Annotated in this window: 49 protein-coding genes and 1 tRNA gene (1 of these 50 cut by a window edge); 23 read left to right on the plus strand and 27 right to left on the minus strand. The window is 69.3% G+C overall.

What is annotated here, in order from left to right; genetic code table 11:
- Positions 1-307 precede the first annotated feature (307 nt).
- Positions 308-523 (plus strand): hypothetical protein, encoded by a 216-nt coding sequence (locus OL599_RS20155; RefSeq protein ID WP_264715727.1) that lies wholly within the window; start codon positions 308-310, stop codon positions 521-523.
- Between the two features lie 35 nt (positions 524-558).
- On the plus strand, positions 559-1,908 hold the full coding sequence (locus tag OL599_RS20160) for a putative O-glycosylation ligase, exosortase A system-associated (protein ID WP_264715728.1): 1,350 nt from the start codon (positions 559-561) through the stop codon (positions 1,906-1,908).
- Positions 1,909-1,929: 21 nt separating this feature from the next.
- On the opposite strand, the gene OL599_RS20165 is transcribed toward OL599_RS20160, so the two are convergent.
- The 4 genes from OL599_RS20165 to OL599_RS20180 form a co-directional block, all read right to left on the minus strand.
- The gene (locus tag OL599_RS20165) at positions 1,930-2,883 is read right to left on the minus strand and encodes a right-handed parallel beta-helix repeat-containing protein (RefSeq protein ID WP_264715729.1); all 954 of its coding nucleotides are present in this window, start codon (positions 2,881-2,883) and stop codon (positions 1,930-1,932) included.
- Positions 2,884-3,043: 160 nt separating this feature from the next.
- Positions 3,044-4,189 (minus strand): glycosyltransferase family 4 protein, encoded by a 1,146-nt coding sequence (locus tag OL599_RS20170; protein WP_264715730.1) that lies wholly within the window; start codon positions 4,187-4,189, stop codon positions 3,044-3,046.
- Between the two features lie 32 nt (positions 4,190-4,221).
- On the minus strand, positions 4,222-5,313 hold the full coding sequence (locus OL599_RS20175) for a GNAT family N-acetyltransferase (RefSeq protein ID WP_264715731.1): 1,092 nt from the start codon (positions 5,311-5,313) through the stop codon (positions 4,222-4,224).
- The gene (locus OL599_RS20180) at positions 5,273-6,037 is read right to left on the minus strand and encodes a YdcF family protein (protein WP_264715732.1); all 765 of its coding nucleotides are present in this window, start codon (positions 6,035-6,037) and stop codon (positions 5,273-5,275) included. The genes OL599_RS20175 and OL599_RS20180 overlap by 41 nt, the downstream gene beginning before the upstream one ends.
- A 127-nt stretch (positions 6,038-6,164) precedes the next feature.
- Here OL599_RS20180 and OL599_RS20185 point away from each other — a divergent pair, with 127 nt between their 5' ends.
- Entirely contained in the window at positions 6,165-7,298 is a 1,134-nt protein-coding gene (locus OL599_RS20185; protein WP_264715733.1) for a GNAT family N-acetyltransferase, read from the plus strand.
- A 46-nt stretch (positions 7,299-7,344) separates the two neighbouring features.
- Entirely contained in the window at positions 7,345-7,527 is a 183-nt protein-coding gene (locus tag OL599_RS20190) for a hypothetical protein (protein ID WP_264715735.1), read from the plus strand.
- An 11-nt stretch (positions 7,528-7,538) separates the two neighbouring features.
- Here OL599_RS20190 and OL599_RS20195 read toward each other — a convergent pair whose 3' ends face one another.
- From OL599_RS20195 to OL599_RS20235, 9 genes are all read right to left on the minus strand, one after another.
- Positions 7,539-8,867 carry an FAD-binding oxidoreductase gene (locus OL599_RS20195; RefSeq protein WP_264715736.1) on the minus strand — a complete coding sequence of 443 codons (1,329 nt, stop codon included), beginning with the start codon at positions 8,865-8,867 and terminating at the stop codon, positions 7,539-7,541.
- Positions 8,867-10,324, minus strand: coding sequence for a UbiA family prenyltransferase (locus OL599_RS20200; RefSeq protein WP_264715738.1), 1,458 nt, complete (start codon positions 10,322-10,324; stop codon positions 8,867-8,869). The genes OL599_RS20195 and OL599_RS20200 overlap by 1 nt, the downstream gene beginning before the upstream one ends.
- 72 nt (positions 10,325-10,396) lie before the next feature.
- Complete coding sequence (locus tag OL599_RS20205) at positions 10,397-11,410, minus strand: hypothetical protein (protein ID WP_264715739.1); 1,014 nt, start codon at positions 11,408-11,410, stop codon at positions 10,397-10,399.
- A gap of 256 nt (positions 11,411-11,666) precedes the next feature.
- A complete protein-coding gene (locus OL599_RS20210) occupies positions 11,667-12,758 on the minus strand; it encodes a glycosyltransferase (protein ID WP_264715741.1) in 1,092 nt (363 codons plus the stop codon).
- Entirely contained in the window at positions 12,758-14,848 is a 2,091-nt protein-coding gene (locus OL599_RS20215; protein ID WP_264715743.1) for an NAD-dependent epimerase/dehydratase family protein, read from the minus strand. The genes OL599_RS20210 and OL599_RS20215 overlap by 1 nt, the downstream gene beginning before the upstream one ends.
- Before the next feature lie 65 nt (positions 14,849-14,913).
- Positions 14,914-16,431, minus strand: coding sequence for a lipopolysaccharide biosynthesis protein (locus OL599_RS20220; RefSeq protein ID WP_264715744.1), 1,518 nt, complete (start codon positions 16,429-16,431; stop codon positions 14,914-14,916).
- Positions 16,428-16,712, minus strand: a complete 285-nt coding sequence (locus tag OL599_RS20225; RefSeq protein WP_264715745.1) for a hypothetical protein — start codon at positions 16,710-16,712, stop codon at positions 16,428-16,430. The genes OL599_RS20220 and OL599_RS20225 overlap by 4 nt, the downstream gene beginning before the upstream one ends.
- Before the next feature lie 38 nt (positions 16,713-16,750).
- Complete coding sequence (locus tag OL599_RS20230; protein ID WP_264715746.1) at positions 16,751-17,383, minus strand: AAA family ATPase; 633 nt, start codon at positions 17,381-17,383, stop codon at positions 16,751-16,753.
- A gap of 218 nt (positions 17,384-17,601) precedes the next feature.
- Positions 17,602-18,543 (minus strand): replication protein RepA, encoded by a 942-nt coding sequence (locus tag OL599_RS20235; RefSeq protein WP_264715748.1) that lies wholly within the window; start codon positions 18,541-18,543, stop codon positions 17,602-17,604.
- Positions 18,544-18,875: 332 nt separating this feature from the next.
- On the opposite strand from OL599_RS20235, the gene OL599_RS20240 reads away from it, so the two are divergent.
- The 5 genes from OL599_RS20240 to OL599_RS20260 all read left to right on the plus strand — a co-directional run bounded on the left by OL599_RS20240 (position 18,876) and on the right by OL599_RS20260 (position 23,662).
- On the plus strand, positions 18,876-20,189 hold the full coding sequence (locus tag OL599_RS20240) for a UDP-glucose dehydrogenase family protein (protein WP_264715749.1): 1,314 nt from the start codon (positions 18,876-18,878) through the stop codon (positions 20,187-20,189).
- A gap of 92 nt (positions 20,190-20,281) precedes the next feature.
- Positions 20,282-20,614, plus strand: coding sequence for a WGR domain-containing protein (locus OL599_RS20245; protein ID WP_264715750.1), 333 nt, complete (start codon positions 20,282-20,284; stop codon positions 20,612-20,614).
- Positions 20,615-20,729: 115 nt separating this feature from the next.
- Entirely contained in the window at positions 20,730-21,200 is a 471-nt protein-coding gene (aroQ, locus tag OL599_RS20250; RefSeq protein WP_264715751.1) for a type II 3-dehydroquinate dehydratase, read from the plus strand.
- Between the two features lie 93 nt (positions 21,201-21,293).
- Positions 21,294-22,622, plus strand: coding sequence for an MFS transporter (locus tag OL599_RS20255; RefSeq protein WP_264715753.1), 1,329 nt, complete (start codon positions 21,294-21,296; stop codon positions 22,620-22,622).
- A complete protein-coding gene (locus OL599_RS20260; RefSeq protein WP_264715756.1) occupies positions 22,619-23,662 on the plus strand; it encodes a Gfo/Idh/MocA family protein in 1,044 nt (347 codons plus the stop codon). The genes OL599_RS20255 and OL599_RS20260 overlap by 4 nt, the downstream gene beginning before the upstream one ends.
- A 12-nt stretch (positions 23,663-23,674) precedes the next feature.
- Here OL599_RS20260 and OL599_RS20265 read toward each other — a convergent pair whose 3' ends face one another.
- The 6 genes from OL599_RS20265 to OL599_RS20290 all read right to left on the minus strand — a co-directional run bounded on the left by OL599_RS20265 (position 23,675) and on the right by OL599_RS20290 (position 28,139).
- A complete protein-coding gene (locus tag OL599_RS20265) occupies positions 23,675-24,403 on the minus strand; it encodes a TetR family transcriptional regulator (protein WP_264715758.1) in 729 nt (242 codons plus the stop codon).
- A gap of 236 nt (positions 24,404-24,639) precedes the next feature.
- Complete coding sequence (locus OL599_RS20270) at positions 24,640-25,356, minus strand: antibiotic biosynthesis monooxygenase family protein (protein WP_264715759.1); 717 nt, start codon at positions 25,354-25,356, stop codon at positions 24,640-24,642.
- Between the two features lie 42 nt (positions 25,357-25,398).
- Positions 25,399-26,379 carry an alpha/beta fold hydrolase gene (locus tag OL599_RS20275; protein ID WP_264715760.1) on the minus strand — a complete coding sequence of 327 codons (981 nt, stop codon included), beginning with the start codon at positions 26,377-26,379 and terminating at the stop codon, positions 25,399-25,401.
- A 199-nt stretch (positions 26,380-26,578) separates the two neighbouring features.
- Positions 26,579-26,887 (minus strand): CcdB family protein, encoded by a 309-nt coding sequence (locus OL599_RS20280; protein WP_264715761.1) that lies wholly within the window; start codon positions 26,885-26,887, stop codon positions 26,579-26,581.
- On the minus strand, positions 26,887-27,111 hold the full coding sequence (locus OL599_RS20285) for a type II toxin-antitoxin system CcdA family antitoxin (RefSeq protein WP_264715762.1): 225 nt from the start codon (positions 27,109-27,111) through the stop codon (positions 26,887-26,889). Before OL599_RS20285 ends, OL599_RS20280 begins: the two co-directional genes overlap by 1 nt.
- A 128-nt stretch (positions 27,112-27,239) precedes the next feature.
- Positions 27,240-28,139 carry a recombinase family protein gene (locus OL599_RS20290; RefSeq protein ID WP_264715763.1) on the minus strand — a complete coding sequence of 300 codons (900 nt, stop codon included), beginning with the start codon at positions 28,137-28,139 and terminating at the stop codon, positions 27,240-27,242.
- A gap of 256 nt (positions 28,140-28,395) precedes the next feature.
- Here OL599_RS20290 and OL599_RS20295 point away from each other — a divergent pair, with 256 nt between their 5' ends.
- Positions 28,396-29,424: a helix-turn-helix domain-containing protein gene (locus OL599_RS20295; protein WP_264715764.1), complete on the plus strand. Its 1,029-nt coding sequence runs from the start codon at positions 28,396-28,398 to the stop codon at positions 29,422-29,424.
- 93 nt (positions 29,425-29,517) lie between these two features.
- Positions 29,518-30,597 (plus strand): acyltransferase family protein, encoded by a 1,080-nt coding sequence (locus OL599_RS20300; protein WP_264715765.1) that lies wholly within the window; start codon positions 29,518-29,520, stop codon positions 30,595-30,597.
- On the opposite strand, the gene OL599_RS20305 is transcribed toward OL599_RS20300, so the two are convergent.
- The 6 genes from OL599_RS20305 to OL599_RS20330 form a co-directional block, all read right to left on the minus strand.
- Positions 30,589-31,767: a glycosyltransferase family 4 protein gene (locus tag OL599_RS20305; RefSeq protein WP_264715766.1), complete on the minus strand. Its 1,179-nt coding sequence runs from the start codon at positions 31,765-31,767 to the stop codon at positions 30,589-30,591. The two genes, OL599_RS20300 and OL599_RS20305, sit on opposite strands and share 9 nt — an antisense overlap.
- Positions 31,764-34,541, minus strand: a complete 2,778-nt coding sequence (gene prsT, locus OL599_RS20310) for an XrtA/PEP-CTERM system TPR-repeat protein PrsT (protein WP_264715767.1) — start codon at positions 34,539-34,541, stop codon at positions 31,764-31,766. Before prsT ends, OL599_RS20305 begins: the two co-directional genes overlap by 4 nt.
- Positions 34,542-34,610: 69 nt before the next feature.
- Positions 34,611-36,023 (minus strand): PEP-CTERM-box response regulator transcription factor, encoded by a 1,413-nt coding sequence (prsR, locus tag OL599_RS20315; RefSeq protein WP_264715768.1) that lies wholly within the window; start codon positions 36,021-36,023, stop codon positions 34,611-34,613.
- A 593-nt stretch (positions 36,024-36,616) separates the two neighbouring features.
- Positions 36,617-37,294 carry a methyltransferase family protein gene (locus OL599_RS20320; protein WP_264715769.1) on the minus strand — a complete coding sequence of 226 codons (678 nt, stop codon included), beginning with the start codon at positions 37,292-37,294 and terminating at the stop codon, positions 36,617-36,619.
- A gap of 228 nt (positions 37,295-37,522) precedes the next feature.
- Entirely contained in the window at positions 37,523-39,559 is a 2,037-nt protein-coding gene (prsK, locus tag OL599_RS20325; RefSeq protein ID WP_264715770.1) for an XrtA/PEP-CTERM system histidine kinase PrsK, read from the minus strand.
- A 97-nt stretch (positions 39,560-39,656) separates the two neighbouring features.
- On the minus strand, positions 39,657-41,012 hold the full coding sequence (locus OL599_RS20330) for a TIGR03013 family XrtA/PEP-CTERM system glycosyltransferase (RefSeq protein ID WP_264715771.1): 1,356 nt from the start codon (positions 41,010-41,012) through the stop codon (positions 39,657-39,659).
- Positions 41,013-41,572: 560 nt separating this feature from the next.
- Between OL599_RS20330 and OL599_RS20335 the strand changes: the two genes are divergently transcribed.
- The 10 genes from OL599_RS20335 to xrtA all read left to right on the plus strand — a co-directional run bounded on the left by OL599_RS20335 (position 41,573) and on the right by xrtA (position 52,866).
- A tRNA-Val gene (locus tag OL599_RS20335) sits at positions 41,573-41,644 on the plus strand.
- Positions 41,645-41,823: 179 nt separating this feature from the next.
- Positions 41,824-42,399 carry an XrtA/PEP-CTERM system exopolysaccharide export protein gene (locus OL599_RS20340; protein ID WP_264715772.1) on the plus strand — a complete coding sequence of 192 codons (576 nt, stop codon included), beginning with the start codon at positions 41,824-41,826 and terminating at the stop codon, positions 42,397-42,399.
- A gap of 12 nt (positions 42,400-42,411) precedes the next feature.
- Positions 42,412-44,115, plus strand: a complete 1,704-nt coding sequence (locus OL599_RS20345; protein WP_264715773.1) for an XrtA system polysaccharide chain length determinant — start codon at positions 42,412-42,414, stop codon at positions 44,113-44,115.
- Between the two features lie 2 nt (positions 44,116-44,117).
- Positions 44,118-45,230: an AAA family ATPase gene (locus tag OL599_RS20350; RefSeq protein ID WP_264715774.1), complete on the plus strand. Its 1,113-nt coding sequence runs from the start codon at positions 44,118-44,120 to the stop codon at positions 45,228-45,230.
- A gap of 87 nt (positions 45,231-45,317) precedes the next feature.
- Positions 45,318-46,949, plus strand: coding sequence for a TIGR03016 family PEP-CTERM system-associated outer membrane protein (locus OL599_RS20355; RefSeq protein ID WP_264715775.1), 1,632 nt, complete (start codon positions 45,318-45,320; stop codon positions 46,947-46,949).
- A gap of 9 nt (positions 46,950-46,958) precedes the next feature.
- Positions 46,959-47,990 (plus strand): XrtA/PEP-CTERM system-associated ATPase, encoded by a 1,032-nt coding sequence (locus OL599_RS20360; RefSeq protein WP_264715776.1) that lies wholly within the window; start codon positions 46,959-46,961, stop codon positions 47,988-47,990.
- A gap of 37 nt (positions 47,991-48,027) precedes the next feature.
- Positions 48,028-48,951 carry an XrtA system polysaccharide deacetylase gene (locus tag OL599_RS20365; protein WP_264715777.1) on the plus strand — a complete coding sequence of 308 codons (924 nt, stop codon included), beginning with the start codon at positions 48,028-48,030 and terminating at the stop codon, positions 48,949-48,951.
- A gap of 12 nt (positions 48,952-48,963) precedes the next feature.
- Complete coding sequence (locus OL599_RS20370; RefSeq protein ID WP_264715778.1) at positions 48,964-50,019, plus strand: FemAB family XrtA/PEP-CTERM system-associated protein; 1,056 nt, start codon at positions 48,964-48,966, stop codon at positions 50,017-50,019.
- Positions 50,020-50,032: 13 nt separating this feature from the next.
- Positions 50,033-51,313 (plus strand): TIGR03087 family PEP-CTERM/XrtA system glycosyltransferase, encoded by a 1,281-nt coding sequence (locus tag OL599_RS20375; protein ID WP_264715779.1) that lies wholly within the window; start codon positions 50,033-50,035, stop codon positions 51,311-51,313.
- A complete protein-coding gene (gene xrtA / locus OL599_RS20380; protein ID WP_264715780.1) occupies positions 51,310-52,866 on the plus strand; it encodes an exosortase A in 1,557 nt (518 codons plus the stop codon). Before OL599_RS20375 ends, xrtA begins: the two co-directional genes overlap by 4 nt.
- Positions 52,867-52,871: 5 nt before the next feature.
- Here the strand turns inward: xrtA and OL599_RS20385 are convergent, their stop codons facing one another.
- On the minus strand, positions 52,872-54,374 hold the full coding sequence (locus tag OL599_RS20385) for a glycosyltransferase family 39 protein (RefSeq protein ID WP_264715781.1): 1,503 nt from the start codon (positions 54,372-54,374) through the stop codon (positions 52,872-52,874).
- Positions 54,375-54,478: 104 nt separating this feature from the next.
- Between OL599_RS20385 and OL599_RS20390 the strand changes: the two genes are divergently transcribed.
- A complete protein-coding gene (locus OL599_RS20390) occupies positions 54,479-55,504 on the plus strand; it encodes a polysaccharide deacetylase family protein (protein WP_264715782.1) in 1,026 nt (341 codons plus the stop codon).
- Positions 55,501-56,754 (plus strand): glycosyltransferase family 4 protein, encoded by a 1,254-nt coding sequence (locus OL599_RS20395; RefSeq protein ID WP_264715783.1) that lies wholly within the window; start codon positions 55,501-55,503, stop codon positions 56,752-56,754. The genes OL599_RS20390 and OL599_RS20395 overlap by 4 nt, the downstream gene beginning before the upstream one ends.
- Positions 56,755-56,819: 65 nt before the next feature.
- Here OL599_RS20395 and OL599_RS20400 read toward each other — a convergent pair whose 3' ends face one another.
- Positions 56,820-57,430, minus strand: the end of a protein-coding gene (locus OL599_RS20400; protein ID WP_264715784.1) for a lipopolysaccharide biosynthesis protein. 919 nt of this gene lie beyond the right edge of the window; the window shows 611 of its 1,530 coding nt (coding positions 920-1,530); the start codon falls outside the window, past its right edge — the gene reads right to left on this strand; the stop codon is at positions 56,820-56,822.

The raw sequence follows: 57,430 nt of genomic DNA on the forward strand, positions 1-57,430 counted from the left end.
CAGGCGCTGTATCCGGACCGCTGGGAGCTGATCTACCGCGACCCGAGCGTCTCGCCCGAGCTGCGGCTGTACCGCATCCGCGGCAACGACGCCAAGGTGGCGAGCGAGGCCCGGCTGCTGGCACTGAGCGCGCCGCACGCGCTGGCGCAATAGGGATCGGCCTTGCATCGCCGTGACGGCAGGGTGGTGTTCGACTATGCTGCGCGCCAGGCCGCGGCCGATGCCGGTCCGGTTTGCCTGTCCGTGCATCGCCATGATCCCGGGCGGACGCCGCCGCAGATGTCTCCACCATGCATCGGACGCCACGATGATCGACAACTTCACCATCCTGTTCAGCACCCTGGTCACGCTGTTCATCATCGTCCGCGCGGCCACGCTGGACCGCGTCCTGCCCTGGTTCGAAACCAAGGCGCTGCATGAGCAGGCGAAGAAGCAGGAGGCAGCGGCGCGGGAGGCGGCGCAGCGTCGTCTCGGCGGCCCGAACCGACCCCAGCCTCGCGACCCGGCCGGCCCCCGGCGCTAGCCGGCGGACAGGGCCTCCCGGGAAGAGCTGCCGCGATGCGCGACCTCTACATCGCCCTCATCTACGTATCGTTCTTCGTCGTCGGCGCGACCACGCCCTTCGTCCTGACTCTCGGCTATCTCTGGGTCGATACGTTCTATCCGCAGTACATCAGCGACTTCGTCGCCATGATCCCGGCCTCGATGGTCATCGGCGTCGCCGCGATCGCGGCCTATTTCATTGCCGACCGGCGCGCCCCGCCACGCTTCACCGCGCATGCCGCGATCACCCTGGCCTTCGGCCTGTGGGTCACGCTGACCCTGCAATGGGCGGAAGTGCCAGACGCGGCCTGGATCAAATGGGACTGGGCCTTCAAGACCGTGATGTTCTCGGCGTTCCTGACCCTGGTCATCCGCTCGCGCGTACAGATCGAGGCCTTCCTGCAGGTGTTCCTGTTCGGCGTGACGCTGCACATGATGCCCCTCGCCATCAAGAGCCTGATCTCGGGCAGCGCCTATGGGCGGGAGCTCGGCATCTTCAGGAACAATTCGCTGCTGGCCGAAAGCAGCACGCTGGCCTCGATCAGCATCGCGTTGATCCCGATCATCCTGTACTTGCGCACCCACTCCATCCTGCTGCCGAAGTGGAAGCTGCGCGACCTCGGCTATTTCTGCATGGTCGGCGTGGCAATACTCTGCGCCATCGGGACATATGCGCGGACCGCTCTCGTCGGGTTCGTCGTCGTCGGCGTCTTCCTGTGGCTGCAGTCACGCCGGAAGATCCTGTTTTCGGCAGCCCTGGCGGTCGCGGTGGTCGCCTTCGGCGCCGTCACCTCGGACTCCTGGGACCAGCGCATCAGCACCACGACCGACTACCAGGAGGAGAGCTCGGCGCTGGGACGGATCCTCGTGTGGAAATGGACTATCGCCTACGCGATGGAGCATCCGCTGGGCGGCGGCTTCGACAGCTACCGGATCAATCGCTTCGAATTTCCGGGAGTGGACGGCCAGCCCCCGCACATGGTCGCCGGCAAGGCCTTCCACAACATGTATATCGAGGTCCTGGGCGAGCACGGCTTCCCCGGCCTGATCATGTTCGTGTCACTGCAACTGATGAGCCTGCTTTACCTGTTCCGCGTCTCCCGGCGAACGCGCAATCAGCCGCATCTGCTGTGGCTGCATGACCTCTCGCGCACGTTGATGACGTCGCTGCTGACGGTGATGGCCTGCGGCTGCTTCATCGGCATCGGCTTCCAGGCCTCGGTCTGGTACTTCATCGCCCTGCCGGTCTGCGTGCGCGAATACCTGCACCGGGTCGAGAAACTCGAACAGGCGGCGGCGCGGGCGGCCGTGCCGGGCGGCACGGCCAGGGCGGCCATGCTGCCCGCGGCGGGATTGCTGCGGTAGAGCGATACCGGCCAGAGCCCCCTACTGCACCTCGCCGTCGCCCTTCAGGGGCTCCACCGTGCCCGAGAGCTTGTTGCCTTTCAGCATCGCCTCGGTCGCGGTCATGTTGACGACGAAGGTGGTGGGGAAGTTGCCGGCGTTGCGGAAGCTGTTGTTGGCGATGGTGATCTCGCGGGTCATCTGGTTCACGCCCTCGGCGCCGATCGAGATCGCCGCCGAATGGTTCTCCGCCTTCGGTCCCTTCTCCAGCCTGCTGTCGCGCAGCACCAGCGAACCGCCGTTGGGGATATCGATTTCGTAGCTCGCCGTGCCGTTCGGCCCGTCTGAGATGTCGCAGCCGATCACCTCGGTGCGGGCCGCGCGCGACTTGATGTGGTGGGCATTGCGCGTCTCCGTGAACTTCGAGTTCTCGATGCGCAGCAGCGCCAGCTCGTTCACGTAGATGCCGTGGGCGCAGGCCGGGTTGCAGGCGCCGTTGCGGATGAACTCGCTGTTGCGGATGATGATCTGTCCCTGCGGGGTCGGATTGGCGAGCAGGCCGTTCTGGTTGTTGACGAACTTGACCCGCTCGACGGTCAGGCCCTCGCCTTCCGACCGGATGCCGGCGCCGTTGCCGTCGGGCACGCGCGCACGGGTCAGCGTCAGGTTGCGGACGGTGATGTTCTTGCCCGTCGTCACCAGCAAGCCCTTGCCGCCACAGGTCTTGTCGGTCATCACCGCCGAGGCGTCCGGGCCCGTGCCCTCGATGGTGAGGTTGTTTGCCGGCACGATCGCGCAATCGAAATATTCCCCTGCGGCAATCAGAATCTTGTCGCCGTCCCCGGCCGCAGCGATGGCGGCCGATGGCAGCTTGTAGGTCTTGTCGGGCCCGACCTCGAGCGTCTTCGCGGCGACGCTACATGACATCGCCGGCGCGAGTGCCAGGACAAGAAGCGGCGTGCGGGCGCGGCGCAACAGGCTGCTAGTGAGAGACATGGGAGCTCCTGATCTGTCCAGCGACGTGGCGCAGTCTAGAGCGTGATCGCCACAGGTGGAATCACACGGAGGCGTGAATCACGCGGCAAAGCAAAGACCTGGAGCATGATCGGTGCTTCTGTCTGCACCGATCATGCTCCAGACCCGGTTACCGGCGATCTCAATCGGCGCGGGCGGCGGCAAGGCGGGCGGCGATGTGCCGGGCATTGCCGCGCCAAGTGTAGTCCCGCCGCTCCAGTTCCGCGCGGGCGGCGGCGCCGAGGCGGGTCCGCAGCCCGGGATCGTCGATCAGCCGCGCGATCGCCCGCCACAGCGCGCCATCCTCGGCGGGGTCGAACAGCAGGGCCGTGCGTTCGTGTTCCAGGATCTCGCGGATGTTCGGCTGGTCCGGTGCCACGATGGCACGGCCGGCGGCCATGTAGTCGAAGATCTTCAGCGGCGAGGCATAGGCCACCACCTTCGGTTGCAAGGCGATGTCGAATTCGGCGACCAGGTCTGGCACGCGGTTGTGGTCGACGAGGCCGGTGAAGCGGACGCGGCCAGCGATGCCCAGCTCCGCCGCCAGTTGCTCCAGATCAGCCCGCGCCGGTCCCTCGCCGATGACGACGAGCGAGACCGGCGGCGCGGCCGCGCCCTGTGCGGCGATCGCACGGATCACCGCATCGAGCCCGTGCCAGCTGCGCACGAAGCCGACGAAGCCCAGCACCAGCGGCCGCGACGCGGCGGTGCCGGGGGCGAAGGGCGCGGGCAGGAAGCGGTCCAGCACCACGCCGTTCGGCACCACCTCGATGCGCGCGGCATCGGCGCCCGCCGCCGCGATGATGTCCTTCAGCACGCCGGTCACCGCCAGCACGCGGGTGGCCGAGCGCCAGACGCGGCATTCCAGCGCGTGCGCCAGGCGCCGCAGCCGCAGGCCGCCGAAGCGGATGCGCTCGTCGGCGAGCGGCGAATTGACTTCCAGGAAATACGGCAGCCCGGTCCGGCGGGCGAGCCAGGCGCCGGCGAGGTAGTAGAGGTTGTAGCGCTCGTAGATCAGGTCGGGCCTGAACTCCCGGCAGGCACGGCGCAGCCGAAGATAGGCGGGGATGTTGTAGGCAAGCTCGGCCAGCTCGCCCAACGCCCCCGGCAGCAGCCGGCGCAGCGCGGCGACGGTGCTGCTGCCGCCGCCGAAGCCGGCATGCTGGTAGAAGCTGGGGCCGACCACGCGGACCTCGTGCCCCTCCTGCATGAACGCCGTCACCAGCTCCTCGACATGCACGCTCTGTCCGTCGCGCGACTGGATGCGGTGGCTGTAGAGGATGCGCATGCGGCCGTCCTTGGTGTCGTGTTGGACGCGTATCAGGCGCGCCGATGCGCCGTCCAGCGGCGGGCGCGGCCGAGCAGGTGGCGGGCGAGCAGCGCGAGCCCGCGCGGCCGCCGCGGGTTGATCAGCAGCACGCCGACCCGCTGGCGCCGCTGCCCGGCCCAAAGCTGCTTGTAGGGATCGTCGCCGCGGCCGAAATCCAGCTCGGCGACATGCTCCTGGTCCAGCAGGTCGCGGATCATCAGCGCGGTCAGCAGCGTGCCCGGCGACAACGCCTTGAACGCCTCGTCATGCGCGAGCTTCAGCACCGCCGCCTGCCCGTTCATGACGATCCAGATCTGTGCCGCGACCGGCTGCCCCGCGGCGCGCAGGATGCCCAGGCGCAGGGCGCCGAGCTCGGCCGCGTGGCGCATCATCTGCGCGTTGAACCGCGGATAGGGCTCGGGAACCTTCCAGCTGCGGGCATAGACGTCCTCGTACGCGGCGATGCCGGCGGCGAGGCAGCCGGGATCGGCCACGACCTCGTGCGCCACCTCCCCGGCGCGGCGCAGCTTGCGGCGGATCGTCTCGCGCAGCGCGCCGTGCCGCGTGTGCAGGTATTGCGCCCAGGACAGGCCGGCCACCGGCTCGTGCCAGTTGCCGAAATGGTCGAACGGGGCTGTGACGATCCCGGCACTGCGCATGCCCGCCAGCAACGCCGCCAGACCGGCGTCGTCGCGGTCCAGCGCATCCAGCCGCACCGCGGGCCACCCCCGGCAATAGCGGCCGAGCGCCGCCCCGGCCCGGTGCAGCGCCGCCGCGTCGCGCCCGGGCGGCAGCACCGGCCGGTACAGGCAGGTATAGGGGTTGGTCAGGCTTTGCAGCGTGCGCCCGCCGTCCAACGCCAGCATCGGCAACAATGCGGCCGGCGCGCCGCTGTCACGGCACAGCAGGAAGCGCGGCGCCGCGCCTTCAGGCAGCCCGGCCTCCTGCATGGTCCGCCACCACGCCCGCGTGGCGAAGAATCCCGCCGCCGATCCGGCGTCGAGCAGCGCCGCACAGTCCGGCGGCACGGCGTCGAGGCTCGCGAAGACTTCGACGCCGGTGCTAGCGGCGCAGGGCGTAATAGGCACAGCCGATCCACTCATGCATCGCGAAATAGCTGTACAGCCAGGACGAGGCATGCGGCACGAATTCGTCGAACTCGAACCGGGGCAGCCGGGCGAAGCGCAGCGGCGCCGGCGTCACGGCGATGCCGAAATGCGCGAAGGCGATCCGGGCGCGGCGCAGGTGCCAGGCATTGGTCACGACATAGACGGAGCGAATGCCGGCCGCCCGCAGGATGGCCGCGCTGAACTTGGCGTTCTGCCAGGTGTCGGCCGAGATCGGCTCGATCCAGCGCACCGGGGTCGAGAACTCGTCCTGCAGGCTGCGCGCCATCTGGGTGGCGATCGGCGCCGCGCCGGGTTCAAGCTGACCACCGCTCACCAGCACGGGCAGGCCGGTCCGCCGGTGCAGCACGGCGCCGGCGCGCATCCGGTCCAGCGTCATGGCGCCGATGCCGCTGCCCGGCAGAATGCCGCCGGTGCCGCCATAGGCCGCGTCGCCACTGAGGATGACGATCGCCTCCGGCGGATCGGGCGCGGGATCGGCCGGCGGCACCGGCGTGCGCGCCAGCCCCGCTTCCAGCGAGGCGATCAGCAGCAGGCTCGTCACCGGCAGCGAGAAGACGAACAACCCGACCGCCGACAGGCCGCACAGCAACCGCCCGAGCCGTGGCCAGTGCCGCACCAGCGCCAGCCCGAAGACGCCGGCAACGGCCAGGTTCAGCGGCGGTATCAGCAGCGCTAACGGCAGGGAATTGAGCGACACGCGGCCCTCGGGGTTCGGGGCCCGCGAAACTGCACGATGCGGCGCCGCAGGAAAAGGCAGCCCGCCCACCGCCGGATCGTTGCCTCCGATTGACAAACCCGTGCGCCGCCGCTTCGGTCGGCGTCCAATGCTCAGCATCACCCTGTCCGCGCCCGGCACGTTCGCAGCGGTCGGCGAACTCTGGCTGGCGCTGCAGGCGCGGGCGGCCTGCTCGTTCTTCCAGAGCTGGACCTGGGTCGGCTGTCTGGCCGAGCGCCGGTTTCCCGATCCCGTGTTGCTGCAGGCCCATGACGGCGGGCGCCTCGTCGCATTGGCGCTGTTCAACCGCCGCCGCGCCCCGGCCGGCCCGGACACGCTGTGGCTCGGCGCCAGCGGGCTTCCGGCGCTCGACGCCGTGTTCGTCGAGCACAACGGCGTGCTGACGGAAGCGGGCCAGGGCCACGCGATCGCTTCCTGCCTGCAGGCGGCCCTGCGCGCGCCGATCGGCGGCCGCGCCCCGCGTTTCGGCCGGCGCCTGGTGCTGGGCGGCGTGGACGCCGCACATCTGCACGCGGCCGCGCAGTGCCCCGGCATGGTGCTGCACGCCCATATCGCCCGCCCAGCCCCGTTCGTGGACCTCGCCCGCATCCGCGCCGGCGGCACGGACTACCTGGGCAGCCTCAGCGCCAATGCGCGCTACCAGATCCGCCGTTCCGCCCGCCGCTACACCGCGGCCGGGCCGCTCGCGGTGCGCCGCGCCGCCACGCTGGCGGAGGCGCATGATTTCCTCGACGCCCTGGCCGCGCTGCACCAGATCACCTGGACCGGCCGCGGCCGGCCGGGCGCCTTCGCCAATCCGGATTTCGTCGCCTTCCACCGCGCCCTGATCGAACGCGCCATGCCGGCGGGCGAAGTCGACCTCTTGCGGGTGAGCGCCGGCGGCCGGGTGGTCGGCTATCTCTACAATTTCCGCTTCCGCGACCGCGCGTACGCCTACCAGAGCGGCTTCGACTACGCCGTTTCCGATCCGCACCAGAAGCCCGGCCTTACCTGCCATCACCTCGCCATCGAAATGTACGCCGCCGAGGGCATGGACCGGTACGACTTCCTCGCCGGTGGCGACCGCTACAAGACCAGTCTCGCCAACGCGGAAACCATGCTGCACTGGGCGGAGTTGTCGCCCTGGTGGTCGGCGCGGGCGCTGCTGGCCGCCGCGCGCGATCTTTCCCTCCGCTGGCGGCGCACGGGTCCGCCGGCACCGGCGGCGGCAAGGTCTGATTAATCATTCCGGGGGCATGCTGCGGGGTGCCACCCCGGAAGCGAAGCCGATGAGTCACACGCATCTCTATCTGGACCAGCCGGACGTTGCCGCTCCGCAACCTCAGGTCGAGAGCGTCCTGCCATTGCAACTGGCCGTGCCGTTCATCCTCGCCCTGTCGCTGGCGTTGTGGGTCGTGTTGTGGAAGCTCGGCGCCTGGAGCCTTGCCGTCGTGAACGCCTGGTTGGGCTGACGCCAGGCCCGTCACAAGCCCAGACGCTGCGACTGCAGCGACGCGAACCTGCCCTGCGGATCCGTGCGATCGCGCACGCTCGTAAACGCCGCGAGGCGCGGATAGCCGCGCCGCACCATCGCAGCACCCGTGCGGGCGTCCTTGGCCAGGTAGATCCGGCCGCCATGGTCGGCGACGATCGCATCGAGCTCCGTCAGCAGCGCCAGCGCCGCCGGCGTCGCACGGAAATCCAGCGCCAGCGTGTAGCCTTCCATCGGGAAGGACAGCATCCCGTCCTGCGCCCCGAACAGCTTCAGCACCGCCAGGAACGAGCCGGTGCCGGCGCGCGCCACACGGTTCAGGATGGCGGTCAGCCCAGCCGCGCTGGCGGCTTTCGGCAGCACGCACTGGTACTGCACGAAACCCGAGCGCCCGTAGATCCGGTTCCACTCCAGCAACGCATCCAGCGGATAGAAATACGTGTCGTAGTCGATCAGCGCCTGGCCCGGCCGGCCGTTGCGGAAATACAGCTCGTTGAAGGCGCGCACGCTCCAGCGGTTCAGCACGAAGCTCGGGAAATCCACGGGAACGCGGCGCGGCTGCTTGTGGATCGGCTGCAGCCGCCCCTCTCCCCGGGGCAGTTCCCTGCGCCGCGCGTGCTCGCCCAGATAGAGCAGCGAGCGGCCAAGCGCCGCCCCGCGCGCCAGGCAGTCGATCCAGGCCACCGAATAGGTCCAGCCTTGCGACCGCTCGAACAGCGCCATCACCTCTTCGAGGTTGGCGGCGCGAAGCGTCTGCTGGCGGATGACGGCGGTCTCGATGGGGATCAGCCGGAACGTGGCGGACAGGATGACGCCGGTGAGTCCCATGCCGCCACGCGTGGCCGCGAACAGCTCGGCATTCTCCGCAGGCGAGCAGCGGACGACGCTGCCATCGGCCAGCGCCAGCTCCAGCCCCTCCACATGGTCGCCGAAGGAGCCGGCAACGTGATGGTTCTTGCCGTGCACGTCCGCCGCGATCATGCCGCCCACGGTCACGAACTTGGTGCCGGGCGTCACCGGCACGAACCAGCCGCGCGGCAGGATCGCGTCGATGATGTCGCCCAGCAGCGCGCCGGCCTCGCAGGTCAGCCGCCCGGCCTCGGCATCGAAGGCGACGATGCGCCGGCGCGGCAGCATCGACAGGGTGGCGCGCGGATTGAGCGCGGCGTCGCCATAGGCGCGGCCGTTGCCGCGGGCGATCAGGCTGTCACACGCGCGGATGGCCGCAAGCACCGTTTCGACGTCCCGCGCGCTGACGAGTTCCACCGCCGCGCGTGGGTAGTTGCCCCAGCCCGACAGGATCGACCTCCTGCCCGGCATCAGATGCTGGCCAGGACGATCAGCGCCATCAGCCCGGCGCAGACGAGGCTGGTGCGGTCCCTGGCCGCGAACAGCACGGGATCGTCATGCATCTCGCCACGCTGCGTCAGGATCATGATCCGGCTGATCCAGTACAGCAGGATCATCGGGATCAGCCATAATTTCTCCGGCGAGGCATAGAGCGCCGCGACGGTCGGACTGTTCACGTACAGCACGAACACCAGCACCGAGACATAGCCGCTGGTGCTTGCCATGGTCTGCAGGATCGGCAGGTCGTCCAGGCGGTAGCTGCGGCCCGGCGGATCGCCGGCGCCCTTCTTCAGGCGGTCGATCAGCTCGGTGCTGCGCTTCACCAGCGCCAGGCACAGGAAGAAGAAGATCGAGAACATCAGCAGCCAGGGCGACAGCGCGACCGATATCGCCACGGCGCCGGCCAGCAGGCGGATGCCATAGAGGCAGGCGAGCGTGAGCACGTCGATCGTCGGCTGCCGCTTCAGGAAGACCGAGTAGCCGGCGCTCAGCGTGTAATACGCGGCCAGGACGGCGAGGAACTTCCACGGCAGGACCAGACCGATCAGCGTCGAGACCAGGACCGTCGCGAAGCACAACCGGATCCCCGCGACCAGGTCGAGCGTGCCGGCCGCGAACGGGCGATGGCGCTTGGTGGAATGGGCGCGGTCGTTGCGCAGATCCAGCAGGTCGTTGAGCAGATAGAGGCCGGAGGCGCCAAGGCTGAAGCTGGCGAAGGCGGCGAAGCAGGCCAGCGCGGTCGGAACATCGAACTGATGGGCGGTGAAGGCGGGCACGAAGATCAGCAGGTTCTTCAGCCACTGGTGCACGCGAATGGCCTGCAGGTAGTCCTGCAGCCGCGTGGCGCGCGGATCGAGGATGACGGCGCCGGGAAACCGCGCCTTGACCGTGCGGATCAGGCCGGGCGAGGCGTTGACGGCGACGACCCCGCCGGCGTCCTTCCACACCTCCAGGTCGGCCGGCGAATTGCCGGCATAGTCGAATCCGCCCTGGCCGAAAGCGGCGCACAGCGCGCGGGATTTGGCCGCACCCTTCAGGTTGGTCTGCCCGTCCGAGGCGAACACCGCGTCGAACAGGCCGGTATGCGCGGCGATGGCGCGTGCGTAGCTCTCATGCGCGGCCGAGGCCAGGACAAGGCGCCGCCCCCGCGCCTTCTCCGCCTGCAGATAGGCCAGCAGCTGCGGATTGAGCGGCAGGCTGGCGACATCGAGCGCCACCTGCTCGGCCACCCGCGCCTTGAACGCCGCCCGGCCGCCGCGCAAGGCCGCCAGCGCATCGGGCCCGCGCAGAGGCATGGTGGACAACAGGACGGAGAAGGATTCGACCAGCAGGTCCGACTTGATCAGCGTGCCGTCGAGATCGACGACGAGCGGGCGATCGATCGCGGCGCTGTCGCCGGAATTCGTTGTGGGGGTGGGACTGTCCATCGGCGACATTCTGGCTCCCACCTGGTCGATGCGTTTTCGTTACCGTCCGCTTTCGTTCCGGTCAAGCCCGCGTCATTCCGCCTGCACCTGCCGCTGCGCATGGCTGCCGGGCCGGCTTCCCAGCACGATGCGGACGAACGTCTCCATCGCCAGCAGCAGGACCAGCGGCAGGATCTCGAAGATCACCCGCAGCTCGCGCTGCACGCCGCCGGTGACGAACAGCAGGAACCACGGGATCATGATGATGCTGGCCCGGCGCAGCGTCTCCTGCTTGTTCGGGAAGTCGTAGAACACGGCCAGCAACCCCCCCACCATCAGCATCAGCATCGGCAGGTTGATGTGTTCGGTGAAGAAATAGATCTGTTCAGGGAGGTAGTATTCGTGCCCCGCGCCCGCGTTCCCGGCGAAATGCGCCCGCACCGCGCCGTGGACGATGACGAACAGCGCCAGCTGCGCCAGGAAGTAGAGCAGGTTGCGCGCGAGCGGCATCCGGCCGATGTTCACGAAGAAGAACGTTCCCGCATACAGGATCAGCGTCTCCTTCATCAGATAGGCCGGCACGAGCAGCAGCAGGAACACGAGGTTCCAGCGGTATTCCAGGCACAGCAGCAGCAGGGTGCCGAACAGCAGCACGCCGAAATCGTAGATATGGGACAGGCCCAGCAGCAGGATGGCGTTCACCGCCAGGAAGGAGAAGCCGAGCGACGCCAGGGCGATCAGGGGGTTGCCGAACAGCCTTTCCGACAGGACGTAGACCGTCATCAGGAACAGGAAGAAATAGGCGCCCGCGACAGCCGCATAGGCCACCACGCTGTCGCATGACGGCGCCGGTTCCGAGGTCGCCCTGGCGCACAGCACCGCCGTCTTGGCCTTCAGCACGTCCGGCAGCAGGGCGGGGACGTGCACCTGGTCCCTGGCGAAATTGACCAGCACCGGCGTCAAATATCTGTAGGCGAACGGGCGCGCCGCGGTACCGTCCAGGTAGCGCGCCAGGCTGACGCGGTCCTCGCCCAGGACGGTGGTCTCGGTGATCTGGTTGGAGACGGCCTTGTAGCTCAGGAAGGCGGCAACGCAGGCCGCCAGCAAGAAAATAACGGGCCGTATGGCGCTGATCGGGATGAGCCTGCCCCACTCCCTGTTCTGAATCAGCGAAACAAGAGAGGAAGAACCCGCCGGGTAGGCTGCAGCGCTGCCGAATTGTGCCATCTGATCCGCTTCTCGATGCGTAGAACCACGTTTTCAGTCGCGCCTCACGACGCTGTTTATTCTTGGCCTTCCCAGTATAGGCAGAATGTTAGTGTAACGCCCGAAACATTCCCGCGACAACGCCCGAATGCGGCCCCTACCCCGGCCCGTCGAACAGCGCCGCGTAGGCGCGGAACATGTCCTCCTGGTCGAAATCCCGCTCGGCCTTGGCACGGTTGGCCGCACCGATGGCGCGGCGCAGCTCCGGCTGCGTGGCGAGCGTTCCGAGGGAAACGGCCAGCGCCGCATCGGTGGGCGGCGTCACCAAGGCGCGGTTGCCGTCGCACAGCATGTCGCGGATGTCCCCCACATCGGTCGCCGCCACCGGCAGCCCCGCCGCCATCGCCTCCAGCACCGATAGCGGCATCTGCTCGGTGTCCGATGACAGGGCGAACACGTCGAACCCGCGATAGAGATGTTGCGGCTCGCTGACATGGCCGATGAAGCCGACGCGATCGGCAAGCCCCAGCTCCGCCGCAAGTGCCTCCAGCCCCGGCCGCTCCGGCCCGTCGCCGGCAATGACGAGGCGGGGCGGGGCCGCATCCGCCGCCATGGCATCGGCCATCAGCCGGAACGCCCGCAGCAGCCGGCCGAGATTCTTCTCGGCGCGCAAAGCCGCGACGGTGCCGACGACCAGCCCGTCGCGTGGGGCGTGGTCCGTCACCTGGAACCGTGCGAGATCGATGCCGTTCGGGACATAGCGAACGCGCCGCACATCCAGTCGCCAGGTCCCGGTGGCGATGCGCCACAGCACCCGCGACGGCACGACGACCGTGGCGCGGCGCAGGAACAGCCGGCGCAGCAGCACCCGCCGCGGAATCTGCGCCGCCCGCTCCTCCGGCCCGAACCCGTCCTCGACATGGATATGGCGGGCGAGCGGCAGCGCATTGGCCATGGCCCACTCGATCGAGCCCCAGTTGCTGGTGATCAGCGCGTCCGGCCGCAGCGCGCGCAGCATTGCCCGGAAGCGCCGGACATTGCCGAGCGTGTCGCCCTTGCGGATGTCCACCCGCGGAAACGCGACGTCGAGCCCGGGCGATAACCGCTCCCGGCAGGCGAGATCGCCGTCCATGGCGACGATCGCGTGGCGCCAGCGCCGCCCGAACCGGTTGGCGACGGCGGCGAAGCGAACCTGCGGCCCGCCCACCGCAAAGGTCGCGTAGACATGCAGCAGCAGTGGTGCCGCCATCAGGGCGCGTGCACCAGGATGGCGCGGCGCCGGAACAGCTCGGTATCGGACACCGGCTGCCAGCCGAGGTCGCGCACGGCATCGGCGCAATCGAACCTCGCCTGCATGCCGCGTGAGAGGAAATCGCGCCGCGCCGGCGCCGGCACGCGGCGGCCGGTCGCGCGCTTGACCACCCACTTGCCGAAATCCTCCAGCCATAGCCAGGTCGTGGATTGCGGGTGATAACGCAGCGGCCGCCCCAGCGCCTGCGCGAGATCGGCGACATAGCGCCGCGCGTCCGGCCGCACGTCGCCCACGAGGTTGTAGCAGCGGCCCTCGATCCCCTCGGCGCGGCAGGCCTGCAGGATCGCCGCGGCCACGTCCTCCACCAGCACGAAGGGCAGCGCGTTGCGGCCGTCGTTCCAGCCGATGCAGTGCTGCTCGTTGTTGTAGAGCCCGACGCCGCTGTGGAAGGGCGAGCTCCCCTCCCCCACCACCAGCCCGGGCCGCAGGATCACCACCGGCAGCCCTTCGCGCGCATGCAGATCCAGCAGCAGGCGGTCGCACAGCACCTTCGCGCGCGCATAGTCGCCGCGCTTGTGCTCCTGCGGGTCGGGCGGCGTGGCGCCGGTCACGGCAGCCGGTTGCGGGCCGAGATACAGGGCGGCGATGGAGCCGACATGGACCAGCCGCCGCACGCCCTTGTCGCGGCAGACCTTCGCCACCGTCTCGGCGCCGCCGACCATGGCCCGGCGCACCTCCTCGAACGAGCCGCCGCCGCCGCCATGCGCGAGATTGACCACGACGGGGGCGTCGCCGATCGCACGCGCCACCGCTTCGGCATCGCCGATATCGCCGCGATGCAGGGTCGCCCGCGGATCGTCGAACACGGCGGGCAGGTTGCGCAGGCTGCGGGCCATGACGGCGACGCGCAGGCCGTCGGCCACGAACCGGCGGACGACGTGGGTGCCGATGAAGCCGGTGCCGCCGAGCACCGCCACGTCGCACGGCCCCACGGCCTCTGCCTTCGCCGGCCGCGGCGTGGGCCTCGGCATCACCTGGTCGCGGATGGTCTCGCAGACCGTCACGAGATCCGCGCCGAAGTGCCCATCCAGCGCCGGGACGGCGCCGGCGTCGAGTGCTGCGTGGAACGCCGCGATGCTGGCGCGCATGCTGACGAAGAACGGATCGCTGCGCCCCTTCAGGCGCAACGTGGAAGCGGCATAGTCCGCCATCCCGCGCGCGGCGTCGCGGGCGATGCCGCCGGCGGTGGCAAGGCCGGAAACCATGCCGTCCAGCGCTTCCAGCCAGCGCGAGCGGCGATAGCTGAACATCCGGTTGGCGAGGATGTCCGCCACCGCCACGCCGTCGTCGCAGATCACCGTCACCTGCCAGAACGGAAAGGACTGGCCGACGGCGAAGCGCAACTGCGCCGGCAGCGCCCGGCAGGTCAGCGACACATCGAGCGCCGGCGTGAACGGCAGCCCCGGCGCGATCTCGACCGGCGGCCCGGCCAGCGCCCGCACCTCCTGCACCGCCCCGGCCAAAGCGACGATCTGCGACAACGGGTGCACGGCCTGCTCCAGCAGGATGTTGCCGGGCTCGCGGAACATCCAATGGCCGAACTGCCGCGCCGCCATCTGCCGCAGCGGCACGTTGTAGAGGCAGGAGACATGGTTCGGCCGCCCGAGCGTGCCGGCATCCAGCAGCCGGCGCAGCCGGGCAAAGGCAGGGTGATGGACGAAGTTCTGGTTGACGCCGAGTGCCGCACCGGAGGCCGCGGCGGCCTCCAGCAGCGCTCGGCACTCCGCACTTCCGGCCGCCAGCGGCTTTTCCAGCAGCACCGCCTTTCCGGCCTGCAGCAGCGTCAGCGCCACCGGGGCATGCAGGTCCGGCGGCACCAGCACATGGGCACGGTCGAAGGCATCGGCGGCGAGCGCGGCCTCGACCGACGCGAACACGTCACCGGCGCCAATATCGCGCGCAAGCCGCGTCGCTGCGGCCTCGTTCGGATCGACGATGGCGGTGATGCGATGGTCCGGGATCGCCTTCAACGCATCTGCATGGACCCGCGAAATGTAGCCGGCGCCCACCAGACAGATACGGCTCATCGCGGTGCCTTCGATTCCAGAATGGACGGATACCTAATCGTCAACGAAACAGGGCTCAATCGATTTCAACCCGCCCGCAGCCGCGCCGCCGCCTGCCCGAGCAGGCGCCGCAGCAGCGCCAGGGCATCCAGCTCCGCCCCCGCCGGCCGGCCCGCGGCCAGCCAGCTCGCCAGCAGGACCGCGACATAGACCATGGCGCCGAGCACCACACCCAGGCCCAGGCCGGTCGCGGGCGGCCAGCCGCCGGCGCCTGCCCGATGCCAGCCCAGGCCCGTCGCGTGCAGCGCGATTGCCATCGCCGCCGTCGCCAGCAGGCTGCGCCAGGTTGCCCGCAGCAGGTCGCCGGGCCGCAGGTCGAACTGGCGGAAGGTGACGCGGGCATACAGCCCCTGCTCCACCGCCATAGCCACCGCCACCGCCACGGCAGCGCCGACCAACCCGGCCGCCTGCACGCCCGCGGCGATCAGCACCACTCGCAGCAGCAGCGCCATGGCCTCGATGCGGAACATCCCGGCCATCAGCCCATGCACCTGGAACAGCGTGGCGCTCATGCTGCCGAGCACCGTCACCGTGCCCGCCAGCGCCAGGATCTCGATGAGCGGCGCGGTCTGCGCCCATTGCGCGCCGAAGGCCAGCGCCACCAGCGGCTCGGCCACCAGCGAGATCCCGACACCCGCCGGCAAGGTCAGCAGCGCCATGGTGCCGATGATGCGCAGATAGGTGCCGCCCGGCGTCTGCTCCACATGGCGACCGGCGGAAAACCCGGAAAAGGCGGCCCGGCACAGCGGCAGCACCAGCTCCGTCGTCGGCAGGGCGGCGATCTCGGCCCCCACCGAATAGATGCCCACCTGGGCCGGGTTCAGCATGCGTCCGATCAGGATGGTGTCGGCGCGGTTGCGCAGCAGCCCGACGCTGCTGATCGCCCAGGTCCACAGCGAATAGCCGAGCATCCCCCGCCATGCCTGCAGGGACAAACGCGGCCGGTACGGATGCATGACATAGCTGAACGCGACCCGCAGGACCCGCTGCGCCAGGATGCCCGCGATCAGCGCCCAGTAGCTGTGGAACATCGCCGCCAACGCCAGGGTCAGCACGATCCCGGCCAGCCGCGGCAGGATCCAGAGCTGGAATTCCTTGCGAAAGGCGAATTCGCGCCGGAAATCGACGATGCCGATGTTCTCGACCCCATCCAGCGCGATCACCAGCGCCAGCACCATCAGCACCTCGACCATGCGCGGCTCGGAGAAGAACGACCCGGCCGGCCAGGCCAGGCCGAGGATCACCGCGCCGCTGACGAGGCCGCGGATCATGTTCAGCGTGAAGGCGGTGTCATAGACCTTCCGCGGCGGATCCTTCTCGCGGATCACCGCCTCCTCGATGCCGAGCCAGGAGAACGCCTCGATCGCCTGGGCGAAACTCGTTGCCAGCGCCACCAGGCCGAAATCGGCGGGCATCAGCAGGCGCACCAGAACCAGCGTGCTGACCAGGCCGAGTGCGCGCGTCGCCAGCCGCCAGCCGATGATCCAGCCGGTGCCGGTCGCCGTCTTCAGCAACAGCGAAGCCGGCGCCGCCTCGTCGGTCATTCGCGCCGGCGCGGCGTGCGGTCCTCGAGATCGGCCGGCGCCACGGCAAGCCCGGCGGCGGCCAGAGCCCGGCACACCACCTGCTTCTGCGTCAGGCCCTCGGCCCTGGCCTGCGCGGTCAGCGCCGCCACGGTGCTGCTGCGCAGGCGCAGGTTCAGCGTGGTCGGCCGGTCCGGCGAGGCGATCTGCGCGGGCGGCAGCGATGGTGTCTGCAAGGCGGTGATGCGCAGCGCCTCCTCGGCGGACGGCCGGGCGGCGCTGCGGGGTTTGAGAATCTTCATGCCACTTCTCTACGTCGTTACGTCGCCACATACCCACGTCATCGCGGCAGCCAGCCGCGCTCGCGCAATTCCGCGAGCAGGCCCGCGATCTCGATCACGGCCGGGCCGATCTGCGGAATGCGCCCGGAATAGGACAGCTCGCCATACGCCACGAGGTCGCTGAGCGACGCCTCTAGCCGCGGCAGGCCGGCGACCTGGATCTCGTGGGCCGCGTGCCGCGCGAGCTGCGTGCGCCGCACCTTGTTCAGCAGCACGGCCGTCGGGATCTCGCGCCGCGCCGCCCGCGCCAGCCCTTCGGCCAGCCGCACGGTCTTCTCCGCCTCGGTCACGTCGGCCTCGCCGCTGAGCGTGGGCACCAGCACCGCGTCCGCACTGGTCATGGCGACCGCCGCGGAGCGGTTGCCGAAGCCTGCGGTGTCCACGATGACGATGTCAGCCTCACCGGCCTTGCTGTCAATCAGGTACGCAAGCCGCGTCTCGTCGGATTCCGCATGGGTCTCGAAGGTCGGGCCCTCATAGGCATTGGCGGCCCAGCGGCTGAATGCCTGGGTAGGGTCGGCATCCAGCGCCACGACCTTGCGGCCCTCGGCGGCCAGCGAGCCCGCGAGCAGCATGGCGACCGTGGTCTTGCCGGGCCCGCCCTTGGAACTGGCGATCGTCAGCACGGGCACGGGCGACTCCTCTACGGCATTACGTCGCGATGCGTATACGGCGATACGTCGTTACGTGTCCACATGTGACGCCGCACCCGAAGATGTCGGTAGAGTCCCCACCCTGGGCGGCTCAAATTTCCCGCAGGACAAGACCGGTCCGGGAAAAGGCGGCAATTCTGTTTCGGAATCAGACAGATGGGCCGGCAGGTGGGGACTCTACCGACACCCCGCCCGCCTCAGCCGCGGGCGATCTGGCGTTCGGGCACCGGCGGGCGCGACGGCAGCAGCCGCAGCCCGTCATCCTCCATCTCCACCCCGGCCTCGGGATAGACCGCCAATGCGAGCTTGAGGTTGCTGATGAAGGTCGGCTTGAACTGCCGCAGGCTCTTGAATCCGGCGCCGAATTGCTGGTGCAGCCGCGGCCAGCGGATCGCGGTCGGCTTCTGCAGCACATGCAGCCGGTAGGCGAGCCAGACATACAGGTCCAGCCCCATGGAGTTGTTCTGGATGGCCCGGATCGCCGGTTCCCACAGCGGCACGGGATGCCGGCTCAGCGCCTCGTAGAAGGACTGGCTGATCCGCACCGTCTCCACGAACATGTGCGCCTGGCGCTCGTCGTCGCCGTTCGGTTCCAGGAACAGCACACCGTCATCGACGATACGCTCGCTGCTGAACCCGGTTCCGCCGTTCGCGTTCTGGTAGAAGAAGGTCAGCTTGCAGATCGAGAGGCGCGTGGCCTGGTCGCGGACTTCGCGGATGCTCTTGCCGCCCTGCGCGATCCCCATCCGCCGCAGCCAGTCGCGCATGGACCGGCCGAGCTCCACCTCGCGCGACCGCGACCGCAGCGCCTGGGTCTGCAGATACAGCAGGATCAGCCGGGCGCGGCTGCCATAGGGAACGCCGACGAACTCCCCTTCGCTCGTGCCCGGGCGGATCAGCCGGCCGGGTTCGATCATCAACGTCAGCCGCTCGCTTTGCCGGATCCACTCCTTGTCGGAGGGCAGCCGCTTGTGCGGCAGCGAGGCCTGGCAGAAGCCGCTATAGGTCACGCCGATCGCATCATCGTCCTCGGCCAGGATGTCGGCGGCCACGCGCACAAGGTGGCGCTCGGCCGGATCGACCTTCTTCAGCGCCTCTTCCCTGCCATGCTCGATCACAAGCCGATGAACGGTTCCCACGCAGACCTCTTCGCTGTGAGCCGAGTTCGCCACGGACTCGGTTCGCCGTGAGCAAGCCTTGCTTCGGCGCCGTTTATACCGTCCGGCGCAGGCTTTTGTCGCCGGGGACTCTACCGACACAAGCTATTAGGAAGATTATTTGAATCTTCTATTAGTATGTGTCGGTAGAGTCCTCGGGATAACCGCATTTTTCCCCGAGTCGCGTCGGTAGAGTCCCCACTTGCGTCGGCAGAGTCCTCGGGATAACCCCGCCGGCCTGTGGATAACTTTGTCACGGTGGCGCTTTCGTTCGGATTATGCTGGATGTCTCGGCTCGAAGAAGGAGTCGAGCGTTGCGCATCGCGATGATTGGCGGCGGTTACGTGGGCCTGGTGTCCGGGGCGTGTTTCGCCGAGTTCGGCGTCGAGGTGGCGGTGGTGGAGGCCGATGCGGCGAAGCTGGCGGCGCTGCGCGCCGGCCGCATGCCGATCTACGAGCCCGGTCTGGAGCAGCTGGTGGCCGACAACGTGGCCGCCGGCCGGCTCAGCTTCGGTGACGACCTCGCCGCCGCGGTCGCCGAGGCCGAGGCGGTGTTCATCGCCGTCGGCACCCCCACCCGCCGCGGCGACGGCCATGCCGACCTCAGCTACGTCTATGCCGCGGTCGAGCAGGTGGCGCGCGCCCTGCGCGGCCCGGCGGTGATCGTCACCAAGTCCACGGTGCCGGTCGGCACCGGCCGACGCATCGCCGAGCTCGTCCGCCAGGTCCGCCCCGAGCTCGATTTCGACGTCGCTTCCAACCCGGAATTCCTGCGCGAAGGCAACGCCATCGGCGACTTCATGCGGCCCGACCGGGTGGTGATCGGCTGCGAGAGCCCGCGCGCCCAGGAGGTGCTGCGGCGGCTGTATCGGCCGCTCAACCTGATCGAGGTGCCGATCGTGTTCACCGCGATCGAGACCGCCGAGCTGATCAAATACGCCGCCAACGCCTTCCTGGCGATGAAGGTGACGTTCATCAACGAAATGGCGGATCTGTGCGAGCGCGTCGGCGCCGACGTGCACGACGTCGCCCGCGGCATCGGGCTGGACGGGCGGATCGGGCGCAAGTTCCTGCATCCCGGCCCCGGCTTCGGCGGCAGCTGCTTCCCCAAGGACACGCTGGCGCTGATGCGCATCGCCCAGGAGGCGGGCGCGCCGAGCCGGCTGGTGGAGGCGGTGGTGGCGGTGAACGACGCGCGCAAGGCGGGCATGGCGGCACGGATCGTGGCGGCCTGCGGCGGCTCGGTGCGCGGGCGCACGGTGGCGGTGCTGGGGCTGACCTTCAAGCCGGAGACCGACGACATGCGCGACAGCCCGGCGCTGCCGATCGTCGCCCGGCTGGTCGAGGACGGGGCCCAGGTGCGCGCCTTCGACCCGGCGGGGATGGAACAGGCGCGCCCGCTGCTGCCGCACGGCGTGACCTATTGCCACGACGCGCTGGACGCGGCGGCGGGGGCGGACGCGCTGGTGGTGGTCACCGAGTGGAACGAGTTCCGCGCCCTCGCCCCGGCCCGGCTACGCACGGCCATGCGCGGCAGTGTCCTCGTCGACCTGCGCAACGTCTACGACCCCGTCGCCATGACCCAGGCCGGCTTCAGCTATCACGCCATCGGACGGGCGCGGACGTAAGCCCGGCCGGGGCCGGGAAAGTCTTGTACATTCCCGGCCCGGCGTGATTCACTGTCCTCGGCAGACACCGCTTCGCGGCGGAGGAGGGCAGCATGATGGCGGAGCTCATGATCGAACTGGAGGCTCGCGATCCCGCGCGCAACCGCTTCCGCGCCTGGCGGATCGAGGCCGGGCGGGACCTGTTCGGAACCTGGACCACGCAGCTGCGCTTCGGCCGCATCGGCTGCCAGGGCAGGGTGCTGACGCGCGCCTTCGACAGCGAAGCCGAGGCACAGGCGTTCATCGGCGCCGGGCTGCGCCGCCGCGCCTCGGCGCCGGCCCGGATCGGCGTGCCGTATCGCTGCGTGCGCGCCACGGGTGCCGCGGACGCGTTGCTGCGCGCGGTTAACATAGTTACGAATCTACGTAACGACGGCACTACGTAGGCCCGATAGCGTGCCGGCCGGATTCCTGCCGGAGAATTTCGATTCGCGTTGACATGAAGTAAACGGTTACTTCATAAAGCGCCCAGAAACGAAACCAGCGCAGGAGGAAAGGCCCATGTCCGCTACCCATCCGGCCGGCACGCGCACCGTCTTCGTCCTCAACGGCCCGAACCTGAACCTCCTCGGCAAGCGGGAGCCCCACATCTACGGGCACGAGACCCTTGCCGACGTCGAGGCGGAATGCCGCCGCGTGGCGGGCGAACTCAGCCTCGACATCCGCTTTCATCAGACCAACGCCGAATTCCAGCTGATCGACTGGATCCACGAGGCCCGCGAACAGGCGGCCGGCATCGTCATCAACCCTGCCGCCTTCTCGCACTACTCGGTCGCCGTCCTGGACGCGCTCAAGGCCTGCAGCTTCCCCATTCTCGAAGTGCACATCTCCAACATTCATCAGCGCGAGGAATTCCGGCACCATTCCTTCGTCTCCCACGTCGCCGCCGGCGTGATCTGCGGCTTCGGCACGCAGGGCTACGTCTTCGCGCTGCAGCGCCTCGCGCGCCTGCTCGCCAAACCCGCGACGTAACCCGCTCGGGCCACCGGCCCCCACATTTTCCGCCTCGCTACGCCGTGCCGGACATCGCCAGCACTTCATCTCGATCACAAGGGAGGAACGTCCGTGCAGTCCCAAGCCACAGCAACGCAGCCACCCCCCACGGCCGCCGCCGCGCAACGCCCGACCCGTGCGCGCTTCGCCATCCTGGCCCTCATCGCCGTCGGCACGATGATCAACTACCTGGACCGCACCGTGCTCGGCATCGCCGCGCCGCGGCTGAGCGTGGATCTCGGCCTGACCCCCGCGGTCATGGGTGTCGTGTTCTCCGCCTTCGCCTGGACCTACGCGGCAACGCAGATCCCCGGCGGCGTGTTCCTGGACCGCTTCGGCGTGAAGCTGACCTACTTCCTCTCCGTCAGCTTCTGGTCGCTGTTCACCCTCCTCCAGGCATTCGCGACGGGTCTCTACTCCCTCCTGTTCTACCGGTTCGGCCTCGGCGTCTCGGAAGCGCCCTGCTTCCCCGCCAACAGCCGCGTCGTCGGCACCTGGTTCCCGCAGCAGGAACGAGCGACGGCAACCGGCATCTACACGGTGGGCGAGTATATCGGCCTCGCCTTCTTCAGCCCGATCCTGTTCTGGATCATGGGCGCCTTCAGCTGGCATGCGCTGTTCATCGTCGTCGGCGTCCTCGGCGTCGCGTTCGGCATCGTCTGGTGGTTCTGCTACCGCGAGCCGCATGAGAGCCGGGCGGCGAACCAGGCCGAGCTGGACTACATCGCGGCCGGCGGCGGCCTCGCCCCGAAATCCGCGGAGAAGGTCCCGTTCTCCTGGAAGAACGTCGGCCACCTGCTTTCCTATCGCCAGATCTGGGGCGCGGCGCTGGGGCAGTTCGCCGGCAATGCGACCCTGGTCTTCTTCCTGACCTGGTTCCCGACCTATCTCGCGACCGAGCGCCACATGGGCTGGGTCAAGGTCGGCTTCTTCGCCGTCATGCCGTTCATCGCCGCCGCGATCGGCGTGCTCGCCGGCGGCTGGTTCTCCGACCTGCTGCTGAAGCGCACGGGATCGGCGAACATCGCCCGCAAGCTGCCGATCATCGCCGGCCTGCTGCTCGCTTCCCTGATCATCGCGGCCGACTACGTGAATACCGACATGACCGTGATCGCGATCCTGTCCGTCGCCTTCTTCGGCCAGGGCATGGTCGGCCTGGGCTGGACCGTGATCTCGGACATCGCCCCCAAGGCGCTGATGGGGCTGACCGGCGGGCTGTTCAACTTCGCGACCAATCTCGCGGGCATCATCACGCCGATCGTGATCGGCGTCATCATCGGCACCACCGGCTCGTTCGCCTGGGCCCTGGCCTTCGTCGGCGCGATCGCCCTGGCGGGAGCGCTGTCCTACATCTTCATCCTCGGCGACATCCACCGTATCGAGCTGGAGCCCGCGACGTGACCCACCCTGCCCGCATCGCCGTCGTCGGCGCCGGCCTGATCGGCCAGGCCCATATCCGGCGCATCATCGATGAGCCGGACGCGGCGCTGGCGGGCATCGCCGATCCGTCGCCGCGGGCGAAGGAACAGGCAGGCGCCCTGGGCGTGCCGTGGACTGCGGACATCGAAACGATGCTGGCGAAGGCGAAGCCCGACGGCGTCGTCATCGCCACACCGAACCGGCTCCACGTCGCCGGCGGCCTGGCCGCCGTCGCGGCCGGCGTGCCGATGCTGCTGGAGAAGCCGGTCGCGGACGACGTGGCAGGCGCCCTCAGGCTGGTCGAGGCGGCGGAGCAGACCGGGGTGCCGATCCTGGTCGGCCACCACCGCCGCCACAGCCCCCTGATCCAGCGGGCCAAGGAGATCGTCGCCTCCGGGCGCCTGGGAAAGATCACCGCCGTGACCGGCCTGTGCTGGTTCCTCAAGCCGGCGGACTATTTCGAGGGCAAGGGCTCCTGGCGGCGCGAGCCCGGCGCCGGGGTCGTCCTGATCAACCTGATCCACGTCGTCGACGACCTGCGCAACATCTGCGGCGACGTGGCGAGCGTGCAGGCCGCCCAGTCCAATGCCGCGCGCGGCTTCCCGGTCGAGGACACGGCGGCGATCATCCTGCGCTTCCGCAACGGCGCGCTGGGCACCCTCACGATCTCGGATTCGGCCGCCGCCCCCTGGAGCTGGGAACTGACTTCGGGCGAGAACAAGGCTTATCCGCACACCGACCAGTTCTGCTACCTCGTCGCGGGGACGGAGGGCTCGGTGACGATCCCGCGGCTCGATGTCTGGCACTACGGGGCGGAGCAGCACTGGTGGGCGCCGCTCGAAGCGCAGCGGAGCTTCGTGCCGGAGCAGGATCCGCTGACCTTGCAGATGCGCCATTTCTGCGCGGTGGCGCGCGGCACGGCCAAGCCCCTCCTGGATGGCCGCGAAGGCACGCGAACGCTGGAGACGACGCTCGCGGTGAAGCGGGCGGCGGCGACGGGAGAGGTCGTGCACCTTGGCTGAACCCGGTCGGTATCAGGCCTTCCGGCGCGCCCCCTGAGGCTGCCGGCCCTGATGCGGCGCCGGCGCCGTCGCGCCTGCCTGCAGATAGCCGAGGACCGAAGCGACGGCCATTTCCTTGTGTGCCGCCCGCAGCGCGGGCGAGAGCGGGTCGTCCCGGAAGATCGTGCCGAGCGTGTAGCGGTTCGACACGCGGAAGAAGCAGAACGCCGTCATCAGCATGTGCAGGCCCAGAGGCGCCGCGTCCTTGCGGAAGACGCCCTGTTCCTGGCCGCGCTCCAGGATCGCCGCCAGCGCTTCCATCACCGTCGCATTCTGCTTCTGGATCGTCTCGGACACAGCGAGGTGCCTGGCGCGATGGATGTTCTCGATGCTCACCAGGCGCGTGAACTCGGGGTGGGCTTCCTGGTAGTCGAAGACGAACTCGACCAGCCGCCGGATGGCGTCGGCCGGCGCCAGGCCGTGCAGGGCGAGCCCCGCCTCCGCCTTGCGCATGGCGCCATAGGACTGCTCCAGCACCGTGCGGTACAGCCCTTCCTTGCTGCCGAAGTAGTAGTAGATCATTCGCACCGTGGTGCGCGTGCGCGCGGCGATGGCATCCACACGGGCGCCGCTCAGCCCGTGCTCCGAAAACTCCGCGATCGCCGCGTCAAGGATGTCGCGCCGCGTCTGCTCGGGGTCGCGCGAGCGCCGGCGATTCTCGTCCCCGGCATTCGCCTGCATTTCGGCTTCGGGCACAGGCATTTTCCGAATTAAGCGCTTCAATCATCATAGGGAGTCCGAGCTCCCTGCGGGAGGGGCGGACGCACAACAATGCGTCAAGGCCTTTGCTCCCGGCGCAAAAGCGCAGCCGCCCATGGTCCCTCCATGGGCGGCCGAGACTGGTGTCCTGCCCCCGAAGTTCGCCGCATCTTGCGGCGGACGCAGGGGCCAGCAGGCCACTGAAAACAAAGGACACTAGCCGTGACGATGTAACGCCGTCACGACGTAGGGCCGTGAAGCCGCCCAGGATCGCGAGGGGTGTCCGCCGGACAGGAGAGCGGCGGATAGTATTGCGGCGCCTCGCGGCGGTCGAACATGCCGTAGTCCCGGACGATCCGGACCCGGCGGCGGCGCCCGGCAGCGGGCGAGCCGTGCCGCTCCGCCGCGTCCGCCGCCGCCGCCGCATCCCGCCAGGACGACAGCAGGAGCAGGTCGCCCGGCGTCAGGACGGCGTCGAACACGTCCCAGTCCGTCAGCCCCGCGCCGCTCGTCGGCGCCCCGAGGCTGGCGGCGATCGTCTCGGGCGGCGCGTCCACGGGCAGACCCGGCGGCTGCCTTGCCTCGACGATGCCAACCAGCTTCGCCGGGCCGACTTCGGTTTCGTCCAGGGACCACTCCCGCACGGCGTGGCCCGAAGGCGGATGGGTGTCGGCCGCCACCGCGCCGACGCGCAGATGGTAATCCCCGAACACCTCCGACCGCCCCCGCACCTGCACCTCGTGGTGCAGGGCATGCGTGCGCCAACGCACCAGCGCTTTCTCGTCGCGCCAAGTCGACAGCGAGAGCACATAGCCGGGCCGGCGGAGCGAGCGGTAGCGGATGTTGTCGATGAAGCCATCCACCCGCACCAGTTCCGGCCGCAGCAGGGCGGCGAGGCCAAGGTAGTCATCCCACCGGTCGGGCCGGGGCAGGACCTCGAAGATGACGCAGAACATGCGGGGTCTCCTGAAGCTGTGATGTGGGAAAGGGGATGGCGCTCAGCCGCGCTCGCCCCCGAGCAGGAAGGTCTCGGTCTCGCGATACAGCGCGTGGCGGCCCTCCTCCAGATGCAGCAGATGCGTGGCGCGCCCGATCTTGATGTCGCGCTTCAGCGGCGCCGCGGTCAGCGCATCGAACAGCCAGCGTGCATCCGCGTCGGTCGTCAGGCTGTCCCATTCGCCGCGGATGATGCAGGCCGGCGCCTGAATGCGGCCGGGGTCGTAGGCGAGCCGGCCGTGCCAGGCGTCCTGGATATCGGCGCGCGGCCCGCCGGGAATGGCGACCGAAGGCGGCGTGCGGGTGCCGCTGTCCGGGTCGTTGGCGAGGTACAGCGCCGCCCACGCCGCGAAATGCCGCCGCGACAGCACCGGTGGATGGCCGGGCGGCACGTCCTCGACGAAACGTCTCCATTGCGCCTCGACGGTCACAAGTGCCCAGGCCGCGAGCGTGACGGGATCGCCGGGGCCATGTCGTTGGGTGATCGGCCCGAACAGGACCAGCCTTTCCACGAGTTGCGGCTGCAGCGTCGCGAACAGGCCGGCGGCGATGGTGCCCCAGGAATGCGCGACCACGTGGACGGACGCCACGCCGCAGCGTTCCGTGATGAAGCGCGCGACGCGCTCGATCTGCTGCGCCGCGTCGGATGCCCGGCCCGGCGGAGCGTTGCGGTCCGCCGCCATGCGCATGGCGGGATAGCGGCCGGACCCGCCATAGCCGAGGCAGTCGAATGCCCAGACATGGAAGCCCGCATCGGCCAGCGCGTCGCGCCAGGACCGGCCGTCGAAGCGATGCGCGACCGAGAGGGCGGACGGGAAGGTGGCTCCATGGACATACAGGACCGCCCGCGGTGGCCCGGCAGCCTGCGCCGGCGGCGGCAGATGGCGCAGGAGGAGATGCAGCCCGTCATGCTGGCTGGGGATGCGGAACAACTGCTCGCGCGGGTCGAGCCTGTTGTCGGCGGCGCAGTTGGTTTCGGTCATCGGCAGGGCGGTAGCTCCGGTTCGCGATCGGCCGTGCGAAGGAGCGCCGGCTGTCGTCACTCGATCGCATGCCGGCGCGCGCCAATGCTTCGGCCCCGGCCGAAGCATCCCGGGTTCATGTCGCTACGTAACATCATCGCTACGTATGGTCGTATCGCCCTTGGTGGTCCGCGCCAGGGGCGAGCAGGGGGCTATGCGGTCAGACGCCAGCCAGCAGCACGTCGATGGCGCCGATCACGACCTCTCGCTGGTCGCGCAACGAGGCGATGCGAACGCCCAGGCCGGTGCGTTTGACGGCTGCGACAAGGTGGGTTGCCATCACGACGTCCTGGCCTTCCACGTTGAACAGCGGATGCAGCCGTTCGGCTCGGCGTCCGAAAACGCGGGCGTGGACCAGCGGCACGACGACCCGCGTATCGAGGTCGTCCAGCAGGTCGGCCTGCACGTCGAGGAGAAAGGGCGCGTAGTCCCGGGAGTCGCCGGGATTCCGATGGACGTCGCACTGCATCAGAACTGCCGCTGCCCGTCGCTCCAGAGGCCGCGTTCGGCGAGGAACGCGTTGGCATCGGCCAGGGCGCCACGGTTCGCGGCCAGCCAGCGCTGCCGGCGCCGCTCCGCCACCACCTCGCGCAGCCGATTCTCCAGCGTGGCGGACAGGTTGATGTCCAGCGCGCGGGCCTGGTCCAGCAGCTCGGCGTCGATCGAGACGTTCGTGCGGGCCTTGAGGGGCATCTTCCCGACTTTCGTGTGCATCATCTACACACACGATATCGGCACATCCCGGCCTGTTCAAGGAATGCCGCCGCATGGCGAGACCGTTCGCGCCGGCCATCACACTACGTCGTTACATACCTACGAACTTACGTCTTCACATGATCCAGCATGCCCGCCTTGGCGGCCCGTGCCAGCAGATGCGCGACCGAGGAGGACGCCCAGCGCAGCGAACCGCGCGGCGTCCGCTCCCGCATCGCTTCCAGCTGGGCGGCGATGGCCCGCAGCGACAGCGTGGGGTTGGCGCGGGCGATGCCGGCCGCGATCGCCACCAGCCGGTCCGGCGGGCGGCGGCGTGGGGCAGGGATCAGCAAGGCGGCATCGGCCAGCCCCTCGGCGACGAAGCGGCGCACCGCGCGGATCAGCCGCGCCTCGCTCCAGCGTGCCCGCCCGGGATCGAGCCCACTGTTCAGGACCTGGACAACGTCGCCCCAGGGGTGGTCCGGGCGCAGGCGCCGCACCGTGGGCAGCCAGTTCTCGGCATCCGCGATCAGCCCCGCCAGCGTCGCATCCCGCCGCGCCGCCGCCACGCGGCGCAGGGCGGCGGGATCGCGCGCCCGCAGCCCGGGATTGCCACCGATCCGGCCCCGCGCCCGCGCGGCCGCGAGCCCGGCGCGGGTACGCTCGCGGATCAGTTCCCGCTCAAACTCCGCCGCCGCCCCCAACACCTGCAGCGTGAACAGCCCCTGCGGGCTCGACGTGTCGATGGGGTTGCCGAGGGAGCGGAAATGCGCGCCGCGCGCCCGCAGGCTCTCGATCACCGCCAGCAGATGCGACAGCGAGCGGGCCAGGCGGTCGATGCGCACCACCATCAGTGTGTCGCCGCGGCCAACCCGGGCCAACGCGCGAGCAAGCTGGGCGCGCGTCCTGCTGCCGCCCGAGGCACGCTCCTCGAAGACCTCGTCACAACCGGCGGCGCGCAGGGCGTCGGTCTGGACGTGGATGGTCTGGTCCTCGGTGGACACACGCGCATAGCCAATCATCGTCATGTAATTGTTTTGCCAGCGATTTATGACACTGTCCAATATCCAGGATCATCAGAGGCCGCCCGTTTGAATGCGTGCCTCAATGGGGCAGCGCGGGAAAAAAGGCCGAATACGAGGGTATTGCGCGTGACATCCGGCGGATGACTCGCAGAAAAGCAGGGTATTCGGCCTGTGGGATTCGTTCGGCCCATTTCCACTAAGATAGAGAAGAAAAGGAGAGACTTGCCTCTGGATCGGGAAATTCCTCACTATTCTTCCGATGAATAACGAACCAGATGCCATACCCCGGGAAACCGGCGCCGAGGCATGGCGCACCCTGCTGCAGCCGCTCGCCCGCGCCCAGGATGCGCTGGCGCGGCTGGAAGCAACGGCCGCCGCCGTTTCGCCGGACGTCCGGGAGGGCCTGCGCGCGCGGCTTGCCTATCGCGAGGCCGCCGGCTGGCTCGCCCATCACGGCCACTGGATCCACCCCGTCGACCTCGCTCTGCGCGATGCCGGGCTGACCGGCTCCTATACCGCCGCGCGACTGGGCGCGCGCCTGCCGTCGGTGCTGCCAGTCACCACCCGCGACGCCGAGGCGGGGGAAGGCGAGGCCGACGTGCCCGAGGACCAGGATGTCGCCCTCGCGCTGACGGTCGCGCGGCTCTGGCGCCGGCTGGCGGAGCTGCGCACTTGGCAGCCGCTCGAATCCGCGGAAGCCCTGGCGGCGGCGCTCGCGCCGCTCGGCGGCGCGGCCGGATCCTTCGCCGCCTTGCAGGATCTCCTGGCCACCGCCGATCTGCCGCCGCTGCTCGTCGCCGGGATCGTCGTGCGCGACTGGAGCGTGGGCAGGGCAGGGCAGGGGGAGCGCCGAGATCGGCTCGCCGCCCCTGGGATCCTTGTCGCCGCCTGCATCTGGCGGGCGCAGGACGGCCGGGGTGATCCGGGCCTCCCGGTCTGGTCCGCCCCGGTGCAGCGGCTGCACCGTCTGGCGCTGCAGCCGCGCGCGCTCTGGCTGCCGGGCTTCCTCGACTGCGTGGCCGAGGCGGCCGGGCTGGCCGCGCGCGAACTGGCCCGGCTGCGCCAGGCGGAAGCCCGTGCCGCCACGCTGGAGCGCACGGCGCGCTCGCGCCTGCCCCAGGCGGCGGCACTGGCCCTGCGCCATCCCGTCATCTCCGCGCGCCTGCTGGCGGACCGGCTGCGGATCAGCCATCGCGCCGGCCTCGACCTGACGCGGCAGATGGTGGACGCCCGGCTGATCCGCGAGGCGACGGGGCGCGAGTCCTGGCGGGCCTTCGTCGTCGTTTGATCCTGTCCGGGCGGGGGCTTTGCTATATCAAGCGGTTGACGCCCCTTGCAGAATGCAAGCAGGCGATGGCGCAGCACGGCCGCAGGGCAACGAATGAACCGCGAAACCTCCATCTACCTGGACCTCGTCCGGATCGCGGCCGCCAGTCTCGTCTTCCTCTCGCATGCGTCCTGGCAGCAGAACTCCGGCGGCGTCCTGTGGCAGTTGCAGGGGCACGGGCGGGAGGCCGTGGACGTCTTCTTCGTCCTGTCCGGCTTCGTCATCGGCCATGTCGTGGAGACGCGCGAGCATTCCGCCCTGACCTACACGGTGCACCGGGCGGCGCGGGTCTGGTCGGTCGCCCTGCCGGCGCTGCTGATCACCTTCGCCCTTGACCGGGCCGGCCAGTCCCTGCGGCCGGAGCTGTACCAGGAATGGTGCTGCGAAGCCCACCATGGCGGCATCTGGAGCTTCGTCGCCGGGGCGTTCTTCCTCAACGATATCTGGACCCATCACGCCCCGCCCGGCTCGAACGTGCCTTACTGGTCGCTGGGCTACGAGGTCTGGTACTACGTTGCCTTCGGCGTCGCAGTCTTTGCGCGGCCGCCATGGCACCTGCTGGGTCCGGTGCTGGTCATGGCCGCGGTCGGGCCTGGGATCGCCGCACTGTTCCCGCTCTGGCTGCTCGGCCGGCTCTGCTATCGGCTGTGCGTGCGGCATGTCCCCGGGCCGCGTTTCGGGGCTATGCTGCTCGCGCTCGGCATCGTCGGCTTTGCGGTCTACGAGACCGAGGCGGTCCGCTACCACGAGATCTACGACCCGTTCGAACTCACGCCCACGCGCCTGCACGACTACGCCCTCGACCATCTCGTGGGCGTGCTGTTCGCGGTGCATCTGCTGGGTTTTCGCGCCCTCTCCGCGACGGTTCCGGGGATGCTGGACCGGTTGGCCGGGCCGGCGCGCTGGCTCGGGGGCGCCACGTTCACGCTCTACCTGCTGCATCTGCCGCTGATCCATGCGCTGGTCGCCGTCTCGCCCTGGCCGGTCACGTCCTGGGCCACGCGCGGCCTGGTCTTCATGGCGCCGCCGGTCATCGTGCTGGCCCTGGCGGAGGTGACCGAGCGGCGCAAGCACGCCTGGCGGGAGCGCCTGGCGGGGCTCCTGCGCCTGGCGGTCAGGGCAACGTCAGGCTGACCGCCCCAGCACGCGGCGGAACAAAGCGAGCTGGCCGGCGCTGGTCTCGTCCCAACCGAACCGCTCCGCATAGGCGCGGGTGGCCGCGCGATCGGGCAGGGCAGCGAACAGCCGCCGCACCCCGGCGGCGATGCCGGCGGGGGTGTTGCTCTCGACGACCAGCCCGGCCTCCGGCGCCCGCACGACTTCGGGGTTGCCGGGGATGTTGCTGGCGACCACTGGGGTGCCGCAGGCCATGGATTCCAGCAGCACGTTCGCCCAGCCCTCCCGGCTCGACGCCAGCACCATCGCATCCGCCGCCCCGTAGAATAGCGGCAGCCGCGCATGCGGCTGGGCGCCGAGGAGGCGGACGCGGGGGGAGAGGCCGAGTTTCGCAATTTGCGATGCGAGCTTTTCCCGATCCGGCCCTTCCCCGACGATGATCAGGTCGAAGTCCGGCAGTTCGGTCATGGCCGCGATGGTGCGGTCGTGGCCCTTGCGTTCGATCAGCAGGCCGACCGAGATCAGGGTCGGGCGGGTCAGGCCCAGGGCAGCGCGGGCGGCGGCGCGGTCGACGGGGCGGAAGGTTGACGTATCCACGCCGTTACGTAACGTCGTAACCTTGTCCGGGGCGGCGCCCAGCGCGATCATGCGGTCGCACAGGGCCGAACTGACGCCGATCAGGCCGTCGGCACGCGCCAGCGCGGTGCGAATGAGCCGCCTGGGTATGGCGTGGCCGGGAAGCTGGGTCACGTCCGAGCCGCGCGCGGTGATGACCACCGGCTTGCCGAAATGCCGGCCCAGCCACACCGCGGCGACGCCGTCGGGGTAGGCGTAATGGGCGTCGATCACGTCGAAGCGGAGCCCGTCCGCGACCAGCCGGCGCAGGGCGCGCCGGCTGGCGAGGTAGAGCAGCAGCGGGGCCGCGGACATGCCGAGCTTCGGGATCACGCCGTAGCGGGGATGATGGATCGTCAGCCCATGGCGCGCCTCCTGGGCCGGCACCCGGGCGAACCGGCTCCAGGCGCCGAAGCGGGCGCCCGTGAACGGGAACCAGGGAGTTGGCGCCATCACCACGCTCGTGGCCTCGCCGGTCGCCACCAGGTGGCGCAGGCGGTTCTCGACGAAGATCCCGTGATTGGGCCGCTCGCTGTCGGGAAACAGCGTGGTGAAGGTCAGCAGCCGGATCATTGGCCCCGCGAGAGGTCGTTCAGCAGCCGCGCCGCGGCGGCACGGTCCTCGAAATCGACCAGCCCCTGCACGATCGGCCGCAGCACCCGGATCGATTCCTCGCGCCGCCCGGTGTCCTTCAGGGCGACCGCCAGATGGTACTGCACCGTCGGGTCGCCGCCGATCTGGGCGCTGGCCTGGCGCAGCAGCGACAGCCCGGTCGCGGCATTGCCGTCGGTGGTCAGGATCCATCCCAGCGTGTCCGCGGACTGCGGGGTCGGCGACACCAGATAGGCCTTCTGCGCCGCCGCCCGCGCGCGCGGGTCGCCGCGCTGCTGATAGACCCAGGCGAGGTTGTTGAGCGCGCCGGGATCGCCGGGGCGCTTGCGCAGGACGACCTGAAGATGCGCCTCGGCGTCGAAGAACCGGCGGGCGATGATGTCCATCGACGCCAGCCCCTCGGCGGCCATGTCGTCGGCGGGGTGGTTGACCAGCCAGTCGCGCAGCGTCTGCGTGGCCTGCTCCGTTCGTCCGGAGGCGTTCAGCGCGCCGACCAGACGCAGCAGCAGCGTGGTGGAGGAATCCGCCCGCATCTCGCCCGCATACACGGCCGCGGCGTCGGCGAAGCGGCCGGCGAGCATGTAGATGTCGCCCTTGAGCCACCGCGCCGCCGGCAGGTTCTTCGGATCGCGTGCGAGCTGCTCGGCGCTGGCCAGCGCCGCGTCCAGGCCGTCGGTCTTGTAGACCGTGCTGCCATAGGACTGCAGCAGGGCGCCGTCACCCGGAGTCACCTTCAGCCCGTCCGTGATCACCGTCTTCGCGGCGGAGCCGTCTTTCGCGGCGACGAGAAGCTCGGCGAGCATGCGCCGCGTCGGCACGTCGCCCGGCGCCTGGTCGAGAATCTCGTGATAGGTGGCGCGCGCCTCGGCCGGCATGCCCAGCGCGGCCTGGACCCGCGCCTTGGCGCCCAGCAGGGTGGTGTTGCCGGGCTGGTCCTTCAGCACCTGGTCGACCAGCGCCAGCCCTTTCCTGGCCGCGCCGGTGCGGACATACAGGTTGGCCAGGCCGATGGCGATGTCGGTGTCCTTCGGCGCGGCGGCGTGCGCGCCTTCCAGCAGCGCCACGGCCTGTGCCGCCTTGCCGTCGCCCAGCAGCAGCGAGACCATGTTGGCCAGCGCCGTCGGCTCGGTCGGCTGGCGTTGCAGCACCTCCGTGAGCACCTTCTGCGCGTCGCCTGCCTTGTCCTGCAGCACCAGCACCTTCGCCAGGTTGATGCGCGGCTGGATCGCGTCCGGGTACTGCCCGATCGTCTCGTTCAGGGTGGCCACCGCGCCGGGCAGGTCGAGCTGGGCCATCCGGATCAGCGCCGTCAGGTTGCCGACCGTCTCGGTGTTCCCCTGCGCCTTGCGCAGCCGTTCCAGCGCGACCACCGCGCGATCGATCTCGCCGGCGGAAATGGCGGCGATGACCAGCGCCTCGCCGGCGCCGGCCTGGGCCGGCGACAGCTCCAGCGCGTGCTCCAGGTCGCCGGTGGCGCGCACGGCGTCGCCCATGCCCATGCGGACCGCCGCCAGCCGGGTCAGGATGTCGGCATTGTCGGGCGACAGGGCGGCGGCGCGCTCCATGCTCTGCACCGCCTGCTCGGGCTTGCCGGCCAGCACATAGGCGCGGCCGAGCAGGTCGAGCATCTCGGAATCGGCGGCACCGCCGGCGGCGGCCTTGCCGAGCACCTCGATGGCGCGGGTGCTGCGCCGCCCGGCCAGCTCGATCTTCGCGAACAGCTTGATCGCATCCGGATCGTCCGGGTTGCGGGCCAGGAAGCGGTTGGCGGCCTCGGTGGCCTGCTCGGCCTGGCCCAGGTTGTATTTGGTGATCGCCTGGAAGAAATAGCCGCGCGGGAATCGCGGCAGCAGCGACGTGATCTTGGTGAACGAGGCATCCGCGCCCGTGTAGTCCTCGGCTTTGACCTGCAGGACCCCCTGCAGATAGATCCCCATCGCACTGCGCGGCTCGAGCTTCAGGGCGGCTTCCACGTCCTCGCGCGCGCGCGTGTCCTGGCCGTTGATCAGCAGGATGTTCGCCCGCTCCAGCCGGGCCGCGAGCAGGTTCGGGTTCAGCGCCAGTGCGGCATCGAACGCTTCGAGCGCGCGCACGCGATCGCCCTTCAGGTTCAGCAGCTGGCCCTTGAGCAGCAGCGCGTCGGTGGAGCGGGAATTGATCTGCAGCGCGCGACCGACCTTCTGTTCGGCCGCGGGGAAGTCGCGGCGGGCGATGGCGACGCGGGCGGAAGCGATGGCCGCGTCCACCGATTGCGGCTGCAGCCGCTCGGCCTCGGCGGCCGAGGCCAGCGCCGCCGCCGGATCGCCGACCGAAAGCTGCGCCATCGCCCGCATCACCAGCAGCGGCACCGCTTGGTCCGCCGGCAGGCCCTGCGGCGAGAAGTCGCGCAGCAGATCCTTGTAGCGGCCCTGCGCCATGTAGGCCTGGGCCAGCAGCGGGTTCACCGCGCGGGCGTCGAAACCCATGTCGCGCGCGACCTTCAGCTCCTTCTCGGCGGCGACCGGATCGCCGAGGCGGAGCTGCACCTGGCCGAGGCGGAAATGCGCGGCGCTGTTCTGCGGATTGGTGCGCACGGCGTTGCGCAGCTCGATCTGCGCGCTCTTGAGGTCGCCGCGGTCCAGCATCCGCTGGGCGAGGGTGTAGGAATCGGGAGCGCGGCCGTACTTCCACCAGACCGCGCCGGCGATGGCGCCGATGAAGAGCACGGGGAGCAGGATCAGCAGAAGCTTCTTCATCCGGATTCAGTCCATGTTCGCCCCGCCAGGGGGACTGTTTGGCCGGTCGGGGATAGGCCGGAACGAGGCTCAGCCGGTGTTGGTCGAGTGCGAAACCGCCTGCCCCGCGGCAGCATCCGACGCATCGCCCGGCGCGTGCGCCACGCCGTGCGCCTCCATCAGCGTATAGAGCGTGGGGCGGCTGATGCCGAGCAGCTTGGCGGCGGTGGCCAGCGTGCCGTTGCTGCGCGCCAGCGCCTTCTGCAGCACCTCGCGCTCGGCGCGCAGGCGGGCGGCCCGCAGGTCGAGGCCGTGAGGATCGGTGGCGCCGGGAGCCAGCTCCAGGTCGGCGGCGTCGATCAGCCGCGCATCGGCCATCACCACGGCGCGCTTCATCCGGTTTTCCAGCTCGCGCACATTGCCGGGCCAGGCGTGGCCGGAGATGGCCGAGATCGCCTCCTCGGTGAAGCCGCGGATGTTGCGGCCGAACTCGCGGTTGAAGCGGCTGAGGAAGTAGCGCGCCAGCAGCATTGCGTCACCCGGCCGGTCGCGCAGCGGCGGGATGCGCACGGTGACCGAGTTCAGGCGGTAGAACAGGTCGTTGCGGAACCGCCCTTCGCCGACCTGCTCCTCCAGCATCATGTTGGTGGCGGAGACGATGCGCACGTCCACGGGAATGGTCTGGCGTCCGCCGATCCGCTCGATCACCTGCTCCTGCAGGAAGCGCAGCAGCTTGACCTGGAGCTGGTGCGGCAGGTCGCCGATCTCGTCGAGGAACAGCGTGCCCTTGTTGGCCGCCTCGATCTTGCCGATGGTCTGCTTCACCGCGCCGGTGAAGGCGCCGCGCTCGTAGCCGAACAGCTCGCTTTCCAGCAGGTTTTCGGGGATCGCGCCGCAGTTGATGGCGATGAAGGGCTGCTTGGCGCGCGGGCCGAGCTCGTGCACCGCACGCGCCAGCGCCTCCTTGCCGGTGCCGCTCTCGCCCAGCAGCAGCACAGAAACATTGGTGGTCGCCAGCCGCTCGATGGTGCGGCAGACCTTCAGCATGGCGTCGCTGGCGGTGATGATGCGCTTGATGGGCGAGGGCGCGGGCGCTTCCGCCAGGCGGCGGTTCTCGTCTTCCAGTTCGTGCAGGCGCACCGCCCGGTCGATGATGGTGCGCAGCAGGTCGATGTCCATCGGCTTCTCGCAGAAGTCGTAGGCGCCGCTGCCGATTGCACGCAGCGCGTGCATCCGGTCGCCGTGGCTGGTGGCCACGATCACCTTCATGTTCGGCACCTGCCGCACCAGCGCTTCCAGCGTGGCGAAGCCTTCGGTGACGCCGTCGGGATCGGGCGGCAGGCCGAGGTCGATGATGGCAACCGAAGGGCGTTCCTTCTGCGCGGCGGCCAGCGCCTGCGGCCGCGCATGGGTGATCACCAGGTCGCAGCCCGGGAACGCCCAGCGGTACTGGCTGCAGAGTCCCTCGTCGTCCTCGACGATCAGAAGTTTCGGCTTGCTCATGGTGCTTCCTGTCGAGGCGGGCGCGAAGTTCGGATTGCTCGCGGCAGCGTGATCGGCGTCATGACGTGCTTCTGCCACGTCCTGCGCCGGATCGCACGATTTCGTGGGGGCTGACTGCACCCGGCCGGCCGGATGCGGCGGCACATGATGGAATAGGGCGCCGGCTGGACGACGTTACGCACCGATGTCTTTACATGCATACGTCAACTGCAACCCGCCTTGCCTCGCCGTTTCCCCGCGGCCGGGACCGCCAACGTCGCGCGGTCGAAATCTTTTCGGAGAGCGGCGAACATACAAGAAGCCCGCTTCCAGACCAATCCCACGCCCGCTCCGGGCGGGCGCGGAAACCGGTACGGGACTGCGCGGAAGAATTTCATGCCGAATGAGCACCAAGCCCGGCCGACGAGCCTCGGTGCGTGGCGACACCCGATCTGGCCGAGAAAATCACATGATGTCAGCGCGTACTCGGCGTACGCCCGAGTGCAATTCTGCTGTCAGTGTGTTGCGCGCCCGCAGGGCCGGCGGACGAGATGCGATTGCGCTCCGGTCCGTCCCGCTTAAAGTGAATTCGGCCTCCGTCCTACGGCATGCCCCTACCAGATCAGCGGGATCAGGCGGTAGCGCACACGCGCGGCATAGGCGGCGTAGCCCTCCAGCTCGGCGCTGAGCATGCGCTCCTCCAGCACCGCACGCAGGGCGATCAGGGCAATCAGCGCCGGCACCAGCGCAAGCCCGTACCAGGAGCCGAGCAGCAGCGGCGTGCCGAGGAAGAACAGGATGGCCCCTGCGTACATCGGGTGGCGCACGTAGCGGTAGGGACCGGAGGAAATCACCGTCTGCCCGCGCGCCGCCTGGATCTTCACCACCGGGGCGGCATAGCTGTTCGCCTGGAACACCAGAGAGACAACGGCGATCGAAATGAAGATCAAGGCCGCGCCCACGCCCTGCACCCAGGGCGACACCGCCGACCAGCGGTATCTCGCGGCATCCAGCGCCATCAAGACGAGCCAGAAGCAGAACAGCGCCGTCACGCCCGCCATGAACACCTTGTCCCAGCCCTTCTGCGCACGCTGCACCGGAGAGGCCAGGCGCTCGGCCAGCAGCGCCGGATCATGCATGGCAAGCCAGAGCCCGACGACAATGGAGAGCACGCCGGTTTCCGCCAGGAACAGCCAGGCCCCAGGCCAGTCAACCCGGCCGGCGGGCAGGAACAGCAGCACGGCCATGACGGCCAGCCACAGCACGGTCTGGACAAACAGCCTCGTAACCATTTCGGCCGCCTTTCTTGAAGGGCAGGGCTCTGCCCTGCACCCGCCAAGGGCCATTCGGCCCTTGGATCCCGCGACTCTCTTGGCTGCGTCAGCAGCCTTCAGATGATATCGGATATCAATTGAAGGCTGCTGACGCAGCCAAGAAAGTAAAGGATTGCAAAGGCTCCGCCTTTGCTGGGGTCCTCCGTCGCGCGCCTTCGCGCGATGTGGGGCAAAGCCACTGGTCTTTCACGCCGTTGCCGTGGCTGCTTGCGGGGCCGGGGCTTCGACCAGCGGCAGCAGCAGCCGCATGGTGGTTCCGCCGCCTGGACGGCTGGTCACCAGCAGGTCGCCGCCGGCTTCGCGCAGCAATTCGCGGGCCTGGAACGCGCCGATGCCGCTGCCGTCGGGCTTGGAGGTGCGGAACGGGCGGAACAATTCGTCGCGGATGAATTCGGGGGTCATGCCGGGCCCGTTGTCGGCGATGTCGATCAGCGCGCGGCGTGCTTCGTGGCGCAGGGCGATGCGCACGGGCTCGCCGGCTTGCGCCTCGCGCATCGCCTCGATGGCGTTGTCGAGCAGGTGGGTCACCACGGCGTCGAAAGCCGGCGGCGCCATGGCGACGCCGGCGGTGCGGCCGTCCTGCTCCAGCTCCACCGCGGCGCCGCGCAGGCGCCGGCAGTTGGCGACGATCGCCTCCAGTCGTTGGCCGGGCATGATGACGGCCTGGCTGATCTGGCTTTCGGGCGCCTGCAGCCGCTTGATCAGGGCGCCGATCTTCTGCACCGAGGCGCGGATGGTCGCCAGCATGTCGCGCTGGAATTCCGGGTTCTCCAGATGCGTCTCGGCGTTGGACAGCAGCAGCGAGAGCTGGCTGGACACGTTCTTGATGTCGTGGGCGACAAAGGCGAAGCGCTTGCCGTATTCGTGCAGCTGGCGGGTCTGCAGCAGCACCTCGGTGGCGCGCTGCTCGGCGACGTAGGTGGCGACCTGGCGGCCGACGATGCGCAGCAGGTCGAACACCTCGCGGTCCAGCTTGAAGGCGGCGCGCGGCGGGGCGACGAGGACGAAGCCGGTGAGGTGGCCGCCATGGTTCAGCGGCACCGCGAGCCAGGCGCCGGAAAGGTCGGGGACGACGGGTGCGGTCTCGACGATCCAGTCGCCGTCGCGGAAGGCCGCGATCAGGGGGTGGTCGTCCATCACCGGCGCGACGGCCGCCGGCATGTTCCAGGAGCCCACCCACTGGAACGCCGCCTCATCGCGCTCGCGCAGGAACAGCACGCCGCCGGGACTGTCGGCGATCTCCGCCAGCGCGCGGATGACGCGGGTATGCAGGGCGACATAGGCGTCGGGCGCGGACAGCGTGGCGATGCAGCGCATCCACTCGCGACGATAGTCGTAGCGGTGGCTGAAGAAGTGATCGACCAGCAGGATGCGCAGATGCGAGCGCGCCGAGCGCGAGGTGAGCAGCACGGCGATGGTGACGATGCCGGCGAAGATCAGGCTGACCTCGGCGACGCCGCCCCAGTCGGCGCCGATGTAGCGGAACGCCTCGCCGGCGGCGACCAGGCCGAGCAGGAAGATGCCGGAGACCACCAGTGTCGCGCTGTGGAACACGGCGGTGCGGGAGACGTGGATGTTGACGTCCCAGTCCGGCTTGTTGCGCGCCGCGGCGATGGCCAGCAGCGGGGCGACGATGGCGGTGGCGAGCGCGCGGCCGTCGTACAGCGCCGGCGAGATCTGGCGGAACAGCAGCGTGTCGCCGGACAGCGCGATGTCGTAGACGGACAGGGCGCCGAGGGCCACGCAGGGCAGGTTGATGTGCCAGCGCGCGTCTTCCGGCGTGTTCAGGTACAGGTTCTCGATCAGCAGCACGTTGCAGACGGCGAACCCCAGCCGTCCGACCACCCAGATGGACCAGAGCGAGACGGCGCCGCCCGGCGAGACGCGGCCGAGCAGCAGCATCACCGACGCCACCAGGACGGCGACCATGCCCATCATCATGAAGGCCTGACCGCGCTGGCGGCCGCTTTTCACCGCGCGCCGATACAGATGCAGGATGAAGACGCACCAGGCGGCGGGGCGCAGCAGGTCGAGGATGCCGGCGATCAGGCCGAACGGGGCGTGGCTCGCCATGGCCGCCGCAGCGGCCCAGCCGGCGGTGACGATGCAGGCGCCGGCCAGCAGCGTGCCGGTGCGGCTGAGCCGTGCCTGGGTGAAGATCAGCACCGTCAGCGCCGCATAGAGGGCCGCGCAGCCGCCGTGCAGCAGGGTCGTGGCGTTCATCCAGGCGGACATGCGTGGCCTTCTGCCACCGACGCCTGCAGCATGACAGCACCGTTCCCGTCCTGGTTGCAGAAATGGTCCATCCTGACGCGCGCCCCTACCGGGCGCCTTCCTGGAACAGGATCACGCGCACGGTGGCGAGCAGGATCAGGATGTCGAGGAACAGGCTGCGGTGCTTCACGTAATAGAGGTCGTAGGACAGTTTCTGCCGTGCATCCTCGACCGAGGCGCCATAGGGGAAATTGACCTGCGCCCAGCCGGTGATGCCCGGCTTCACGCTGGCGCGGTCGCGGTAGAAGGGAATGACCTCGGCGAGCTGGTCGACGAAATGCGGCCGCTCCGGCCGCGGGCCGACGAAGCTCATCTCGCCGCGCAGGACATTGACCAGCTGCGGCAGCTCGTCGATGCGCGTGCGCCGCAGGAAGGCGCCGATGCGGGTGACGCGCGGGTCCTTCTGCGCGGCCCAGGCGGGCCCGCGCGCTTCGGCGTCGACGCGCATGCTGCGGAACTTCATCAGGGTGAAGACACGGCCCTGCAGGCCCACGCGCTCCTGGCGGTAGAGGATCGGCCCGGGGCTGTCGAGCCGGATCAGCACCGCCGCGAGAGCCATTACCGGAAGTGTGGCGACCAGCAGCAGCAGGCTCACGAGGATGTCGCCGGCGCGGCGCAGCGCCTGCTCGATGCGGCCGCGCGACAGGCCGTCGGCGAACAGCATCCAGTCCGCTTCGAGATGGTCGAGATCGATGCGGCGCAGCTGCTGCTCGCGGAACTCGACGTCGCTGAAGATGCGCACGCCGGCGTATTTGCAGCCCAGCAGCTCGGCCCGCGGCACCGCGCCGCGCGCCTCGGCGGTGACGACGACGCCCCAGATCCGTTGCTGCAGCAGCGCCGCGGGCGCGAGCAGGGCGGCGTCGTGGGCGGAGGCGATGCCGGCGACGGTGAAGAAGCCGCGGCGCAGGGCGCGGACCGCCTCCTCGGTGCGCGCCGCGTGCTGCGGGGCGCCGATGATGAGCACGCGACGCGACAGCAGGTTCAGCCGCATCGCCACGCTGAAGGCGAGCCGGGTGGCGAACAGGAACAGGATCCAGGTGAGCAGGAATTGCAGCGGCCGCAGCGGGCTGTCGCCGAGCAGGAAGCTGGTGTCGATGCCGGCCGCCTCGCCGACCGCGAGCACCGCGGGGAAGGCCAGCACGCCGGCGACCGCGGTGTTGACCAGCAGGCGGCGCGTCTGCAGGCAGATCTCGGGGCGGTAGAGTCCGATGCAGATCGAGGTCAGGCCGATCGTGAGCGCCAGGATGACGGCATGGTTCACCGCCGCGAGATCGATCCAGCCGGCGGATCCGCCCGGCGCCTGCGCCACCAGCACATAGATGGCCAGGAAGCACGGCACGAATTCCAGCAGCCAGAGAAAGAACATCTCCAGCGCCACGTAATGCCCGAAGATCCGTGTCATCGGCGGCGCATCCGCCATGGCGGCGCGCTCACGGCCACGTGTGCCTGTGGATGGGGCGCCCGGCCGGAGCCCTCACCATCGCACCGCGTTCGCCGTGATCGTCTCATGGGGCGTCCTGGACAAGGCGTCCTGGCGGCAGACATCTCGCCACAGGCCGCCGGGATGGCATGCCCGCGTTCGACGCCCGGTCAGGCTGTTGACGGAAAATACCCGAAGCTGCCGAAAGCTCGATTAATCAAGACGGTAACGGAGGATTAACGGGACGGTCAAGTCACATTCGATGCGAACGGGTTCCGGGTCCGGTTTTATTACCTTTTAGTTACTGTCGCGGAACCTGTCGATCGCTCATATAAGTGTTATCCGGCGATCCGCGGATGGACGATGAATGCACGTGCCGTCGTGTCAAAATAGCAGCGAGGACTACCGGGGGTTGCGAACAATCTCGCGCATCTGCAAGATTCTAAACGCGATCTTTACGCTAGAATGATAGCGGTGCTACATGGCTTGCGTATGCGGTCGCGGTCGGATGGGGCAGGTCCGGTGACGGACGCGATCGATGCAGGCGTGTAGCTCAGTGGCAGAGCGCTGTCATTACATGGCAGAGGTTGGGGGTTCGATTCCTTCCGCGCCTATGGCTCTCGCGTGTTTCGCCGGAAATCCCGTGCGTTTCGTTGGCGTTCCTTCGCGTTTCGTTGGGTAAGGTGGAACCGGGACTGGCATGATCATTACACGACGCATGACTTGGCTCTTTGGCCACTTTATTGCGATTCTGCTTATGGCCGGTTGCGCGGTTGCGCCGGGGCCGAAGAACATGGCAACCGCCGACAGCGCGGCGGCCATGAACGAGGCCGACACCGCCGCGAACGACCCGACGAAGAACACGCAATATGTCATCGGCGCCGGCGACCAGCTGGGCATCTCCGTCTATCGCGCGCCGGAGCTGAGCGTGCCGAGCCTGCCGGTGCGGCCCGACGGGCGCATCTCGATGCCGCTGATCCCCGATATCGTCGCCGCCGGCAAGACGCCGACGCAGCTGGGCAAGGAGCTGGAAGAGCGGCTGAAGGAATACGTGAAGGACCCGATCGTTACCGTGATGGTGACGAATTTCGTGGGTCCGTTCAGCCGCCAGGTCCGGGTGATCGGCGAGGCCACGGAGCCGCAGGCGATCCCCTATCGCGACCACATGACCGTGCTCGACGTCATGATCGCCGTGAAGGGGCTGACCAAGTTCGCCGCCGGCAACAGCGCGGTGATCGTGCGTCGCGTCGGCGACAAGCGGGAGTCCATCAAGGTCCGTCTTTCGTCCCTGTTGAAGGATGGCGACATCGACCAGAACGTGGAGATGCTGCCGGGCGACACGCTGATCATTCCGCAAAGCTGGTTCTGAAGGTCTGCGGGCATGGGCACGCTTCTTGTCCTGGTGCGCCGCATCCTGGTGGCGGCATGGCGCTATCGCTGGTCCGCGGTGGCGCTGGCCTGGATCGTCTGCGGCGGCGGCTGGGCCTATGTCTACATGATCCCCAACCAGTACGAGGCGAGCGCCAGGCTGTACGTGGACGCCGACGCGGTGCTGACGCCGCTGCTGCGGGGACTGGCGATCGACAACTCGCTGGGCAGCCAGCTCGACGTGCTGCAGCGCACGCTGCTGAGCCGGCCGAACCTGGAGAAGCTGGTCTCCAACACCGATCTCGATCTCACCATCACCGGGCCGGCCGATCTCGAAACGCTGGTCGGCCGGCTTGCCAACGACATCAAGATCACGCCGCAGACGCGCAACCTGTTCACCATCACCTATCGCAACACCAGCCCGAAGCTGGCGTTCGACGTGGTCCAGACCATCCTGACGACCTTCATCGAGAGCAAGACCGGCAACAACCGCTCGGAGATGGAGAACGCGCAGCTGTTCCTGCAGCAGCAGATCGCGGCCTATGAACGCCAGTTGCGCGATGCCGAGAAGAAGCGCGCGGAGTTCCGTTCGAAGTATCTCGATCTGCTGCCAATGGGCGACACCGGGGGCACCCGGCTCGACCAGGCGGAGGCGGCGCTGCGCCAGTTGCAGGGCCAGCTCGCCGACCTGTTGTCCAGACGCGAGATGCTGAACCGCGAGCTGACCACGACATCGCCGCTCGTGGTGACGGAGACCGAGCTGCTTGCCGCCGCCGGCGGGCCAGCGGTGGTGGCGCGCGACCCGCGGGTCGAGGCGGCGCAGCACGAGCTTGACGATCTGCGGCTGCGCTACACCGAGAACCACCCCGATGTGATCTCGGCACGCAAGCGCCTCGAGGTGGCCAAGGCCGCCGCCACCGAGCAGGCGGCCGCGCTGGCTGCGGCCCGGGCGGGGGCGGCCCGTACGGCATCGGCCGGGGCAAAGACCATCGGCCTCAGCCACCAGACCCTTTCGGCCGCACCAAAAGGGGCTGGCGGGACGGCAGCCGGGGCGCCGGCGGAGACAGGGGCGACGGCGGCAGCCGATGCCGCTGCCACTGCCACCGTGTCGCGCCCCAGCCGTTCGCTGCCGAACCCGATCTACGAGCAGCTGAAAGTGCGCATGCTCGAAGTCGAGGCATCCATCGCCTCGCTGCAGCGCCAGATCGCGGACGCCACGCGCGACCGCGACCGCCTGGATGAGATGGCGCGCAGCGCGCCGGGCGTGCAGGCCGAGTACCTGAACCTCAACCGCGACTACGAGGTGCTGCGGCGCAACTACGACGAGCTGCTGAGCCGGCGCGAGTCCATGCGCATCGCCACCGCGGCCGAGGCGGATGCGGACAAGATCAAGATGCAGGTCATCGATCCGCCGCAGGTGCCGCAGAATCCGGTGGCGCCGAAGCGGGCGCAGCTGCTCTCCGCCGTGCTGGTGGCCGGACTGCTCTCCGGCATCGGCCTTGCGGTGCTGCTGGTGCAGTTCGACCAGTCGTTCCACACCATCGACGAGTTGCGCGATCTCGGCCTGCCGGTCGCCGGCGGCGTCTCCATGCTCAACGTGTCGGTGACGCGCGGGCGGGTGGCCGCGGTGTTCGCGTTCGGCCTGTCGCTGATCCTGCTGGGGGCCGTCTATGCCGGCCTTGTCTATCGCATGCTGCACACGCCGGGCGTGGTCTGACGATGAGTTCCGACCCTTCGCATCTGGTCGAGCGCGTGGCCGAGCGGTTGCGCGGCGTCGGTGGCCTGACGGCGCCCGAGCCCGCCCCGGAGCGCGATATCCGGCGGGTGGTGCGGCGCGAGGTGGAGCGCAAGCCGGCACCGCATCGTCCGGCGCCGCCGGACGATGCGCTGGCGCCCGGGTCGTTGCATGCGGACGACCTGGCGCCCGATGCCGCAACAACCGGGGGCGACGCCGCCGGCCAACTGCCGCACGCCGTCCCGGTCGACCTGCCGGGCGATGACGGCGGCGCCGACAGCGCGCAGGCGGTGGTGGACACGGCACGGCGCGCGCCGCCGGTCACGGCCGACGGCAACACCGCGCTCGCCGTCCCCGAGGTGCCGCGGCTGCCGCCGCTGGACATGGCGTCGCTGGAAAAGGCCGGGCTGGTGGTGGGGCACAAGGTGCGCACGCGCATCTCCGAGGAGTTCCGCATCACCGTCGGCCACATCCTGCGTTCAATGCACGCCAACTACAGCCCTGGCCGGGGTGCGCCGAACGTGATCATGGTCACCAGCGCGCGGCCCGGCGAGGGCAAGACCTTCTCCAGCCTCAACCTGGCCGGCAGCATCGCCCAGCACACCCAGCGCGAGGTGCTGCTGGTCGATGTCGACGCCAAGCAGCGCTCGATCTCGGCCGAACTCGGCCTGGCCGATCGGTCCGGCCTGCTCGACCTCAGCACCAACACCTCGCTGCGGATCGAGGACGTGATCATCCGCACCGCCATCCCGCATTTGTCGATCATCGCGATCGGCTCCGGCCACACCGTGGGCATGGAGATCTCGCCCACACGCCCGGTGACGACGCTGATCGAGCGCATCGCCCGGCGCTTCCCCAACGCCGTCGTGCTGCTCGACGCGCCGCCTTGCCTGTCGACCAGCGATCCCAGCACCCTCGCGCCGTTCGTCGGCCAGATCGTCATGGTGGTCGAGGCCGAGCGGACCCAGCGCAACGAGATCGTGGCGGCGCTGGACCTGGTCAAGGCCTGCCCCTCCGTCACCCTGATGCTGAACAAGATCCGACTCACGACGAGCTATACGTTCGGTGCGTATCATTATTTCGGGACGTACTCGTAGCAGCCCGATTCCCTGGTCCGGTCCGCCGGCAAGGGGGGCCGGACCAGGGGGCGGCACATGGGGTGGCAATGCATGGAATGGCGGGGCATGACACAGCACCCGCGCAGGCGGCCGGCGATGCGCGTGATGCGCCGGGGCATCGGCATGGCCGCGGCCGGGCTGGGCGCCTGGTTCGCCTGCGGCCAGCCGGCGCAGGCGCAGGGCGTGCTGCCCGCGGTCGGGCCGGACCTGCGGATCGGCGACCTGCGCAGCCAGTTCCAGCAGGGCATCCTGCCCCCGGTCGGCGCGGCCGAATGGACCTTCACGCCGACCCTCGACGTCAGCGAGACGTTTGACACCGGCGTCCTGCTGCGCAACGGCAGCACGGGAACGGACCTGATCACCCGGATCTCGCCGGGCTTCATCCTCACCGGCTCGTCGGCACGGCTGAACGCCAACATCTTCTACGCGCCGACCCTCAATATCTACGCGAAGAACGGCAACCTGAACGGCGTCGGGCAGAACCTCAATGCCAGCGCCACCGCGACGCTGGTGCAGGACCTGCTGTTCGTGGACCTGCGCGGCTTTGCGGGACAGCAATCGCTGACCGGCGGGCAGCCCCAGCCCGGCGTCATTCCGCTGAACCAGCAGAACGAGGTACAGACACTCTCGTTCTCCGCCGCGCCCTATCTGCGGCACAGGTTCGGCGGCATCGGCACGCTGGAGATCGGCTACAGCATCTCGCGCACGGTGCAGAGCACGAACAAGCCGACCCTGCCGCCCTCGCCGTTCGCGCCGACGCCCATCAGCGGCAACCTGACCACCCACCAGGAGCATGCCTCGTTCACCACGGGCGAGGATTTCGGCCGCATCCAGAACACCTTGACCCTGCTGGCCACCCAGTATGTCGGCACCGGCCTGCTGGCCGGCGCGCGCAACGACTCGGTCAACAACCAGGTCAGCTATGCGCTGACCCGCTCGATCGCCCTGACCGGCTCGATCGGCTACGAGAGCATCGTCTACAAGGACGCGGCGCCGGGCGTTAACATCAACGAAATGACCTGGAGCGGCGGCGTTCTCCTGACGCCGAACGCGGACAGCAGCATCAGCATCAGCTATGGCCGGCAACAGGGCACGACGTCGTGGCTGGTGAACGCCAGCTATGCGCCGACCGCGCGCACCCGCATCTATGCCACCTATTCCGAGGGGATCGGCACCAACCTGCAGACCGCACAGAGCACTGCCGCGGGTTCGGTCGTCAATTCCAGCGGCGTCTCGATCAATCCCATCACCGGCGCGCCGATCCAGCTGGTCAACAACTTCTTCGGCACCCAGGCGGCGCTGTACCGCACGACGCAGTTCTCGCTGACCGGCGCCGTCCTGTACGAACGCGACACGATCGCGCTCACGGTGCAGCATGACGACAACACCCTGCTCTCCGGCGGCACGCCCAGCATCACCGGCACCGCCAATTCCGGCGCCACCGGCACCATCACGTGGACGCACAACCTCTCGGAAGCGCTGACCAGCAACGCCTTCTTTCAATACGGCCAGCGCAGCGCGGCGGGCATTGCCAACAGCAACCAGAGCACGTACTCGGCCAGCCTGATCCTCAACTATGCCTTCAGCCCGACGCTGTCAGGCTATACGCAGGTCGCCCATACCGGCATCGGCGGCAACACGTTCGGCCAGCCCGCGAACCGCGAGATCGTGGTCGTCGGTTTGCACAAGGCCTTCTGACGAGCACAAATGTACGAGAAATTCTACGACTTCACGGGAATGCCGTTCCAGCTGACGCCGGACAGCCGTTTCTTCTACGGCAGCAAGGGGCACAGCCGGGCGATCGCGCATCTCATCTATGGCCTGTCCCAGGGCGAGGGCTTCATCATCGTCACCGGCGAGGTGGGCGCGGGCAAGACCACGCTGGTCGAGCGGCTGTGGTCCGAGCTCGACCGCGAGACCTATACGCTGGCGCGCATCAACACCACGCAGGTTTCCGGCGAGGACCTGTTCCGGCTGACCATGAATGCCTTCGGCATCAACAGCGCCGGCCTGGACAAGGCGACGCTGCTGCGCGACTTCGAAGACATGCTGCGCGCCTACGCCGCCGGCGGGCGGCGCTGCCTGCTGGTGGTGGACGAGGCCCAGAACCTGTCGCTGCAGGCGCTGGAGGAGCTGCGCATGCTCTCCAACGTCAGCGTCGAGGGCCATGCGTCGCTGCAGACCATCCTGCTCGGCCAGCCGCAATTCCGGCGCAAGCTGGCGAGCCCCGACCTCGACCAGCTGCGCCAGCGCGTGCTGGCGTCGTACCATCTGGGTCCGCTGTCGGACGAGGAGACCCGGGCCTATATCGAGTACCGGCTGAACGCGGTGGGCTGGCACGGCAACCCGGCCTGGACCGACGGCGCCTTCACCGCGGTCTATCGCTACACCGGCGGCATCCCGCGCCGCATCAATCGGCTGTGCTCGCGCGTGCTGCTGTACGGCGCGCTGGAGGAAAGCACCACGATCACCGGCCCGATGGTGGACAACACCGCCAACGAGCTGCAGCACGACCTGGAAGGCCTGCCGGCAGCGCAGGCACGCGCACCGGGCGACGACCTTGCCAGCCAGATCGGCGCCGCGATCGGCGCCTCGGCCAGCGACGGGGACGAGCGGGGGCATTCCTATGCCGATCTCGCGCATCGCGTGCAGGTGCTGGAGGAAACGGTCGCCCGGCGCGAGCGCGTGTTCCAGCGCCTGATCGACGTGTTCAGCGGCTTCAACGCGACGCGCCGATGAGACGCCCCGATGAGACTGGCACGATGAGACTGGCACGATGACCGCCGCGGCGACCGAGACCGGGGCCAGCCCCGCCGGCGGCACCGCCCCCCTTCGTGACGCCCACCTTGTCCGCAACGTCATGAGCGTGGACGTCGAGGATTATTTCCAGGTGCAGGCCTTCGCCGCGGTCATCCCGCGCGAGAGCTGGGACGGGTTCGCTTCAAGGGTCGAGGCGAACGTGGACCGCATCCTGGCGCAGTTCGCCGACGCCGGCGCCGCCGGCACCTTCTTCACCCTCGGCTGGGTCGCCGAACGGCATCCCGCCATGATCCGGCGCATCCTGGCGGCCGGGCACGAGCTGGCCAGCCACGGCTACGGGCACGCCCCCGTGCACATGCTCGGCGCCGCGGCGTTCCGCGCCGACATCCGGCGCGCCAAGGCCGTGCTGGAGGATGCCGGCGGCGTGGCCGTGACGGGCTATCGCGCGCCGACCTTCTCGATGGGATCGCGCACGCCCTGGGCCTATCAGGTGCTGGAGGAGGAAGGGCACCGCTACAGCTCCTCGGTCTTCCCGATCCGCCACGACCTGTACGGCGAGCCGGCGGCGCCGCGCTTCCCCTATCGCCCGGCCGGCAGCACGCTGTGGGAACTGCCGATGACGACGGTGCGCCTGGCCGGCCGCAACCTGCCCTGCGCCGGCGGCGGCTATTTCCGGCTGCTGCCCTATCGGCTGTTCCGCATGGGGTTGCGGCAGGTCAACGCCGGCGAGCACAAGGCCGGGATCTTCTATTTCCATCCCTGGGAGATCGATCCCGGGCAGCCGCGCATCCGCGACTGCAGCCGCATGTCGCGCTTCCGGCATTACGTGAACCTCTCGGCCATGTCGGGGCGGCTCGACCGGCTGCTGCACGACTTCGCCTGGGACCGCATGGACCGCGTGTTCGCCGCCCTGCTTTCCCCCTCCTCTTCCTCGCTCTGATCGGACGCGGCCATGGCGCTTGCCTGCAAACCGCTCGATACCGCCGGCGAGCCCGCCTGGGACGCCTTCGTGCGGGCGCGGCTGGACGGCACGTTCTTCCACCTCGCCGCCTGGCGCCATGTCATCGCGCGCGCCTTCGGCCATGCCACCCATTATGTCCTGGCCGAGCGCGACGGCGCGGTCGTCGGCGTGCTGCCGCTGGCGCAGGTGAAGACGCGGCTGTTCGGCAATTCGCTGATCTCCGTGCCGTTCTGCGTCTATGGCGGCCCGCTGGCAGCCGACGCCGAGGCGGCGGCGGCGCTGCAGGCCCATGCCGCCGCGCTGATGCGGCGGCTCGACGTGCCGGTGCTGGAGTTCCGCTGCCGCGATCCGCAGACGCTGACGGCGGCGGGGCTGGACCCGGCGGAATGGCAGGCGCGCAGCGACCTGTACGTGACCTTCCGCAAGCCGTTCACCGGCGACGATGCGGCCAACCTCAAGGCCATTCCGCGCAAGCAGCGGGCAATGGTGCGCAAGGGCATCGATCGCGGCCTGGCCTCGGTGATCGACGGCTCCGCCGGCCGGCTGCACCGCATCTATGCCGAGAGCGTGCGCAACCTCGGCACGCCCGTGTTCGCGCGGCGCTATTTCGACATCCTGCTGGAGGCATTCGGCGATGCCACCGACATCGTCACCGTGCTGGACGGCGAGACCGCCATCGCCTCGGTGATCAGCTTCTATTTCCGCGACGAGGTGCTGCCCTATTACGGCGGCGGGCGGGCGATCGCGCGCGAGCGCCACGGCAACGATTTCATGTACTGGGAAGTGATGCGCCGCGCCGCCGCGCGCGGCTACCGGCTGTTCGATTTCGGCCGCAGCAAGCTGGGCACGGGGTCCTTCGCGTTCAAGAAGAACTGGGGCTTCACACCGGAGCCGCTGCAGTACTGCTTCCGCCTGGCGCCGGGCGCGTCGATCCCGGACACCAACCCGCTCAATCCGAAATACCGGCTGTTCATCGCCGCCTGGAAGCGCCTGCCTTTGCCCCTCGCCAACGCCATCGGGCCGCATATCGTGCGGGGCGTGGGCTGACGCGATGCGCAGCATGCTGTTCCTTTGCCACCGCATCCCCTATCCGCCCGACAAGGGCGAGAAGATCCGCGCCTGGAACCTGGTGAAGCACCTGGCGGCATCGCACCGGCTGCATCTCGGCTGCCTCATCGACGACCCGGCGGACTGGCAGCACGTCTCGCGGCTGCAGGCGCTGTGCGCGGATTTCGCCGCCTTCGGCATCGACCGGCGGCGGCAGAAGCTGCGGGCGCTGGCCCGCTTCCGGCCCGGGCGGCCGCTGATGCTGGATTACTACGGCCATGCCGGGCTGCGGCGCTGGACGCGCGAGACGCTGGCGCGCGACACGATCGACGTGGCCTATATCTGCTCGGCGGCCATGGCGCCGTATGTTCTGGAAGCCGGCCGCATGCCGAAGCCCGCGCCGCGGCGCATCCTGGACATGCAGGACGTCGATTCGGAGAAATGGACCGAATATGGCCGCAAGGAGGGCTGGCCGATGCGCCTGGTCTGGGCGCGCGAGGGACGCACCCTGCTGGCCTATGAGCGCAAGGCGGCGCTGGCCTGCGAGCGCACGCTGTTCGTCTCGGAGGCGGAATGCCGGCGCTTCGGCGAACTGGCACCGGAGACGCGCCCGCGCCTCGACTGGGTGGAGAACGGCGTCGACCTCGACCGCTTCTCGCCGCAGCGTGTGTTCGACACCCCCTTTCCCGACAGCGCCCCGCGGCTGGTGTTCACGGGACACATGGATTACTGGCCGAACGCCGATGCGGCAGAGTGGTTCGCGCGCGAGGTGATGCCGATCCTGCGGCAGAGGGTGTCGGGCCAAGGGACAGCGGGCCAGCGTCGTCCGGCGCCGCGTTTCGTCGTGGTCGGCGCCAATCCCGGGCCCGGCGTGGCGGCGCTGGCCAAGCTGCCGGACGTGGACGTCACCGGCCGGGTGGCCGATGTGCGGCCCTATGTCGCGCACGCCGCCGCGGTGGTGGCGCCGCTGCGCATCGCCCGCGGCATCCAGAACAAGGTGCTGGAGGGCATGGCGCTGGCCCGGCCCCTGATCGCCACGCCGCAGGCCTTCGAGGGCGTGCGCGCGCAGGCCGGGCAGGACGTGCTGGTGGGCGACGGCGCCGATGCGCTGGCCCGCCTGGTCGGCGAAGTGCTGGACGGCGCGCATCCCGGCCTGGGCGAAGCCGGCCGGCGCGCGGTCGAGCGGAACTATCAATGGGCCGCGACGCTGCGCAAGCTCGACCGGCTGCTGGCGGACCGTCCCTGCAGGGAACCGGTGCCCAACGAATACACGCCCAGGGAACTCACACCATGACCGCGCCTTCGTCGGTTGCCGGCCCGAGCCTGCGGGATGCCTGGGCCATGGTTCGCGCGCCCGTGCCCGCGCTGTTGCTCGGGCTGGCGCTGCTGGGCCTCGCCTTCCATGCCGAGGCAGCGGCGGCCTACCGGGTGTGGATGGAGTCCACCGCCTACAGCCACTGCTTCTTCGTGCTGCCGATCGCCGCCTACATGGCCTGGGAACGGCGCCACGCCCTGGCGAGCGTGCCGGTCGCGCCGGCGCCGTGGGCGGTGGCGCTGGTGCTGCCGCTGGGCGTGGCCTGGCTGGCGGCGGAGCGGCTGGGCATCATGGAGGGCCGCCAGCTGGTCGCCGTCGCGATCCTGGAGGTGCTGTTCCTGGCGGTGCTGGGATGGCGGATGTTCCAGGCCCTGGCGGCGCCGCTGCTGTACCTGTTCTTCCTGGTGCCGTTCGGCGCGTTCCTGACCCCGGCGCTACAGGACTTCACCGCCGTGTTCATCGATGTCGGCCTGGACGTGCTGCGCATCCCGCATTTCGTCGATGCCTACATCATCGAGATCCCCGCAGGGCGCTTCTATGTGGCCGAGGCCTGTGCCGGGCTGCGCTTCCTGATCGCCTCGATCGCGTTCGGGGTGCTGTACTCGGTGCTGATGTATCGCAGCATCGGGCGGCGGGTGGCCTTCATTGCGGCGTCCATCGTCATTCCCATCATCGCCAACGGAATGCGCGCGCTGGGCATCGTGGTGCTCGGCCACGTGCTCGGCAGCGCCGAGGCGGCCGCGGCCGACCATATCCTCTATGGCTGGCTGTTCTTCTCGGTGGTGATCCTGCTGCTGATCGTGGCCGGCCTGCCGTTCCGTCAGGACCTGGCCAAGGCCGCGCCGGCACCAGCGGCGCCGCCGGCGGTGTCGCCGTGGCGCCCCGCGCTGGCGGCCGGGCTGGTCGGCGCGGTCGCCCTGGCCGGGCCGGCCGTGTCGGCCGTGCTGGACCGTGCGGCGGAGACGGCGTTGGAAGCCCCGGCCCCGCGCCTGACCACCCCGCGCGACTGCCGCCCGGCGCCGCTGGGGGCCGTGCAATCCGACCTCACGGGCACGCCCGGCGCGACGGTGCTGGGATATGCCTGCCCGCAGGGATTGCTCACGGTGGTCGTGCAGGTCTTTCCGGCGCAGTCGAACCCGGCGCGCGTGATCTCGGCACAGCGCCGGGCCACCGGCGAGTTCAAGGCCGAGGAGGCCGTGATCTCCAGCATCAGGATCCCGGGCATGGAGCCGGACCAGTGGCGGCTGGTCACCACCTACACCCCCGCGAGCGCGACCGCGACGGCACTGTGGGTCGATGGCCGGCCCGCCAAGGGTGGGATCGCCGGCCGGATGCTCCTGGCGCACAACAGCGTCTTCGGCACGGCCCATGCGCCGGTGCTGGTGGCGGTCGGCGTGCGCGCGGCGCGGCCGCAGATGACGCCCGAGGAGGATCAGCTGGCGCGCCACATGATCGCGAACTTCCTGGTGGCGCAGACCGCGCTGCCCGCCGAGATCGCCAGGTTGTCCAGCGAAGCCGCCAGCAGGCGGTGAGGCGGTCAGCCGCGCCGGTCGTAGCGCAGCACGATCATCGATCCGACATGCCGTTCGTAGCCCAGCGACCAACCGTCCGGCTGGCCGGCGAGATCGACCGCGGCCGCCTCGCCCTCCGGCAGCACGACCCAGTTGCGCGCGTTCCCGGCCGCCGCCGCTGCCGTGCGGATGAGCCGGTCGCCGTCGCGCGAGGCGTCGAGCCCGGCGACCCGGCCGGCGGCCGGCTGCAGGTAGTAGGCGATGCCGAAGCGCGACGAGGCGGCGGCGCTGAAGATGATCCCGTCGCCCGGCTTTGCCTCGGCCCCGATGAGCCCGGCAACGGCATCGAGCGGCGGCGGCGAGGTCGCGTAGTAGTTGCGCAGGCCCCACAGATTCATCAGCACGAACACGCCGAGGGCGCCGGCCTGCACGGTGCGGATGCGGATCGCGGCGATGCCGGCGGCGATCAGGATCGTGTACGGGACCAGGATCCAGTTGAACGTGTAGACCACGTAGCCGAACACCGGATTGACCAGGAAGAAGCCGAGGGCGCAGACGGCGAGCGGCGCCGCCAGGGTCAGGATGAACGGGGCGCTGCCGGCGTGGTGGCGGAGTGTCTGCCACGCCCCCCACGCCGCCATGGCCATGTACAGCACGAAGGCCGGTGTCTGGACGCGCCACAGCATGGAGACGCTGAACAGGTCGACGAGGATCCGCCAGAACGCCAGCGGCGTGATGAGGAAGATGGCATGGCGCTGGGCGATCCGGTCCGGGGCCAGGTGCTCGGCATACTGGATGAGGAATTCCGGCAGCCACAGCAGCCAGATCCCGATCAGAACGAGCTGCGCCACCACCCAGTTGAGCAGCAGGACCCTGGCCCTGGCGCGGTCGCGCAAGATCGCCACCGCCATGGCGCAGTTGCAGCCGAGGACGAAGAACCCCGCCGGGTGCTGCGCCAGCATCGCGAGCCCGCCGCCGGCGGCGTAGGCCAGCCAGGCCAGGTCCGTGCGCGCCGCTTGCGGCCGCCGTTCGCGCAGCGCGGCCGCGAACCCGCCGCCCAGCGCGCGGGCGCGGGCATCGGCGGAGCGCAGGATCGTGGCGAAGCCCCAGAACGCGATGGCGACCAGCATCGTCTGGAACGCGTAGGGCCTGGCCTTCTGCGCCCACATCACGCAATGCGGGGCGATAGCGAACAGGGCCATGGCGATCAGGGCGGTCTTGCGATCGAACAGCTCCCTGCCGGCGGCATGGACGAAAGCGAGGGCAACGAGCATGGAGGCGGCCGACAGGCTGCGCAGTGCTGTGACGCCGTGGCCGAGATCCAGCCAGAAGGCAAGGGTCAGGTAGTAGAGCGGCGGCTGGGTATCGTTCTCGATCCAGTGCAACATGTCGCGCACGCCGCCGGCGGCGACGAAGAAGCTGAATCCTTCATCGTTCCAAAGCGACGGGCCGGATATGGCATGGAAATACAGGAAGGCGCCGAGCAGAGCGATCGGGATGAACAGGAATTTCCGAGGAATTGCGTGCATATCGTGATACGTGTCGTCCCGGGCCGATTGAGTGTCGATTCATGCCGTCGCAGTGCTGTTCCGCCTTGTTGTGATGACGTGCTGACATCTATCAGGCTATTTCCGTGAAATCCCGCTTTTTCGCCGCCACGACGCCCGCCGTCACGCGCCAGAACCGTCCTGTCTGCACGCTGGTGATCGACGCCGAGGAAGACTTCGACTGGGACGTTCCGATCCAGGGCACATTGCACTCGACCGCGCACATGAAGAACGTCCGCGTCCTGCATGGCATCCTGTCGTCGTACGGCATCGTTCCGGCCTATCTGCTGACCTATCCGGTGCTGGAAGATCCGGATGTCGTGCGCATCGTCCGCCGGCAGCTGGAGCAGGAGCATTGCGCGGCCGGCGTGCAGCTGCATCCGTGGGTGACGCCGCCATTCGACGATGTGATGGCGCACCGCACCTCGTTCTCCGGCAATCTCGAGGCGAATTTCGAGGAACGCAAGCTGCTCGCCCTGAAAGCCAAATTCCGCGAGGTGTTCGGCTTCGAGCCGACCGTCTACCGCTCCGGCCGCTACGGCCTCAGCAGCCACACCGGCCGGCTGCTGGAAAAGCACGGTTTCCTGATCGACACCAGCGTGGCGCCGCGCACGAACTTCACGGTGGAAGGCGGCCCCGACTATTCCGACCACGACTACGAGCTGTTCTGGTTCGGCGAGCAGCGCGACCTGCTGGAGATCCCGCTGTGCCGGAGCATCGTCGGCTGGGCCGGCCCGCTGGCGCCGGCGCTGTATCATGGCCTGTCCGGCCCGCGCCTGTCCGGGCTGCACGTGCCCTCCGTGCTCACGCGGTCGCGCTGCGCGGAACGGATCACCCTCTCGCCCGAGGGCAACGACGTGGCGGCGATGCGGCGCCTGCTGCTGGGGCTGCTGGCGCGCGGGCAGGACGTGTTCGCGCTGAGCTTCCACAGCTCGTCGCTGCAGGCCGGGCGCAATCCGTATGTGCGCACCAAGGCCGAGCTGCACGGCTTCTATGACCGGCTGTCGGAGATCCTGGACTTCATGGCCTCGGCGCTGGCCGTCCGTTTCGCCAGCATCCTGGAGATTCCCGGGGTCCTGGACCGGCCGGCGCGGCGGGCGGCGCCGGCATGACGCTGCCCGGCAAGGTCCTGCTGATCGCCAACAACTTCCCGCCGGTGCGCGGCGGGTCGGCGGTGGTCTACGACAACCTCGCCCGCTATTCCGGCGGCAAGGTGGTGGTGGTGGCGCCGCGCATCTCCTATGTCGACGGTCTGCCGATGATCGGCTGGCGGGAGCATGACCGGCGGGTGCAGTACCATGTCATCCGCCTGAAGCTGCTGCGCACCGTGCTGCGGCCGGTGCCCTGGCGCGGCATGCTCGGCAAGCTGGCGTTCCGCGCCTCGGACCTGGTGATGCGGGTGCGGCTGGCCGCCACGCTGCTGTGGCTGGTCCGCGCCGAGCGCGCCTCAGTGGTGTGCATCGGCGAATTGCTGGCCAGCAGCTGGGTCATCGACCTGTTCCACCGCTTCACCGCCGTGCGCACGGTGGTCTACGTGCATGGCGAGGAGATCACCACCGAGGACCCCTACGACCCCGAGCACCAGCGCGCCCGCCGGGCCTTGCTGGCCGCCGACCGGATCATCGTGGTCAGCCGGTTCACGCTGGGCGCCGTGCGCGCCCTGCTGGGGCCGGCCGCCGACGGCAAGACCAGCCTGATCGAGAACGGCGTGGACACGGCGCGCTTCCGCCCGGCCGGCAAGCGCCCGGACCTGGTCGAGCTGTACCGGCTGCAGGACCGCTTCGTCTTCGTCTCGGTCTGCCGCCTGCTGGAGAAGAAGGGCATCGACAACGCCATCCGCGCCTTTTCGCGGGTGGTGGCGCGGCATCCGGATTGCCGCTACCTCGTAGTCGGCACCGGTCCGTACGAGGAGGCGCTGCGCACGGCCGCGGCGCAGGCCGGCGTGGCCGACAGCGTGGTCTTCGCCGGCGACGTCTCCGACGAGGACCTGGTTGCGCATTATTGCCTCGGCGACGTCTTCGTGATGCCCAATCGCGAGCTTGCGAACGGCGATACCGAGGGCTTCGGCCTGGTGTTCCTGGAGGCGAACAGTTGCGGCCTGCCGGTCGTCGCCGGCAGTGACGGCGGCAGCCGCGACGCGGTGCAGGACGGCGCCAACGGGCTGGTGGTGGATGGCAAGTCGGTCGACGAGATCGCCGCCGCCATGCTGGGGCTGCGCGAGGACGCGGCGCTGTACGACGCCATCCGCCGCCGCGCCCTGATGATCGCCGCGGCCGCGGACTGGAAGGGCAAGGCCGAGCAGTTCCTGAAGATCTGCACCGACCCCGACCCGATGCGGCCCGCCGGGATGCTGGCCGGCTGATCCCGGCGGCGCGCAAGACGAAGATTCATGCCAGGGCCAGTCTGCATGACCCTTGGCCCGATATCTCAGGAGCGGAACGGCGCCAGCCGCATCGGGAAGACGCGCCGCACGGCACCGAGGGCGATCCCGAGCGCGCGCGATTCCGCGCCTTCCGGGCTGCCCGATGCGCGCCACAGCAGCAGCTGCACGCCGACATGGACCACCGCGCCGAGCAGCGTGAAGACCAGCAACTGGAGTGCCAGCAGCGGATAGCCCTGCCCCACCGGCCAGAGCCGGCGCAGCGGCAGCAGGACCAGCACCATCACCGTGCAGGCGGCGCATGTCCGCCACACCACCCGCCACAGCGCCATGGCCGGCACCTCGATGATGGTGAGCGATGCGCCGAGCCAGAAGAATGCGCCGATGACCGCCGTCACGGCCATGCCATAGACGGCGCCGATCGCCCCGGCGACATAGCCGCCATAAAGCGCCGCCGGGACCCGCACGGCGAGGAACAGCACATACAGCAGAATCTGCCGCCGCTGCCGGTTCATTACGACGAACAGGTTGTGCGTGTAGTGGCCGTAGGCATCGAACAGGGCATAAAAGACGATGACCTGCATGATCGGCGTGGCATCCGCCCATTGCGGCCCGAGTGCCAGCGGCGTGATGAGATCCGCGATCGCGAATATGCCCA

Source organism: Limobrevibacterium gyesilva (genome assembly GCF_025989185.1).
Classification (GTDB): Bacteria; Pseudomonadota; Alphaproteobacteria; order Acetobacterales; family Acetobacteraceae; genus Limobrevibacterium; species Limobrevibacterium gyesilva.

What these genes read in the sequence shown, in the direction of transcription:
- OL599_RS20270 (WP_264715759.1), bottom strand. Translation starts at nt 25,356, where the DNA reads ATGTTCTGCGTCATCTTCGAGGTCCTGCCCCGGCCCGACCGGTGGGAT.
- prsR (WP_264715768.1), bottom strand. Translation starts at nt 36,023, where the DNA reads ATGAGCAAGCCGAAACTTCTGATCGTCGAGGACGACGAGGGACTCTGC.
- OL599_RS20215 (WP_264715743.1), bottom strand. Translation starts at nt 14,848, where the DNA reads ATGAGCCGTATCTGTCTGGTGGGCGCCGGCTACATTTCGCGGGTCCAT.
- OL599_RS20330 (WP_264715771.1), bottom strand. Translation starts at nt 41,012, where the DNA reads ATGACACGGATCTTCGGGCATTACGTGGCGCTGGAGATGTTCTTTCTC.
- OL599_RS20305 (WP_264715766.1), bottom strand. Translation starts at nt 31,767, where the DNA reads ATGATCCGGCTGCTGACCTTCACCACGCTGTTTCCCGACAGCGAGCGG.
- OL599_RS20265 (WP_264715758.1), bottom strand. Translation starts at nt 24,403, where the DNA reads ATGCCTGTGCCCGAAGCCGAAATGCAGGCGAATGCCGGGGACGAGAAT.
- OL599_RS20275 (WP_264715760.1), bottom strand. Translation starts at nt 26,379, where the DNA reads ATGACCGAAACCAACTGCGCCGCCGACAACAGGCTCGACCCGCGCGAG.
- OL599_RS20175 (WP_264715731.1), bottom strand. Translation starts at nt 5,313, where the DNA reads ATGAGTGGATCGGCTGTGCCTATTACGCCCTGCGCCGCTAGCACCGGC.
- OL599_RS20160 (WP_264715728.1), top strand. Translation starts at nt 559, where the DNA reads ATGCGCGACCTCTACATCGCCCTCATCTACGTATCGTTCTTCGTCGTC.
- OL599_RS20375 (WP_264715779.1), top strand. Translation starts at nt 50,033, where the DNA reads ATGCTGTTCCTTTGCCACCGCATCCCCTATCCGCCCGACAAGGGCGAG.
- OL599_RS20170 (WP_264715730.1), bottom strand. Translation starts at nt 4,189, where the DNA reads ATGCGCATCCTCTACAGCCACCGCATCCAGTCGCGCGACGGACAGAGC.
- aroQ (WP_264715751.1), top strand. Translation starts at nt 20,730, where the DNA reads ATGTCCGCTACCCATCCGGCCGGCACGCGCACCGTCTTCGTCCTCAAC.
- OL599_RS20290 (WP_264715763.1), bottom strand. Translation starts at nt 28,139, where the DNA reads ATGACGATGATTGGCTATGCGCGTGTGTCCACCGAGGACCAGACCATC.
- OL599_RS20190 (WP_264715735.1), top strand. Translation starts at nt 7,345, where the DNA reads ATGAGTCACACGCATCTCTATCTGGACCAGCCGGACGTTGCCGCTCCG.
- prsK (WP_264715770.1), bottom strand. Translation starts at nt 39,559, where the DNA reads ATGAACGCCACGACCCTGCTGCACGGCGGCTGCGCGGCCCTCTATGCG.
- OL599_RS20200 (WP_264715738.1), bottom strand. Translation starts at nt 10,324, where the DNA reads ATGGACAGTCCCACCCCCACAACGAATTCCGGCGACAGCGCCGCGATC.
- OL599_RS20360 (WP_264715776.1), top strand. Translation starts at nt 46,959, where the DNA reads ATGTACGAGAAATTCTACGACTTCACGGGAATGCCGTTCCAGCTGACG.
- OL599_RS20370 (WP_264715778.1), top strand. Translation starts at nt 48,964, where the DNA reads ATGGCGCTTGCCTGCAAACCGCTCGATACCGCCGGCGAGCCCGCCTGG.
- OL599_RS20165 (WP_264715729.1), bottom strand. Translation starts at nt 2,883, where the DNA reads ATGTCTCTCACTAGCAGCCTGTTGCGCCGCGCCCGCACGCCGCTTCTT.
- prsT (WP_264715767.1), bottom strand. Translation starts at nt 34,541, where the DNA reads ATGAAGAAGCTTCTGCTGATCCTGCTCCCCGTGCTCTTCATCGGCGCC.
- OL599_RS20155 (WP_264715727.1), top strand. Translation starts at nt 308, where the DNA reads ATGATCGACAACTTCACCATCCTGTTCAGCACCCTGGTCACGCTGTTC.
- OL599_RS20245 (WP_264715750.1), top strand. Translation starts at nt 20,282, where the DNA reads ATGATGGCGGAGCTCATGATCGAACTGGAGGCTCGCGATCCCGCGCGC.
- OL599_RS20295 (WP_264715764.1), top strand. Translation starts at nt 28,396, where the DNA reads ATGAATAACGAACCAGATGCCATACCCCGGGAAACCGGCGCCGAGGCA.
- OL599_RS20210 (WP_264715741.1), bottom strand. Translation starts at nt 12,758, where the DNA reads ATGGCGGCACCACTGCTGCTGCATGTCTACGCGACCTTTGCGGTGGGC.
- OL599_RS20385 (WP_264715781.1), bottom strand. Translation starts at nt 54,374, where the DNA reads ATGCACGCAATTCCTCGGAAATTCCTGTTCATCCCGATCGCTCTGCTC.
- OL599_RS20365 (WP_264715777.1), top strand. Translation starts at nt 48,028, where the DNA reads ATGACCGCCGCGGCGACCGAGACCGGGGCCAGCCCCGCCGGCGGCACC.
- OL599_RS20225 (WP_264715745.1), bottom strand. Translation starts at nt 16,712, where the DNA reads ATGAAGATTCTCAAACCCCGCAGCGCCGCCCGGCCGTCCGCCGAGGAG.
- xrtA (WP_264715780.1), top strand. Translation starts at nt 51,310, where the DNA reads ATGACCGCGCCTTCGTCGGTTGCCGGCCCGAGCCTGCGGGATGCCTGG.
- OL599_RS20195 (WP_264715736.1), bottom strand. Translation starts at nt 8,867, where the DNA reads ATGCCGGGCAGGAGGTCGATCCTGTCGGGCTGGGGCAACTACCCACGC.
- OL599_RS20340 (WP_264715772.1), top strand. Translation starts at nt 41,824, where the DNA reads ATGGCAACCGCCGACAGCGCGGCGGCCATGAACGAGGCCGACACCGCC.
- OL599_RS20355 (WP_264715775.1), top strand. Translation starts at nt 45,318, where the DNA reads ATGACACAGCACCCGCGCAGGCGGCCGGCGATGCGCGTGATGCGCCGG.
- OL599_RS20300 (WP_264715765.1), top strand. Translation starts at nt 29,518, where the DNA reads ATGAACCGCGAAACCTCCATCTACCTGGACCTCGTCCGGATCGCGGCC.
- OL599_RS20350 (WP_264715774.1), top strand. Translation starts at nt 44,118, where the DNA reads ATGAGTTCCGACCCTTCGCATCTGGTCGAGCGCGTGGCCGAGCGGTTG.
- OL599_RS20395 (WP_264715783.1), top strand. Translation starts at nt 55,501, where the DNA reads ATGACGCTGCCCGGCAAGGTCCTGCTGATCGCCAACAACTTCCCGCCG.
- OL599_RS20285 (WP_264715762.1), bottom strand. Translation starts at nt 27,111, where the DNA reads ATGCCCCTCAAGGCCCGCACGAACGTCTCGATCGACGCCGAGCTGCTG.
- OL599_RS20220 (WP_264715744.1), bottom strand. Translation starts at nt 16,431, where the DNA reads ATGACCGACGAGGCGGCGCCGGCTTCGCTGTTGCTGAAGACGGCGACC.
- OL599_RS20345 (WP_264715773.1), top strand. Translation starts at nt 42,412, where the DNA reads ATGGGCACGCTTCTTGTCCTGGTGCGCCGCATCCTGGTGGCGGCATGG.
- OL599_RS20280 (WP_264715761.1), bottom strand. Translation starts at nt 26,887, where the DNA reads ATGCAGTGCGACGTCCATCGGAATCCCGGCGACTCCCGGGACTACGCG.
- OL599_RS20185 (WP_264715733.1), top strand. Translation starts at nt 6,165, where the DNA reads ATGCTCAGCATCACCCTGTCCGCGCCCGGCACGTTCGCAGCGGTCGGC.
- OL599_RS20320 (WP_264715769.1), bottom strand. Translation starts at nt 37,294, where the DNA reads ATGGTTACGAGGCTGTTTGTCCAGACCGTGCTGTGGCTGGCCGTCATG.